The sequence below is a fragment of the Micromonospora desertarenae genome (assembly GCF_056150265.1).
Genome location: NZ_JAXCFQ010000007.1, coordinates 1 through 43,884, shown reverse-complemented (window position 1 = coordinate 43,884; position 43,884 = coordinate 1). Strand labels below are relative to the sequence as shown.

40 protein-coding genes and 1 pseudogene are annotated in these 43,884 nt (G+C 73.5%); 23 read left to right on the top strand and 18 right to left on the bottom strand.

The features are described from left to right. Positions 1–130: 130 nt before the first annotated feature. Both fabI and fabG read right to left on the bottom strand, forming a co-directional pair. Complete coding sequence (gene fabI, locus SM577_RS16505; protein ID WP_474587273.1) at positions 131–898, bottom strand: enoyl-ACP reductase FabI; 768 nt, start codon at positions 896–898, stop codon at positions 131–133. A gap of 37 nt (positions 899–935) precedes the next feature. Next, the gene (fabG, locus tag SM577_RS16500) at positions 936–1,640 is read right to left on the bottom strand and encodes a 3-oxoacyl-ACP reductase FabG (RefSeq protein WP_474587272.1); all 705 of its coding nucleotides are present in this window, start codon (positions 1,638–1,640) and stop codon (positions 936–938) included. Positions 1,641–1,797: 157 nt separating this feature from the next. Between fabG and SM577_RS16495 the strand changes: the two genes are divergently transcribed. From SM577_RS16495 to SM577_RS16475, 5 genes are all read left to right on the top strand, one after another. After that, positions 1,798–3,039, top strand: a complete 1,242-nt coding sequence (locus SM577_RS16495) for a sensor histidine kinase (RefSeq protein ID WP_474587271.1) — start codon at positions 1,798–1,800, stop codon at positions 3,037–3,039. Beyond that, on the top strand, positions 3,036–3,710 hold the full coding sequence (locus tag SM577_RS16490) for a response regulator (protein WP_302920348.1): 675 nt from the start codon (positions 3,036–3,038) through the stop codon (positions 3,708–3,710). Before SM577_RS16495 ends, SM577_RS16490 begins: the two co-directional genes overlap by 4 nt. A gap of 100 nt (positions 3,711–3,810) precedes the next feature. Further along, complete coding sequence (locus SM577_RS16485; RefSeq protein WP_474587270.1) at positions 3,811–4,719, top strand: alpha/beta hydrolase; 909 nt, start codon at positions 3,811–3,813, stop codon at positions 4,717–4,719. Beyond that, positions 4,716–5,837, top strand: a complete 1,122-nt coding sequence (locus SM577_RS16480; protein WP_474587269.1) for an acyltransferase family protein — start codon at positions 4,716–4,718, stop codon at positions 5,835–5,837. The genes SM577_RS16485 and SM577_RS16480 overlap by 4 nt, the downstream gene beginning before the upstream one ends. Positions 5,838–6,116: 279 nt before the next feature. Further along, positions 6,117–6,278: a hypothetical protein gene (locus tag SM577_RS16475; protein WP_302920351.1), complete on the top strand. Its 162-nt coding sequence runs from the start codon at positions 6,117–6,119 to the stop codon at positions 6,276–6,278. A gap of 49 nt (positions 6,279–6,327) precedes the next feature. On the opposite strand, the gene SM577_RS16470 is transcribed toward SM577_RS16475, so the two are convergent. Genes SM577_RS16470 through SM577_RS16460 form a run of 3 tightly spaced genes read right to left on the bottom strand, consistent with a single transcriptional unit; the run spans position 6,328 to position 9,367 of the window. Next, the gene (locus SM577_RS16470) at positions 6,328–7,278 is read right to left on the bottom strand and encodes a VWA domain-containing protein (RefSeq protein ID WP_088992960.1); all 951 of its coding nucleotides are present in this window, start codon (positions 7,276–7,278) and stop codon (positions 6,328–6,330) included. Beyond that, positions 7,275–8,282, bottom strand: a complete 1,008-nt coding sequence (locus SM577_RS16465; protein ID WP_302920437.1) for a DUF58 domain-containing protein — start codon at positions 8,280–8,282, stop codon at positions 7,275–7,277. Before SM577_RS16465 ends, SM577_RS16470 begins: the two co-directional genes overlap by 4 nt. Continuing rightward, positions 8,261–9,367, bottom strand: a complete 1,107-nt coding sequence (locus SM577_RS16460; RefSeq protein ID WP_302920352.1) for an AAA family ATPase — start codon at positions 9,365–9,367, stop codon at positions 8,261–8,263. The genes SM577_RS16465 and SM577_RS16460 overlap by 22 nt, the downstream gene beginning before the upstream one ends. A gap of 235 nt (positions 9,368–9,602) precedes the next feature. Between SM577_RS16460 and SM577_RS16455 the strand changes: the two genes are divergently transcribed. The 3 genes from SM577_RS16455 (at position 9,603) to SM577_RS16445 (ending at position 11,993) form a co-directional block, all read left to right on the top strand. Then, entirely contained in the window at positions 9,603–9,845 is a 243-nt protein-coding gene (locus SM577_RS16455; RefSeq protein WP_302920353.1) for a hypothetical protein, read from the top strand. Between the two features lie 49 nt (positions 9,846–9,894). Beyond that, positions 9,895–10,440 carry a PH domain-containing protein gene (locus tag SM577_RS16450; RefSeq protein ID WP_474587434.1) on the top strand — a complete coding sequence of 182 codons (546 nt, stop codon included), beginning with the start codon at positions 9,895–9,897 and terminating at the stop codon, positions 10,438–10,440. A gap of 83 nt (positions 10,441–10,523) precedes the next feature. Continuing rightward, the gene (locus SM577_RS16445; RefSeq protein WP_474587433.1) at positions 10,524–11,993 is read left to right on the top strand and encodes a PH domain-containing protein; all 1,470 of its coding nucleotides are present in this window, start codon (positions 10,524–10,526) and stop codon (positions 11,991–11,993) included. A 79-nt stretch (positions 11,994–12,072) separates the two neighbouring features. Here SM577_RS16445 and SM577_RS16440 read toward each other — a convergent pair whose 3' ends face one another. Both SM577_RS16440 and SM577_RS16435 read right to left on the bottom strand, forming a co-directional pair. Then, entirely contained in the window at positions 12,073–13,104 is a 1,032-nt protein-coding gene (locus SM577_RS16440; RefSeq protein ID WP_302920355.1) for a phosphatase PAP2 family protein, read from the bottom strand. A gap of 57 nt (positions 13,105–13,161) precedes the next feature. Then, positions 13,162–13,764 (bottom strand): CGNR zinc finger domain-containing protein, encoded by a 603-nt coding sequence (locus SM577_RS16435; protein WP_474587268.1) that lies wholly within the window; start codon positions 13,762–13,764, stop codon positions 13,162–13,164. Between the two features lie 83 nt (positions 13,765–13,847). Between SM577_RS16435 and SM577_RS16430 the strand changes: the two genes are divergently transcribed. The 3 genes from SM577_RS16430 to SM577_RS16420 are packed head-to-tail and all read left to right on the top strand — an operon-like array spanning position 13,848 to position 15,471. Next, positions 13,848–14,183 carry a VOC family protein gene (locus SM577_RS16430; protein ID WP_302920357.1) on the top strand — a complete coding sequence of 112 codons (336 nt, stop codon included), beginning with the start codon at positions 13,848–13,850 and terminating at the stop codon, positions 14,181–14,183. A 56-nt stretch (positions 14,184–14,239) separates the two neighbouring features. After that, on the top strand, positions 14,240–14,644 hold the full coding sequence (locus SM577_RS16425) for a thioesterase family protein (protein WP_302920358.1): 405 nt from the start codon (positions 14,240–14,242) through the stop codon (positions 14,642–14,644). Beyond that, positions 14,641–15,471, top strand: coding sequence for an MBL fold metallo-hydrolase (locus SM577_RS16420; RefSeq protein ID WP_302920359.1), 831 nt, complete (start codon positions 14,641–14,643; stop codon positions 15,469–15,471). The genes SM577_RS16425 and SM577_RS16420 overlap by 4 nt, the downstream gene beginning before the upstream one ends. 16 nt (positions 15,472–15,487) lie before the next feature. Here the strand turns inward: SM577_RS16420 and SM577_RS16415 are convergent, their stop codons facing one another. Next, positions 15,488–16,423 (bottom strand): PfkB family carbohydrate kinase, encoded by a 936-nt coding sequence (locus SM577_RS16415; RefSeq protein WP_302920439.1) that lies wholly within the window; start codon positions 16,421–16,423, stop codon positions 15,488–15,490. A gap of 105 nt (positions 16,424–16,528) precedes the next feature. Between SM577_RS16415 and SM577_RS16410 the strand changes: the two genes are divergently transcribed. After that, positions 16,529–16,921 carry a nuclear transport factor 2 family protein gene (locus SM577_RS16410; protein ID WP_474587267.1) on the top strand — a complete coding sequence of 131 codons (393 nt, stop codon included), beginning with the start codon at positions 16,529–16,531 and terminating at the stop codon, positions 16,919–16,921. A 344-nt stretch (positions 16,922–17,265) separates the two neighbouring features. Beyond that, a complete protein-coding gene (locus SM577_RS16405; protein ID WP_302920361.1) occupies positions 17,266–18,366 on the top strand; it encodes a lytic polysaccharide monooxygenase in 1,101 nt (366 codons plus the stop codon). Between the two features lie 99 nt (positions 18,367–18,465). On the opposite strand, the gene asnB is transcribed toward SM577_RS16405, so the two are convergent. Further along, entirely contained in the window at positions 18,466–20,427 is a 1,962-nt protein-coding gene (gene asnB, locus SM577_RS16400; protein WP_302920362.1) for an asparagine synthase (glutamine-hydrolyzing), read from the bottom strand. 282 nt (positions 20,428–20,709) lie between these two features. On the opposite strand from asnB, the gene SM577_RS16395 reads away from it, so the two are divergent. From SM577_RS16395 to SM577_RS16385, 3 genes are all read left to right on the top strand, one after another. Beyond that, entirely contained in the window at positions 20,710–22,191 is a 1,482-nt protein-coding gene (locus SM577_RS16395) for an aminopeptidase P family protein (RefSeq protein WP_302920363.1), read from the top strand. A 305-nt stretch (positions 22,192–22,496) separates the two neighbouring features. Continuing rightward, a complete protein-coding gene (locus tag SM577_RS16390; RefSeq protein WP_474587266.1) occupies positions 22,497–24,233 on the top strand; it encodes a right-handed parallel beta-helix repeat-containing protein in 1,737 nt (578 codons plus the stop codon). 360 nt (positions 24,234–24,593) lie between these two features. Further along, positions 24,594–26,234, top strand: coding sequence for a right-handed parallel beta-helix repeat-containing protein (locus SM577_RS16385; protein WP_474587265.1), 1,641 nt, complete (start codon positions 24,594–24,596; stop codon positions 26,232–26,234). Positions 26,235–26,333: 99 nt separating this feature from the next. Here the strand turns inward: SM577_RS16385 and pulA are convergent, their stop codons facing one another. Continuing rightward, on the bottom strand, positions 26,334–31,829 hold the full coding sequence (gene pulA / locus SM577_RS16380; RefSeq protein WP_474587264.1) for a pullulanase-type alpha-1,6-glucosidase: 5,496 nt from the start codon (positions 31,827–31,829) through the stop codon (positions 26,334–26,336). A gap of 330 nt (positions 31,830–32,159) precedes the next feature. After that, a complete protein-coding gene (locus tag SM577_RS16375; protein ID WP_474587263.1) occupies positions 32,160–33,077 on the bottom strand; it encodes a LysR family transcriptional regulator in 918 nt (305 codons plus the stop codon). A gap of 111 nt (positions 33,078–33,188) precedes the next feature. On the opposite strand from SM577_RS16375, the gene SM577_RS16370 reads away from it, so the two are divergent. The 5 genes from SM577_RS16370 (at position 33,189) to SM577_RS16350 (ending at position 37,158) form a co-directional block, all read left to right on the top strand. Then, on the top strand, positions 33,189–33,911 hold the full coding sequence (locus tag SM577_RS16370; protein WP_474587262.1) for an aspartate/glutamate racemase family protein: 723 nt from the start codon (positions 33,189–33,191) through the stop codon (positions 33,909–33,911). A gap of 29 nt (positions 33,912–33,940) precedes the next feature. Beyond that, positions 33,941–34,417: a RidA family protein gene (locus tag SM577_RS16365; RefSeq protein ID WP_474582385.1), complete on the top strand. Its 477-nt coding sequence runs from the start codon at positions 33,941–33,943 to the stop codon at positions 34,415–34,417. Positions 34,418–34,483: 66 nt separating this feature from the next. Then, positions 34,484–35,359, top strand: coding sequence for an acetaldehyde dehydrogenase (acetylating) (locus tag SM577_RS16360; protein WP_302920370.1), 876 nt, complete (start codon positions 34,484–34,486; stop codon positions 35,357–35,359). Beyond that, complete coding sequence (gene dmpG / locus SM577_RS16355; RefSeq protein WP_302920371.1) at positions 35,356–36,360, top strand: 4-hydroxy-2-oxovalerate aldolase; 1,005 nt, start codon at positions 35,356–35,358, stop codon at positions 36,358–36,360. Before SM577_RS16360 ends, dmpG begins: the two co-directional genes overlap by 4 nt. Beyond that, positions 36,361–37,158 carry a 2-keto-4-pentenoate hydratase gene (locus SM577_RS16350; RefSeq protein WP_474587261.1) on the top strand — a complete coding sequence of 266 codons (798 nt, stop codon included), beginning with the start codon at positions 36,361–36,363 and terminating at the stop codon, positions 37,156–37,158. A 407-nt stretch (positions 37,159–37,565) separates the two neighbouring features. Here the strand turns inward: SM577_RS16350 and SM577_RS16345 are convergent, their stop codons facing one another. The 3 genes from SM577_RS16345 to SM577_RS16335 all read right to left on the bottom strand — a co-directional run bounded on the left by SM577_RS16345 (position 37,566) and on the right by SM577_RS16335 (position 39,752). Continuing rightward, positions 37,566–38,207, bottom strand: coding sequence for a gamma carbonic anhydrase family protein (locus SM577_RS16345; RefSeq protein WP_474582387.1), 642 nt, complete (start codon positions 38,205–38,207; stop codon positions 37,566–37,568). Between the two features lie 119 nt (positions 38,208–38,326). After that, a complete protein-coding gene (locus SM577_RS16340) occupies positions 38,327–39,004 on the bottom strand; it encodes a cellulose binding domain-containing protein (protein WP_302920374.1) in 678 nt (225 codons plus the stop codon). Between the two features lie 88 nt (positions 39,005–39,092). Continuing rightward, a complete protein-coding gene (locus SM577_RS16335; RefSeq protein ID WP_474587260.1) occupies positions 39,093–39,752 on the bottom strand; it encodes a cellulose binding domain-containing protein in 660 nt (219 codons plus the stop codon). Positions 39,753–39,896: 144 nt separating this feature from the next. Here SM577_RS16335 and SM577_RS16330 point away from each other — a divergent pair, with 144 nt between their 5' ends. Next, positions 39,897–40,442 (top strand): GNAT family N-acetyltransferase, encoded by a 546-nt coding sequence (locus SM577_RS16330; protein WP_302920376.1) that lies wholly within the window; start codon positions 39,897–39,899, stop codon positions 40,440–40,442. Between the two features lie 32 nt (positions 40,443–40,474). Here the strand turns inward: SM577_RS16330 and SM577_RS16325 are convergent, their stop codons facing one another. Then, positions 40,475–40,864 (bottom strand): hypothetical protein, encoded by a 390-nt coding sequence (locus SM577_RS16325; RefSeq protein WP_474582388.1) that lies wholly within the window; start codon positions 40,862–40,864, stop codon positions 40,475–40,477. A 37-nt stretch (positions 40,865–40,901) separates the two neighbouring features. Further along, the gene (locus SM577_RS16320) at positions 40,902–41,570 is read right to left on the bottom strand and encodes a hypothetical protein (RefSeq protein ID WP_474587259.1); all 669 of its coding nucleotides are present in this window, start codon (positions 41,568–41,570) and stop codon (positions 40,902–40,904) included. 167 nt (positions 41,571–41,737) lie between these two features. Between SM577_RS16320 and SM577_RS16315 the strand changes: the two genes are divergently transcribed. Then, positions 41,738–41,926 (top strand): hypothetical protein, encoded by a 189-nt coding sequence (locus SM577_RS16315; protein WP_088992938.1) that lies wholly within the window; start codon positions 41,738–41,740, stop codon positions 41,924–41,926. A 31-nt stretch (positions 41,927–41,957) separates the two neighbouring features. Here the strand turns inward: SM577_RS16315 and SM577_RS16310 are convergent, their stop codons facing one another. Beyond that, positions 41,958–43,598 carry a right-handed parallel beta-helix repeat-containing protein gene (locus SM577_RS16310; RefSeq protein WP_474587258.1) on the bottom strand — a complete coding sequence of 547 codons (1,641 nt, stop codon included), beginning with the start codon at positions 43,596–43,598 and terminating at the stop codon, positions 41,958–41,960. A gap of 188 nt (positions 43,599–43,786) precedes the next feature. Continuing rightward, positions 43,787–43,884, bottom strand: a pseudogene (locus SM577_RS16305) (C39 family peptidase); the annotation flags it as partial.

Below are 43,884 nucleotides of genomic sequence, written 5' to 3'. Positions count from 1 at the left end.
CGGGTCGTCCCCCTGGGCCCCACCCCCCCCCGCCGCGGGGGGGGGCCGGGCCCCCCCCCCGCAGGGGGGCCGCGGGGCGCCCCGCCGCCGGCCGGCGTCCCCGGATGCCCGGGGCGCCGGCCGGTGCGGCTCAGGCGCCGAGGGCGTGGTAGCCGCCGTCGACGTGCACGATCTCGCCGGTGGTGGCCGGGAACCAGTCGGAGAGCAGCGCCAGGCAGGCCCGGGCGGTCGGCTCCTGGTCGGTGAGGTTCCAGCCCAGCGGGGCGCGCTCGGCCCAGGCGTCCTCGAACTGCTCGAAGCCGGGGATCGACTTGGCGGCCATGGTGCGCAGCGGCCCGGCGGCGACCAGGTTGCTCCGGATGCCCTGCTTGCCCAGGTGCAGCGCCAGGTAGCGGGAGGCGGACTCCAGCCCGGCCTTGGCCACGCCCATCCAGTCGTAGACCGGCCACGCCTTGCTGGCGTCGAAGGTCAGGCCGACCACCGCGCTGCCGGGCGACATCAGCGGCAGCGCCGCCATGGCCAGCGACTTGTACGAGTACGTGGAGACCTGCAGCGCGGTGGCCACGTCCTCCCACGGCGCGTCGAGGAAGCCGCCGCCGAGGCAGCTCTGCGGGGCGAAGCCGATCGAGTGCACCACCCCGTCCAGGCCGTCGACGTGCTCGCGCACCTTGTCGGCGAGCCCGGCCAGGTGCTCCGGGTTGGTGACGTCCAGCTCGATCACCGGGGCCGGCTCGGGCAGCCGCCTGGCGATCCGCTCCACCAGGGAGAGCCGGCCGTAGCCGGTGAGCACGACCTGCGCGCCGTTCTCCTGGGCGAGCTTCGCCACCGAGAAGGCGATCGAGGCGTCGGTGATCACGCCGGTGACGAGCAGCCGCTTACCGGCCAGCAGTCCGGACATACAGGGGTTCCTCCGTACTTTCTCGAGTGACCGGTGCTCAGTGGCCCATGCCCAGGCCGCCGTCGACCGGGATCACCGCGCCGGAGACGTACCCGGCGCCGTCCCCGGCCAGCCAGGTGACCACCGCGGCGACCTCGTCCGGGCTGGCCATCCGGCCCGCCGGGATCGACTTGCGGATCTCCGCCCGGCGCTCCTCGGTCAGCACAGCGGTCATGTCCGTGTCGATGAAGCCGGGGGCCACCACGTTCGCGGTGATGTTGCGGCTGCCCAGCTCGCGGGTGATGGAGCGGGCCACCCCGACCAGGCCGGCCTTGCTGGCGGCGTAGTTGACCTGGCCGGCGCCGCCGGAGAGGCCGACCACCGAGGAGATGAAGATCATGCGGCCCCACCTAGCCCGCAGCATCTTGCCGGAGGCGCGCTTGGCACACCGGTACGCGCCGGTCAGGTTGGTGTCCAGCACGCTGGTGAACTGCTCCTCGGACATCCGCAGCAGCAGCGTGTCGTCGGTGATGCCGGCGTTGGCCACCAGCACCTCGACCGGCCCCAGCTCGGCCTCGATGGCGGTGAAGGCGGCGTCGACCGAGTCGGAGTCGGTGACGTCGCACCGGACCCCGAACAGCCCCTCCGGCGGCTCGCCGCTGCGGTGGGTCACCGCCACCCGGTCGCCCTGCTTGGCGAAGGCCTGCGCGATGGCCAGGCCGATCCCCCGGTTGCCTCCGGTCACCAGCACGGTACGGGCCACGGATCCCCCTAGAGCGTCGTCGTCTGCGCGGACGCGTCGGAGCCTAGGCGTTACCGACAGGTAAGCGCTAACGGTGGGCACGTCACACCGGGGTACGACGCCCGGGTCACCCCGTGGTGGCACGACCGGCGCGGTGCCGTCGTCGTAGCCTGCCGGGATGGCCCAGCCCGACAATCCGGTCCGCGTCGCCCTGCACGACCTGCGGCGGCTGCTCGTCGGCCCGGACGTGCCGCCGCGCCCCGCGACCACCCGGCGTCGCTGGCACGGCTGGCGCTCCTACCTCGTCCCGTTCGCCGTGCTGGCCCTGGTCGGGCTCACCGCCGCGGCCGCGCAGTACCTGGAGGAGAACCGCGGGCTGGCCGACGGGTACACCGTCGCGCTCGGCCTGGGCGCCACCGTCCCGGTGGCGCTGGCGGTGCGGTGGCCGCTGTGGGCGTGGCGGCTCGCCTACCCGCTGCTCTTCCTCGGCGTGGTGCGCGCCGGCCCCGACGAGCCGTGGCCGTGGAACCCGGTGCAGATCCTCGGCTACCTGGTGGTGCTGATCGTGCTCGGCACGCGGGTGGAGACCGGGGTGGCCCTCTGGGCCGGGGCGGCGACCCTGCTGCCGGTCTACCTCTTCGTCGCCGAGCGCGCCAACGCGCACGGGGTCACGGTGCTCGTGATCGGCGCGCTGCTGCTGGCCGACCAGATCCGACGGCGGCGGCTGAGCCAGCGCGCCCTCGCCGAGCAGGCCGAGCGGAGCCAGCAGGAGCAGGCCCGCCGGGCGGTGCTGGAGGAACGCACCCGGATCGCCCGGGAGCTGCACGACGTGGTCGCCCACCACATGTCGATGATCGCGGTGCGGGCGGAGACCGCCCCGTACCGGCTCGACGCCGTGCCGGAGCCCGCCCGGGCCGAGTTCACCGCCATCGCCGGTGCCGCCCGGGAGGCGCTGACCGACATGCGCCGGCTGCTCGGCGTGCTGCGCAGCGAGTCGGCGGACCCGGAGACCGCGCCGCAGCCCGGGCTGCCGGACGTGCCGGGGCTGGTCGAGGCCGCCCGGCGGGCCGGCATGACGGTGACCCTGGCGGTCGAGGTGCCCGCCGAGCCGCCGGCGCCGGTCGGGCTGGCCGCGTACCGGATCGTGCAGGAGGCGCTGGCCAACGCGGCCCGGCACGCGGCCGGCGCCGAGGTACGGGCGACGATCCGGGGCGTGGCCGGTGCGCTGGAGGTCCGGGTGGCCAACGACCGGGGCGGCGGCCCGGTCGCCGGGGGCGACGGCCGGGTCGGGCACGGCCTGACCGGCATGCGGGAACGCGCCGTGTCGCTGGGCGGTACGTTCACCGCCGGGCCGACCGACGGCGGCGGGTACGCCGTGGTCGCGGTGCTGCCCTGCGACGGGGGGGACGGGACGGGATGATCCGGGTGCTGATCGCCGACGACCAGGCGATGGTCCGGCAGGGCTTCGGCGCCCTGCTGGCCGCCCAGCCGGACCTGCTGGTGGTGGGGGACGCCGCCGACGGGGCGCAGGCCGTCGAGGCGGCCCGCCGGCTCGACCCCGACGTGGTGCTGATGGACGTGCGGATGCCGGTGCTGGACGGGCTGGCGGCCACCCGCAAGCTGCTCGGCGACCGCCCCGCCGACCGCCCGGCGGACCGCCCCCGGGTGCTCATCCTGACCACCTTCGACCTGGACGACTACGTCTACGAGGCGCTGCGCGCCGGGGCCAGCGGCTTCCTGCTCAAGGACGCCCCGGCGGCCGACCTGGTGCACGCGGTCCGGGTGGTGGCCGGCGGCGACGCGCTGCTCGCCCCGGCGGTCACCCGCCGGCTGATCGCCGAGTTCGCGGCCCGCCCGGAGCGGCGCCGCCCGCGCCCCACCGAACTGGCCGCGCTGACCCCGCGGGAGACCGAGGTGCTGCGGCTGATCGCCCGCGGCCGGTCGAACACCGAGATCGCCGCCGACCTGGTGGTCGCCGAGCAGACAGTGAAGACGCACGTCGGCCGGATCCTGGCCAAGCTGGGCCTGCGCGACCGCGCGCAGGCAGTGGTGCTGGCGTACGAGTCGGGTCTGGTCGCCGCCGGGGAGTAGTCCCCCGGTACCGGGTCGAGGACGGCTCCCCGGGGTGACGCGCCGGCGGTGGCCGGCACCGCACGCTGCCCACCGTGACGGACACGGAGGGAGCGCGGTGATGCGGTGCAGGGGTGTGCTGAAGGTGGCGCTGGCGACACTGCTCGGCGCCGGGGTGGTGCTGCCGGCGCGGCCGGCCCCGGTGGCCGCGGCCGGCTTCGTCGAGCGGTACCCGGACACGGCGGCGGCGATGCGGGCCGCCGGCGCGCCGTACGCCGACTGGGCGGAGCGCGGCCGGCGGTTCCTGGCCTTCGACCCGCGCGGCGACGGGCTGGCCGTCGAGGTGGTCGGCGACCTGGCCGGCGCGGATCGGATAGCGGTGCTGGTGCCCGGGGTGGGCTGCACGCTGCGCGACTTCGACCGGGGGCTGGGCAGGGTGGCCCGGCGCGCGCCGGCCGTGCAGGCCGCCGAGTTGCACGCCGCGCTGCGGGCGGCCGACCCCGGCGCCCGGGTCGCCGTGCTCGCCTGGCTCGGCTACGACCCGCCCGACGGGGTGCTCACGGCGGCCGGGACGACCGCCGCCCGGCGCGGCGCCGCCGCGCTGTCCGACCTGCTGGCCGAGCTGGCCGTGCGCCGGCCGGGCGCCCGGGTCACCCTGGTCGGGCACAGCTACGGCGCGCTGGTGGTCGGCCTGGCCGCGGTGCGGGCGCCGGCGCAGGTGACCGACGTGGTCACCCTCGGCGGGATCGGCGCCGGCGCCGACCGGGCGGACCGGCTCGGCGGCGTACGGGTCTGGGCGGCGGAGGCGGAGACGGACTGGATCCGTCGGGTGCCCCCGCTGCGCCTGCCCGGGCTGGGGCACGGGATCCGGCCGGCGGACCCGGCCTTCGGCGCCCGGCCGCTGCCGGTGACCGGGGTGAGCGGGCACGACCGGTACCTGAGTCCCGAGGCGACCACCCTGGGAGCGGTCGCGTCGGTGGTGCTCACCGGCACCGCCGACGCCACGGCGACGCACGGAGCGGCGCGGTGAGCCGGGACCGCGCGATCGACGCGCTGCGGGCGTACGCGGTGGGCGGGGTGGTGCTCGGCCACTGGCTGGTCACCGGCCTGGTGCTCGCCCCGGACGGCACGCTGACCCAGGCCAGCCCGCTGGCCGCGATGCCGTCCCTGGCGCCGGCCAGCTGGCTGTTGCAGACGCTCGGCCTGTTCTTCTTCGCCGCCGGGTACGCCTCGGCCCGCTCGGCCGCCCGGCAGCCCAGTGGCCGGGTTTGGCTCGCCCGCCGGCTGCGCCGGCTGGTGCTGCCCGCCGTGGCGCTGCTCGGCATCGGGGCGGCGGTGCTGCTGGCCGCCACCGTGCTGGGCACCCCGGACGGCACGCTGTCGGTGGCGCTGACGCTGACGGTCAGTCCGCTGTGGTTCCTGCTGCCGCTCCTCGTCCTGGTGGCGCTGACCGCACCGCTGCGCGCCGCCGTACGCCGGTGGGGTGCGCTGCGCTGCGCCCTCCCGGCGGTGGCCGTGGTGGCCGTGGCCGACCTGGCCGGCCGGCTCCATCCGCAGGTCCCCGGGCGGCTGCCGGTCGCCGTGCTGGCCGCGTGGGCGGTGCCCTACCTGCTGGGGCTGGCGCACGCCGACGGCCGGCTCGCCGGCCGGCGGTCCGCGCTCGGGCTGGCCGGCGCCGGAGCCGCCGGGCTGGCCGGCCTGCTGGCGCTCGGCTACCCGGTCAGCGCGGTCGGGGTGCCCGGCGCGGCGGTGTCCAACCTGCACCCGCCGTCGCTGCTCGCGGTGGCCCTGGCGGTGACCCAGGTCGGGGTGGGTCTGGCGGCCCGGCCGGTGCTGGCCCGGCTGACCGGGCGGAGTTGGCCCGGCTGGGCGGTGGGCCTGGTCAACCGCCACGCGGTGCGGGTCTACCTCTGGCACCAGCCGGTGCTGGTCGGGGTCACCGTGCTGGCCGCCCGCGCCGGTGTGGCCCTGCCCGGGCTGCACACCGCGCCGGACGGTCCGGGCTGGCTGGTGGCCCGGCTCTGCTGGTTGCCGGTGCTGGCCGCGGTGCTGCTGGTACTGGTCCGCGGGCGGGTGACCGGCGACGCGGCGTCCGCCCGGCGGGCCGGGCGCCCACCGATGGACGGCGTCGCGCGACCGGTCGGCTGAGTGCGGGGGCACGCATCGGCGGGTGTACGATGATCGGCGTCTGCGGGCCGTCGTGCGGCCCGCGTTCCGGGCCCCGCCGACCGCAGGAGGTGATCGCTGTGCGAGATAGCGATCCTCCCAGTCGTGGCCGGGCCGACCGTCCGCTCCGCTGAGCCACGACTCAGCAGGTGAGCTGACCCGCTCCCCGCACCGCCCGCTTCCCGGCCGATCGCCGGGGCGGCCGTGCCGCGCCGCCCACCGGGCCGGCGCTCCGGGAGCCGCCCGGTCACGACTTCGTGTGTGTGCGTCCTGATCCACCCGCACGGTCCGCGCCCCTTGCACGCCGGGCCGTCCAGCCGCCACCCGGAGCTGTCCATGAGCCGCTACCTCGCCCCGCTGGGCTTCACCCTCGCCGCCGTCTGGGTCGCCGTCGTCTTCGTACTGGCCGGCGCGGGTCACTGACCCGCACCGGCCCGGCGCGCCCCGGCACGACCGGCCGGCGCGCCGCCCGTCAGAGCATCCGGGAGGACCAGAGCAGGCTCAGCGCCCCCGCGCAGAGGGCGAGCAGCAGGGCCACTCCGGCATACCACTGGGTGATCTCCCGGGGCTGGGTACGGAACCCGATCGAGCTGCCCATGTCCTGGTAGACCTGCTTGAGTTCGCTCACCGAGGCCGCCTCGTAGAAGTAGCCCTCGGTGGTCTCCGCCAGCTCGGCCAGGGCCAGCCGGTCCACCGGCACCCGCTGGAGCTGGCCGCCGATGTCCACCTGGCCGGCGTCGGTGCCGAAGGCGATGGTGGAGACCGGCACGTTGGCCGCCTGGGCCGCGGCCGCCGCCTCCTCCACCGACCGGCCCGAGGTGCGGAACCCGTCGGAGAGCAGCACGATCCGCGCCGGCGGGATCCCGGCGGCGCCGTCGGCGGGCACCGAGCGGATCGCCTCCAGGCAGGTGAAGACCGCCTCCCCGGTCGCGGTCGCCTCGGCCAGCACCAGCCCGTCGATCGCGCTGGTCACCGCCTCCCGGTCCTTGGTCGGCGGCACCAGCACGTTCGCCGCCTTGGCGAACGAGACCAGCCCGAGGTTGTAGGTCTCGGGCAGCTCGCCGACGAACTGCTTGGCCGCCTCCTGGGCCGCCTCCAGCCGGTTCGGCGCCACGTCGTCAGCCTGCATGGACAGCGACACGTCGATGGCGAGCATGACGGTCGCCCGCTCCAGCGGCTGCTTGGTGTCCACCGCCGGCCGGGCCAGCGCGGTGGCCAGCACCAGCAGGCAGAGCAGGAACGCGGTCGCCGGCACGTGCCGCCGCCAGCCCAGCCCCTTCGGGGCGAGGGTGCGCAACAGGTCGACGTTGGTGAACCGGACGGCGTACGCCCGGCGGTGCAGCTGCCGCCAGACGTAGAAGGCGGCCAGGGCGAGCACCGGCAGCACGGCCAGCAGCCACCACGGTTGCAGAAAACGGATCATCGTGTCGTCCCCCGGGTGCGGGCGTGCCGCTGCGCGGCCACGAAGCGCACCATGTCCAGCAGCCAGTCTCGGTCGGTACGCAGTCGCAGGTGGGCGGCGCCGGCGGAGCGCAGCGCGGCGGAGATCTCCGCGCGCTGGGCGGCCGCGGCGGCCGCGTAGCGGTGCCGCAGCGCCGGATCGGCGGTCTGCACCTCGTGCAGCTCACCGGTCTCCGGGTCGACCACCGGCAGCACGCCGACGTCGGGCAGCTCCAGCTCGCGCGGGTCGACCACCTCGACGGCCAGCACGTCGTGCCGGACCCGCAGCTTGCGCAGCGGCCGGACCCACTGCGCCGGCGGGGCGAGGAAGTCGGAGACCACCACCGCGACGCCGCGCCGCCGGGGCGGCCGGTTCAGCATGTCGACCAGCCGGCCCAGGTCGCCGCGCCCGGGGCGGATCTCGGTGCCGGCGATCGCCCGCAGCAGGCCCTGCGCCTCCTTGCGCCCGGACCGGGCGGGCAGCCGGGTGTACACCCCGGGACCGGCGACCGGCCGGGCCGCCCGCCACCGGCCGGCCGGGGTGGGCGGTGCCCCGCCGCCGCTGCCGATCACCGCGCCGATCCGGTTGCCGCCGCGCACGGTGAGGTGGGCGATCGCCGCCGCGGCGGCCACCACCACGTCGCGCTTGAGCCACTGCCCGGTGCCGAAGTCCAGGCTCGCCGACAGGTCCACCGCGAGCCACGTCTCCAGCTCCCGGTCGGCCACCGTACGCCGCACGTGCGGCGTGGTCGTGCGCGCGGTGACCGGCCAGTCCATCCGGCGTACGTCGTCGCCGGGGCGGTACTCGCGGGACTCCCCCGCCTCGCTGCCGGGCCCGGGCAGCAGGCCGGCGTAGTCGCCCTGGAGCAGGCCGTCGAGCTTGCGGGTGACCAGCAGTTGGAGCCGGGACAGCACGGCCTCGCTGCGGTCGGCGGGGGCGCCGAGGGGTCGACGGGTGGGTGAGGTCACGGCCGCTGCCCGGGCCAGCCGGCACCCGGCGGGGCGGCGGCCGGCGTCGGCGTGGCCTGCTGCCGGGGTGCGACCGAGGGCAGCGGGATGGTGGACATCACCCGGTGCACCACGTGGTCGGCCGGCACGTCGTCGGCGAGCGCGTCGTAGCTGAGCACCAGCCGGTGGCGCAGGATGTCCGGCGCGATGTCCTGCACGTCCTGCGGCAGCGCGTAGTCCCGGCCGCGCAGCAGGGCCAGCGCCCGGGTGGCCCGGACCAGGCCGAGCGACGCGCGCGGGCTGGCGCCGTACTGGATGAGCTGGGCCACGTCCGGCATGCCGTGCTCGGCCGGGCTCCGGGTGGCCAGCACCAACCGGACCGCGTAGTCGACCAGGGCGTTGTGCACGAAGACCTGGTCGGCCTTGCGTTGCAGGGCGAGCAGATCCGGGGTGCTGAACACCGGGGTCGGCTCCGGCGGGGCGACGCCCATCCGGTAGACGATCTCCCGCTCCTCCGCGTCGGTCGGGTAGCCGACCACGATCTTCATGAGGAAGCGGTCCCGCTGCGCCTCGGGCAGCGGGTAGACGCCCTCCTGCTCGATCGGGTTCTGCGTGGCCATCACCAGGAACGGGTCGGGCACCCGGTGCGTCTCGCCGCCGATGGAGACCTGCCGCTCGCTCATCACCTCCAGCAGCGCCGACTGCACCTTGGCCGGCGCCCGGTTGATCTCGTCGGCGAGCAGGAAGTTCACGAAGACCGGCCCCAGCTCGACGTCGAACTTCTCGCTCGACTGCCGGTAGATGCGGGTGCCCATGATGTCGGCCGGCACCAGGTCGGGGGTGAACTGCACCCGGGCGAAGGAGCCGCCGACCACCTTGGCCAGGGTCTCCACGGCGAGCGTCTTGGCCACGCCGGGCACCCCCTCCAGCAGGCAGTGACCGCGGGCGAGCAGCGCCACGAACATCCGCTCCACCATCCGGTCCTGCCCGACGATCACCCGTTTGATCTCGAACAGCGCCCGCTCGAGCAGGGTCGCGTCCTCGGCCGGCGTGGTCGCCGGCGCGCTGGTCTCCGGGCCGGCCCCGTTCGGGGTCGGTACGTCGGGCGTGGTCGGCTGGGCCACCGGTCCTCCACAGCATGGTCGGTCGTCGCGGGGTGGTGCGTATCAAGACTCGCATGCCCGGCTGAGAGCCGAGGTGGGGAGAAGGCGATTTTCGCCGCGCCGTCCCCGGGCACCGAATCGCGGATCACGGACTTACCGGGACCGGCCCGGCGCGTGTACGATTCACCCCGTCGCCGGGCGGCTCCCCCCGTGGCCGCCCGGCGCTCACTCTTCCGTCCCGCCTAGACTGGCCGGGATGAGCACCCCCTCCCCGCCCGACGGGGTCGCCGACTCGGCGCTGATCTGCTCGGCGCGCGGCTGCCGGGCCCCGGCGCGGTGGGCGCTGCGGTGGCGCAATCCCCGGCTGCACGACGCCGAGCGGCGCAAGACCTGGCTGGCCTGCGCCGAGCACCGTGCCACCCTCGGTGATTTTCTGGACGCCCGGGGCTTCCTGCGAGAGGTCGTACCGGTGTCCGGATCGCCTACGCTCGACGTGTGAGCGCGCACGACGGATGTCCACGGTGAGCGGTGCCGAGCCCGAGGGCCGCGTGCCCGCCGATCCCGCCGGAGCGCCGGCCGGCCCGGGCGCACCGCCCGGTCCGCCGCCCGGCCCCCTGGAACCGTGGCCGGCCACCGTCCGCTGGCAGCCCATCTCGACGGACCTGATCTGGGTGGAGCTGCTCCGGTTGGCCGCGGTCGTCGGGGTGGTCCTGCTCGGGCTGGGCATCGGCTGGGCGCTCGGCGGGCACTGGCTGTTCGGCGCGGCGCTCGGCGCGGTGCTGCTGCTCACCGCGTTGCGCGTGGTGGCCGTCGTCCGGGCGGTCCGGGCCTGGGGTTACGCCGAGCGGGAGGACGACCTGCTGGTCCGGCACGGGCTGCTGGTCCGGCGGCTGTCGATCGTGCCGTACTCGCGGATGCAGTTCGTCGACGTCAGCGCCGGCCCGCTGGAGCGGGCGTTCGACCTGGCCACCGTGCAGCTGCACACCGCGGCGGCGGCGAGTGACGCCCGGGTGCCGGGGCTGCGCCCGGCCGAGGCGTCGCGACTGCGCGACCGGCTCACCGCGCTCGGCGAGGACCGGGCGGAGGGCCTGTGAGCGACCCGGTCGGCAGCGGCCCGGGGCAGCCCGGCCCGGACCAGCCGCGGCACGGCGCCGAACCGGTCGCACCCGGGCCGGCGATGCCCGGCACCCGACCCGCCACCCCGCCGGCGGACGTCCCGCCGCCCGGCGCGTTCCCACCCGGCGCGTTCCCACCCGGCGCGGCCCCACCGTCCGGCGCCGTTCCGCCGCCGGGCGGGCTGCCGCCGCCGGGCGCGGTGGAGCCGCGGCAACGGCTGCACCCGCTGAGCCCGGCGCTGCACGGCGCCAAGTCGCTGGTGGTGGTGATCGCCGGCCTGTCCTGGTCGACGCTGTCCCGGGTGGGCTTCGGCTGGTTCGCCGCGATGGTGGTGGTGATCGCCCTGGGCGCCACCGTGCTGTCGGTGGTGAGCTGGTACAACACCGGCTACCACGTGGTCGGCCGCGAGCTGCGGGTGTACGAGGGGCTGCTCTGGCGGCGCACCCGGGCGATCCCGCTGGAGCGGCTCCAGGCCGTCGAGGTGGTCCGCCCGCTGCTCGCCCAGCTCACCGGCCTGGCCGAGCTACGGCTGGAGGTGGTCGGCGGGGGCAAGACCGAGGCCCCGCTGGCGTACCTGAGCGTGGCCGACGCCGCCGCGCTGCGCCAGCGGCTGCTGGCCCTCGCCGGCCGGGTCGCCCCCGGGGCGGCGGGGCCGGCCCCGGCGGCACCGGGCGCGCCGGCCCCGGCGGCGGTGGCCCCGGAGGACGCCGCCGTCCCGCCCGGCCGGCCGCTGCACGCGGTCCGCAACGAGGATCTGCTGGTCAGCCAGTTGCTCACCCCGCAGGCGTTCTTCCTGCCGTTCGGGCTGGCCTTCGTGGCGGTGCAGTTCCTCTCCGAGGGGTCCTGGTCGTTCATCGCGGTGGCCAGCACGCTCACCGCGATGGCCGGCGTGCTGCTGCAACCGGTCCGCCGGGTGCTCGACGACTGGAACTTCCGGCTGGCCCGGGACGAGGGCACGCTGCGGGTGCGCAACGGCCTGCTGGAGACCCGCGCCCAGACGGTGCCGCTGCACCGGGTGCAGACGGTGGGGGTGACCTGGCCGCTGCTGTGGCGGGTCAAGGGCTGGCTCCGGCTGCGGCTGGAGGTGGCCGGCTACTCCGCCGGGGAGGCCGACGAGCGCAACCGGCCGGACCGGCTGCTCCCGGTCGGTGACCTGCCGACCGGCGAGGCGATCGTCGCCGAGGTGCTGCCCGGGGTGCGGATCGGCGCCCTGCCGCTGAGCCCGCCGCCGGCCCGGGCCCGCTGGCTCAACCCGCTCAGCCGGGGCGTGCTCGGCACCGGCCTGCACGACCGGGTCTTCGCGGTCCGCGCCGGGCTGCTCACCCGGCAGGTGGCGATCGTGCCGTACGCCCGGATCCAGAGCGTGCGGGTGGTGCAGGGCCCGCTCCAGCGGCGGTTGCGGCTGGCCACCGTGCACGCCGACACCGCCGGCGGCGCGGGCGCGGCCGCCCGGGACCGCGACCTGACCGAGGCGTGGGCGCTGGCGGCGGAACTGACGGCCCGGGCGCACGCCGCCCGCCGCGCCGGCTGACCGCCCCGGGCCCAGGGGGCCGGCGGTCACCGCACGAGGGCGGGTGGCCGGACCATCCCCGCGCGGGGTCGGGCCGGGGTCAGCGGGCCGCGGGTACCGCCGGTGGCTCGGCGGCGGCCGGCGGGTCGCTCGGGCCGGCGTCCGGCTCCGGCGCGGGGCGGCGGGCCCGGCGGGCCGCCCACCAGCGCTCGGCGAGGCCGACCACCAGGAAGGTCATCCCCACGTACGCCCAGCCGACCAGCACGTCGATGACGTAGTGCTCACCGCAGTAGACCAGGGTGAAGGTCATCGCCAGCGGGTAGGCCAGCAGCAGCGGCCACCAGCGCCGCCGGGTCTGCCGGATGAAGAACAGCACCACGAAGAGTGCGAAAGCGGTGTGCAGCGACGGCATCGCGGCGACCGGGTTCGAGGCGATCTGGCCGGCGTTGAGCAGGTTGCCGGCGCCGTGCATGCCGAACGCCTTCCAGCCCCGGGTGGAGATCCGGGCCACCTCCTCCAGCAGGCCGTTCTGCGCCGCCCACCAGGGCGGGGCGGCCGGGTAGAGGAAGTAGGTGACCAGGCCGGTGGCGCAGAGGAAGCCCCAGCGCCGCATGAACGCCGCCCAGCGCCCCCGGTCGCGCAGCCAGAGCACCGCGGCGGCGGCCAGCGCCACCACGAAGTGCGAGAAGTAGACCCAGCTGGCCAGCACGTCCCACCACTGCACCGCCGGCCGGTAGAGGTGCTCCTGGAGCCACACGGTGGGCACCTCACCGCCGGTGGCCCAGCCGAACATGAACCGGTCGGCGACGATCAACTCGTACGCGTGCGGGGTGGCGCCGTTGTCGGCGAACCCGCGGGAGAGGTTGTAGACCGCGAGCAGCAGCACCACCGGCACCCAGTCCCGGGCGAAGCGCAGGTGGCTGCGCCACGGCCGGGTGGAGTTCCAGGCGATGGTCGCGGCCCAGATCCACAGGAACGCGTACGCCGGGTCGGTGGGCAGCCCGATGGCGAGCCAGCCGGCGACGAAGGCCACCCCCCACACGGTCATCGCGACCACGCGGCGGCGCCCGCCGTCGGACGACGCGGGCGGGTCGGTCGGGGCGGGGGGCTGGGGGTCAGTCACGACGGCCATCGCGGTCAAGGTTAACGGCGGGTCCGGCATCGACCGACGCGGACCGCCCCGGGCGGGTCAGCGTCGCGAACCGGTGCGGCGCTGGTGGGCGGCGCGCGCCTTGGCCCGGTTGCCGCAGATCTCCATCGAGCACCAGGTACGCCGGCGGTTGCGGGAGTGGTCATAGTAGGCCCACCGGCAGCTCGGTTCCCGGCACGCCTTGAGCCGGCTCCAGGTGCCCAGCGCCACCGCCTCGGCGACCACGGCGAGCAGCCCGGCCAGCGCGGCGTCGACGGGCGTCCGGGCGGCGGGCACCAGCCGGGGCGGGTCGACCGTGACGTCGAGCACCAGCGGCAGGTCGCGGGTCAGCTCGGCCAGTCCGCTCCGGGCGGCCGGGTCCAGGCCGTCCGCCCGGGGGCTGGGCACCGGCTCGGTGTTGTTCTCGGCGATCAGCGCCCGGATCCCCTCCCGGACCGCGCGGGCCCGGTCGAGCTGCGCCGCGGTGGCCGTGCTGCCGGCGGGCACCAAGCCGCGGGCGTGCAGCCAGTCGACGAGCCGGGCCGGTGTGTCGAGGTCGTCGCGGCCCTCGTTCCGGGTGTTGACGAACGCCTCGATCCGGTCGAGCGGGGCGGGCGCCGCGTCGCCGTCCGGCGGGGCGGCGGGGACGGCGTCGGGTGCCATGGGGACATCCTAACCGGCTATTGACCGTAGCCGGTTACCTAACTAGCGTACGGCTCACGTCGGTTAGAGGAAGGGATCCGATCATGAGCATCCGCATCGGCAACGTCGGCATCGACACCAACGACCTGCCCCGCGCCACCGCGTTCTGGCAGGCGGTGACCGGCTACCAGCTCGCCTCCTCGGACGAGAGCGGCAACTACCTGGAGGATCCGGCCAAGGCCGGCGTCGGCCTGTGGGTCCAGCTGGTCCCCGAGCCGGCGACCGGCAAGAACCGGCTGCACCTGGACCTCTTCACCGCCGACCCGGCCGCCGAGGTGGCCCGGATCCGCGGGCTCGGCGCCAGCGAGGTCCGGGCGTTCGACGGCTGGACCGTGCTGGCCGACCCGGACGGCAACCAGTTCTGCGTGGTCGCCGCGTAGCCGCCCGGCCGCCCGGGAGACGGACGCGGCAACGCCCGCTCGTCTAGGCTTTGTCCATGCGGGAACAGCCGGAGCACGCCGTCACGCCGGGGCTGACCGGCCGGGTGGAGTTGACAGTCACCGACGCCGACACCGCCCAGGCGGTCGGCTCCGGCGACGTGCCGGTGCTCGGCACGCCCCGGGTGCTCGCGCTGGCCGAGGCGGCCACGGTCGCCGCCACGGCGACCCGGATCCAGCCCGGGTCGACCACCGTCGGGGTCCGGGTCGAGCTGGAGCACCTGGCCGCCACGCCGGTCGGCCGTACGGTGGTGGCCGAGGCGCGACTGGCCAAGGTCGACGGTCGCCGGCTGCTGTTCGAGGTCAGCGTCACCGACGGCGGCGAGCCGGTGGCCGAGGGTCGGGTGGAGCGGGTGCTGGTCGACCGGCAGCGCTTCGTGGAACGCGCGTCCCGGGCGTCATGACCGGCCGGTTCGTCGAGGTCGCCGACGGGGTGCACGTCTACCGCGAGCCGCTGCTGCGGGTCAACGTCACGCTGGTCGTCGGCGACGGCGCCGCCCTGCTGGTCGACACGCTCTCCACCGCCGGGCAGGCCGCCGAGCTGGCCGCCGCCGCGCGGGCGGTCACCCCGCACCCGTGGACGGTGGTGAACACCCACCACCACTTCGACCACTGCTTCGGCAACGCCACGCTCGCGGCCGACCCGCCCCGCCCGGTGTACGCGCACCCGCTGGCCGCCGAGGAGCTGCGCGAGCGCCCGGACCGGCTGCGCCGGGAGGCGTACGAGGAGATCCGCGACGAGTACCCGGCGCTGGCCGGGGAGCTGGCCGACACCGTACTGCTCGCGCCCACGCACACCGTGCACACCGAGGCCACCCTCGACGTCGGCGGGCGGGAGGTGGTGCTGCGCCACCCCGGTCGCGCGCACACCGCTGCCGACCTGCTGGTGCACGTGCCCGACGCGGACGTGCTGGTCGCCGGCGACCTGGTCGAGCAGAGCGGCCCGCCGGCGTTCGAGGAGTCCTACCCGTTGCAGTGGCCGGACGCGGTGGCCGAGCTGCTCCGGCTGACCACCCCGTCGACAGTGGTGGTCCCCGGGCACGGCGAACCGGTCGACGCCGAGTTCGTCCGCGCCCAGCACGCCCAGCTGGTCGAGCTGGCCTGGCTGATCCGGGCCGGGCACACCGGCGGCGCGCCGCCCGAGCGGGTGGCCGCCGAGGCACCCTTCGGGGCCCGCCCGGCGCTGGCCGCCGCCCGCCGCGGCTACGCCGAACTCGACGGCACCGGCTGACCCGCCACCGGGCCGGTCAACCGGCGAAGCGGCGGATCACCTCGGCCCGGGTCGGCATCGCGGTGGCGCCGCCGGGCGACTCGCAGACCAACCCGGCCACCCGCAGCGCGAACGCCACCCGCTCGTGCCAGCCGGCCGGCTCGACCGGCTCCCCGTCGGCCAGCAGGTCGGCGACGAGCGCCGCCATCACCGAGTCGCCGGCGCCGGTGGCGTCCACCGCGCGTACCTTGGGCGCGGGCACGCGTACCGGATCGGCGCCGGCGGCGGCGACCACCGCGCCGGCCGCGCCGAGCGTGACCACGGCGGTCGCCGCGCCGAGCTCCCGCAGGTAGGCCGCCACCCCCTCGACCGGCTCGCCGGGATAGAGCAGCGCGGCGTCGGCGGTGCTGAGCTTGACCAGGTGGGCGCCCGCGGCGAACTCGGCCACCACCTCGCGCAGCCCGGCCAGCGCGGCCGGGCCGTCCAGCAGCCGGGGCCGCACGTTGGGGTCGAAGACGCGCAGCCCGGTGGCGAGCGACCAGGCCCGCCGCGCGGCGGCCAGCACCGACGGTTGGAGCAGCACTATCGAGCCGCAGTAGAGCACACCGGCCCCGGCGACCAGGTCGGCGTCCAGGTCGCCGGCGGTGAGCAGCCCGTACGAGGGCGGTTCGCCGTAGAAGCGGAAGTCCGGTTCGGGCCCGGCGAAGGTGGCCACCGCCAGCGCGGTCGGCGTGGGCACGGTGACCGCGCCGGCCAGGCCCACCCCGGCGTCGGCGAGGAAGGCGCGGATCCGGCCGGCCAGCACGTCGTCGCCGAGCGACCCGACGAACTGCACGTCGCCGCCGAGCCGGGCCACCCCGACCGCGACGTTCAGCGGGCCGCCGCCGATCGCCTGCCGGTAGACCGGTTCCCCGTCGCACTCGGCGTCGAGCAGGTCGACCAGTGCCTCGCCGAGCACCACCGCGTACCCCATCGCTGTCCCTCCGTCGTCACCGGTCGCGCCGCCCGCCGGAAAACCCGCCCGTCCGTCGACGCGCCTGGGGAGATCTTGTCGCACCAGGCTGGCACAGTGCGCGGCATGACGACCGCAGAAGACACGGTATTGGCGTACTGGGAGGCGTGCGAGGCGCGGGACTGGCCACGGGTGGCGACGCTGCTCGCCGACGAGGTGGTCTACCACCTGCCGCAGACCCGGGAGCGGATCCGTGGCCGGGCGGCCTTCCTCCGGTTCAACCAGGAATACCCGGGCGACTGGCACGTCACGGTGACCCGGGTGACCGGCGCCGGTCAGCGGGCCGCCACGTGGATCACCTGCACTGTCGACGGGGCCGACCAGCCCGCGGTGAGCTTCTTCGACCTGGACGACGCCGGCCGGATCGCCGGCATCACCGAGTTCTGGCCGGAGCCCTACGAGCCGCCGGCCGGGCGGGAACACCTGGCCGAGCGGTACGGCCCCGCCGCGGCGGTCTGACCGGGCGACCACGTCCCCGCGCCCGGGTGGCCGCCGAGCCCCGCTCTCGGCGGCCGTCCGCACGGGTGGCCGCCAGCCGTCGACTGGCACATCGAGACACGGCTATTGCGTCCCGCTCCGGAGCGTGGTGGGATGACGCATGCCGGGCGGTGCGTGGGCTGCGCCCCGCCGGCTGCCGGGTTCTTCCGCGAGGGCACCGGCCCGCAGGGGCGGGCCGTCGGCGGCGCGCGCCCACCGGGGCCGTCGCCGCGATCGTCGTATCCGCTCGTCGCCGTGGGGCCGCCAACCCCACGCGCTTCCAGCGGGGTGGCTCGGGCGGCACGCCCCGCGAGTCAGGAGAACCCGTGTCCCACCGTTCCCGAACGGCCGCGTTGCTCACCGCGGCCGCGACCCTCCTCGTGGGGGCCGTCGCGCTGGTCAGCGGCCCCGAACCGGCCGCCGCGCACGGCGCCGCGATGACCCCGGGCAGCCGGACGTTCCTGTGCTGGAAGGACGGCCTCACCGCCACCGGTGAGATCCGGCCGAACAACCCGGCCTGCTCCGCCGCGGTCGCGCAGAGCGGCGCCAACTCGCTCTACAACTGGTTCAGCGTGCTCCGCTCCGACGCGGGCGGCCGGACGGTCGGCTTCATCCCCGACGGGCAGCTGTGCAGCGGCGGCAACACCGGTTTCCGCGGCTACGACCTGGCCCGTACGGACTGGCCGCTGACCCACCTGACCGCCGGCGCGCGGATGGAGTTCCGGTACAGCAACTGGGCTCACCACCCGGGCACCTTCTACTTCTACGTGACCAAGGACAGCTGGAGCCCGACCCGGCCGCTGGCCTGGAGCGACCTGGAGGAGCAGCCGTTCCTGACGGTGACCAACCCGCCGCAGCGCGGCGCGGTCGGCACCAACGACGGGCACTACTACTTCAGCGGCAACCTGCCGACCGGCAAGAGCGGCCGGCACATCATCTACTCGCGCTGGGTCCGCTCGGACAGCCAGGAGAACTTCTTCGGCTGCTCGGACGTCACCTTCGACGGCGGCAACGGTGAGGTCACCGGCGTCGGCCCGGGCGGCACCCTGCCGCCGGACCCGACCACCCCGCCGCCGAACCCGACCACTCCCCCGCCGAGCCCGACCACGCCGCCGCCGCACAGCGGTGACTGCATGGCGGTCTACCGGGTGGTCAACTCCTGGCAGGGCGGTTTCCAGGGCGAGATCACGATCATGAACCACACCAACGCGACCTGGTCCGGATGGACGGCCACCTGGACCTGGCCCAGCGGCCAGTCGATCAGTCAGATCTGGAACGCCGCACAGGCCACGTCCGGTACGTCGGTGACAGCGAGCAACCTCTCCTGGAACGGCACGCTCGCCCCCGAGGGCACCACGACCTTCGGCTTCCTGGCCAACAGCACCGGCACCAACACCCTGCCCACCGTCACCTGCACCGGCCGCTGACCCGCTCCCCCACCCCGAAATGGTCAAGAGGTTTGCGTCGTCCGGGAACGTTCCGGCGACGCAAACCTCTTGATCCAGGTGCGGGCGGCCCGCTCGGGGTCAGCGGACCATGGACCCGACGACGGGCTTGGTGAGCAGGGCGGACTGGTTGCGCTGGATGCCCGGGTCCAGGGTCTTGGCGACGAAGATGGCGTGCCAGACGCAGAAGATCAGCACCGTCCACACCTTGCGGGAGTGGTCGGCCTCCTCCCGCTTGTGCTCCTCCAGCAGCCGCAGCGCGTACGACAGGTCGAGCAGGTCGCCGGCGCCGGAGGTGGCCAGCACGTGCCGGGCCCACTCGTACATCTCGCCGCGCAGCCAGACCCGGGTCGGGGTCGGGAAGCCGAGCTTCTTGCGGTTGACGATGGCCGGCGGCACCACGCCCTGGAGGGCCTGGCGCATCGCGTACTTGGTCGCGTCGGAGCGGGGCGGCAGCTTGAGGTCCACCGGGATCTTCGCCGCCACGTCGAACACCTCACGGTCCAGGAAGGGCACCCGGACCTCCAGCGAGTGGGCCATCGAGATCCGGTCGGCCTTGACCAAGATGTCGCCGCGCAGCCAGGTGTAGAGGTCGACGTACTGCATCTTGGTGACGTCGTCCAGCTCGGTGCACTCGGCGTAGATCGGCGCGGTCACGTCGGTGTAGCGCACCGAGGGGTCGTAGCGGCGCAGCAGGTGCTGCTTCTCCTCCTCGGTGAACATCCGGGCGTTGCCGTAGTAGCGCTGCTCGATCGGGGTGGTGCCGCGCTCCAGGAAGCTCTTGCCCTTGACCCCCTGCGGGATGGCCTTGGAGACCGCCCGCAGCCCCTTCTGCACGCCGCCGGGCAGGCCGTTGACGGTGCTCAGCGAGAGCGGCTCGCGGTAGATGGTGTAGCCGCCGAAGAACTCGTCGGCGCCCTCACCGGAGAGCACCACCGTGACGTGCTCGGCGGCCTTCTTCGCCACGAAGTAGAGCGGCACCAGCGCCGGGTCGGCCACCGGGTCGTCCAGGTGCCAGACGATCTTCGGCAGCGCCTCGATCATGTCCTGCGGCCCGATCTTGGTGGGGATCGTGGTCACGTCGAGGTGGCGGGCCGAGTCCTGGGCCACGTCGATCTCGGAGTAGCCGGGCACGTCGTAGCCGACGGTGAAGGTGAGGATGTTCGGGTTGAACTCGCGGGCCAGCGCGACCACGGCGGTGGAGTCGATGCCGCTGGACAGGAACGAACCGACCGGCACGTCCGAGCGCATGTGCATCCGGACGCTCTCCCGCAGCGTCTCCCGGATCTCGTGGTAGAGCTTCTGCTCGTCGTCGACCGGCGCCGGCCGGAACACCGGCCGGTACCACCGGCGCACGTCGATCCGGCCGCCCGGGCTCCAGGTCAGGTACTCCCCGGAGCCGATCCGGTTGATCCCCTTGTGCAGGGTGCCCGGCTCCGGGACGTACTGCAGCGTCAGGTAGTGGCTGAGGTTGGCCGTGTCGATGCCGGCGTCGCCGGAGTAGTTGGAGTGCGCGAAGGGCAGCAGCGCCTTCTTCTCCGAGGCGAGGTAGAGCCCGTCCGCGGTCTCCAGGTAGTGCAGCGGCTTGATGCCGAAGTAGTCGCGGGCGCCGAACGCGCGCCGCTCCTGCCGGTCCCAGATGACGAAGGCGAACATGCCGCGCAGCCGGGTGAGCACCTGCTCGCCCCAGTAGTGGTAGCCGGCGACGATCACCTCGCCGTCGCCGTTGGTGGCGAACTGGGCGCCGTAGTCGCGGATCAGTTCCTCGCGCAGCTCGATGTAGTTGTAGATCTCGCCGTTGAAGGTCAGCAGGTAGCGCCCGCCGGCGTAGGGCAGCGGCTCGTGGCTGAGCGCCACGTCGATGATCGCCAGCCGCTTGTGGGCGAACACACCGTCCGCGTAGCGACCGGAGGCGTCGCCGACCACCTCGACACCGGTCTCGTCCGGCCCGCGGTGGTGCAGGCATTCCAACGCTCCGGCGATGTTGTCGCGGTGGGCCGCGGCGTCACCGCGCGCGCTGAAGAAGGCCAGGAGTCCGCACATGGGGGTCATCTTTTCACGCGACCGGAGCGGACGTCGCGGCACCGTTGGCTCTCGTCCGGGCCCGGGCGGCGACGGCGTCCGGCACCGGGCGGGGACAGTGTCCGGCACCGGCGCTCCGGCGGTGTACCCGGGGCCGGCGGGTAACGGGCCGCCCGGATCACACCCCGTACCGGTCCGAGCGGGCCGCCGGCACCGGGGAGGGCGCTCCGCCGGGCCACCACCGGCTCCCTCCGGCGCCGGTCGCGCGGTACCGTCGGGGCCAGTAACGAGGAGGGAGCGAGCATGACCGAGGAACGCACCGGTGGTAAGCCGACGGACGGCACCGAATCGCACGACCCGGACTTTCCGGAGGCGTTCCTGTCGTTCATGCGGCAGGGCTGGCGGGACACCACGCTGCCGGTCGGCCCGCGGCCGGAGGTGCCGAACTACGCCAAGCGCCGGGCCGCGCTCTCCGCGGCCTTCCCGGGCGAGACGCTGGTCATCCCCACCGGCGGTGAGAAGGTACGGGCCAACGACACCGACCACCCGTTCCGGCCGGGCAGCGACTTCGCCTACCTGACCGGCGACCACGACCCGGACAGCGTGCTCGTGCTGCGGCCGAACGGCTCGGGGCACGACGCGACGCTGTACATGCGGCCCCGGTCGTCCCGGCAGACCGACGAGTTCTTCCGCAGCCGGCACGGCGAGCTGTGGGTCGGCCGGCGGCACACCCTGGCCGAGAAGTCGACCGAGCTGGGCCTGCCGACGGCCGACCTGACCGAGCTGGAGGCCGCGCTGGCCGACCTGGCGCCGGGGCGTACCCGGGTGCTGCGCGGGTTCGACGCCCGGGTGGACGCGGCCGTGCGCCCGTACGACGGGCCGCGCGCCGAGGGCCAGCCGGCCCGCGACCGGGAGCTGGCGATCGCCATCTCGGAGCTGAAGCTGGTCAAGGACGAGTGGGAGATCGCGCAGCTCCAGGACGCCATCGACGCCACCGTGCGGGGCTTCGAGGACGTGGCCCGGGTGCTGCCGGCGGACCGGAGCGTCTCCGAGCGGCTGCTGGAGGGGGTCTTCGCGCTGCGGGCCCGGCACGACGGCAACGAGGTCGGCTACAACTCGATCGTCGGCGCCGGCGAGCACGCCACGATCCTGCACTGGGTGCACAACAACGGCGCCACCCGACCGGGTGAGCTGCTGCTGATGGACATGGGCGTGGAGAACCGCCACCTCTACACCGCCGACGTGACCCGGGTGCTGCCGGTCAACGGCCGGTTCACCGCGTTGCAGCGGCAGGTCTACGACATCGTGCACGCCTCGCAGCAGGCCGGCATCGAGTTCATCAAGCCGGGCGTGAAGTTCCGCGACGTGCACCTGACCTGCATGCGGGTGCTCGCCGAGGGCCTGGCCGACCTGGGCCTGCTGCCGGTGAGCGTGGACGAGGCGATGGACGAGAAGTCGACGGTCTACCGGCGCTGGACGCTGCACGGCTTCGGGCACATGCTCGGCATCGACGTGCACGACTGCGCCAACGCCCGCAAGGAGATGTACCGGGACGGCACGCTGGGCGAGGGCTACGTGCTCACCGTCGAGCCGGGGCTCTACTTCCAGCCCGAGGACGACCTGGTCCCCGAGGAGCTGCGCGGCATCGGCGTACGGATCGAGGACGACGTCCTGGTCACCGCCACCGGCGCGGTCAACCTCTCCGCCGGGCTGCCCCGGACGGCCGACGAGGTGGAGACCTGGCTGGCCGAGCAGCGCGAGGCGGGTCCGCGCCTGCCGGGCTGAGCCCACCCGAAACACGCCGCAGCCCGGCCGGGACGTCGTCCCGGCCGGGCTGTTCGCTGTCGCGGCGCGGTCTCTTCGCCCGGCGCTGGCACGCGTTTGTGCTGCCCAACTCCCTTCCTCCCACACCGAGCCGCCTGGTGGCAACCCCGCCCGCCTGCGTCGAATGCGGGCTTTTCTCGGATACGTCCTCATCACGAGGAAACCTCTCATACGGTGGCGAACAGAGGCCGCAGGCGATTTGTGGCTGGTCGCGGGTCTTCGACTGGTACGACCCCGTCTGGTAGCGGAAAGGGCGGAAGGCTCTGATGTCCACTGATGAGACGACTCCTGACGGCACGGCCCTCACCGGCCCGCCGAACCGGGGGCGGCGGAAACTCTGGGTCGCCGCCGGCGTGGCCGGGCTGACCGGCATCGTCGGTCTGGCCGCCCTGGGTGGCATCGCCGCCCGTGACGACTCCTCCGGCGGCTCCGACCGGCCGGACGCGCGCTCCGACGCGCGGCAGAACGTCAGCGACGCCGGCAAGGCCGACGGCGCCGGTGACGGGAAGGGTGAGAGCGAGGCCGGCAAGCGCGAGACCGGCAAGGGCGAGGACGACTGGTCCGGTGCCAACTGGAGCGGCCAGGAGGACCGCCGGGACGACAGGGGCAAGGCGAAGGACGTGCCGTGCCACACCGACAAGCTGATCCAGGCGATCGTCCACGCCAACGAGAACCACGGCGGCGTGCTGGAACTCGCCAAGGGCTGCACGTACGAGCTGACCCGCAGCGAGCGCGGCAACGGCCTGCCGGTGATCAAGGAGAAGATCGTCCTCAGGGGCCACGACACGAAGATCGTCCGGGCGGCGGCGGTCGACCGGTTCCGGATCCTGAACGTGGGCCGGGGCGGTCATCTGACGCTGAAGGACGTGACGATCAAGGGCGGGCAGACCGAGGCCCGGAAGATGGTGCCGCAGCCGATGTCGGCGGCGGAGTTCGGCGGCTCGACGCAGGTCGCACCGGCGCCGGCCGCCCGGCCGGCCATGGTCGCGCCCCGGCCGGCGGTCACGGCCGCACCCCAGGTGTCCGTCACACCGAGCCCTGGACCCGGCGGCGGGCCGGCGCTGGCGTCGCCCGACCGCACCCCGACACCCGCGCCCGACCTCGCCCCCACCCAGCCGCCACTCGACGCCGCGGACGGGGCGGGCCTCCTGGTGCAGCGCGGCGGCCAGGCCGACATCGAGCACAGTGTGTTCGTGCAGAACCAGGCCGGTGGGAACGGCGGCGGCATCGCCAACTACGGCACCACGAACGTCCGCAAGAGTTCGGTCGAGCACAACACCGCCGGGCTGTTCGGCGGCGGCCTCTTCAACGCCGGCTTGCTGCGGGTCGAGGAGTCGAAGGTCGACAACAACACGGCCGGCGAGGGTGGCGGCGGGATCGCCAACGGCACCGCGCCGAACGGCTTCCGGGCCACGGGCGGCACCGTCTGGGTGTGGAAGGGCACCATCAGCCACAACCGGACCGCCGGCCTCGGTGGCGGCGTCTTCGACAACGGCGGCGACACGACGATCACCCAGAGCCGCATCACCGACAACACCGGCACCAGGGACGTCGGCGGCGTGATCGCCTTCCGCGACACGAAGCTGAGCCTGGAGCACGTCCTGGTGGCCAACAACCACACCGCGGGTGAAGGTGGTGGCGTCGGCGTCGGCCGGCATGCCCACGCGGTGATCGAGCAGAGCGTGATCAAGGAGAACGTCGCCGAAGGGTTCGGCGGCGGGGGCGTCTACACCGACGACCTGGGCAGCACCACCCTGCGCGACACCGAGGTGGTGGCGAACCGTGCGGTCGGCCTGTTCTCGGTGGGCGGTGGCATCGTCAACGATTTCGGCAGGACCACGCTGATCCGGACCAAGGTGACCCACAACGTGGCCACCCAACCGCCGGGCGGCATCTGGACCAACAACGACCGCGTGGATATCGACGACAAGTCGGCGGTCAAGGACAACCGGCCCACCAACTGCCAGGGCAGCCCGGTCATCCCGGACAACTGCTTCGGCTGATCCACCCGAGTGCGACACCACATAGAGAAGGGGGCTCCTCCGCGCCACCACGGCGGTGCGGAGGAGCCCTCGCCGTACGCCCTCGTCCCCGGCCGGCCGTTGCGCGCCGATCGGGGCGGTCTGGGGCGGCTCGGGGCGCTAACCGCCTCCCCGGTCGCCCTGTGGGCCGATGGTGCCCCAGCACGCCGTCCAGCCCGGACTAGGGGGAGCCGCGCTAAATGCGGGCTTATTTCGGATATGGCCACGAGGCGAGGAAGATTCTCATACGGTGCTTCTGGGAGCTACAACCGATTTGTAGCAGGGGACGCTCGCTGAGGCGTGGCGACCCTGTCTGGTACGAAGAGAGGGCAGAGAGCTCCGATGTCCAACTACCCAGCTAAGAACAGCGCCTCGGGGCAGGGCGCGGCGTCCAAGGGGCGCCGCAGGCTCTGGCTCGCCAGCGGCGTCGCCGGGCTCACCGGCGTAGTCAGCATCGCCGCGGTCGGCATCGCCACCGGTGCCGGCGCAGTGGGCGCGGACGCCCTGAAGTGGTCCACCGCCCAGGTCAGCAAGGACAGCGACCGGGGTGCCGCCGAGGAGAACCGCGACCACAAGGACAAGGACAAGGACAAGGAGTGGGACCGGTCCGACAAGGACCGCGACCACAAGGACAAGGACAAGGACCGCGGGAAGGAGGTGCCCTGCGACTCCGACAAGCTGATCCAGGCGATCATCTACGCCAACAACAACCACGGCGGCGTACTGGAGCTCGCGAAGGACTGCACCTACAAGCTGACCCGCTCCGACAAGTACGGCAACGGTCTGCCCGTGATCAAGGAGCACATCACGCTCAAGGGTCACGACACCAAGATCGAGCGGGACGCCACGGCCGACCACTTCCGGATCCTCAACGTCGGCCGGGGTGGTCACCTGAAGGTCAAGGACCTGACGATCAAGGGCGGCAAGACCATCGACAACGAGCGCCTGGGTGACACGCCCGAGGCGGTCTGGTCCCGGTACTCGAACTCGGTCGAGGCCGGCAAGGCCGCCCAGGCCAACCAGCCGTACCTGCCGCTGCTCCAGGCCAACCCGAAGGGCGCGGCACTGAAGGCCGCGCAGGCCGGCAAGGCCGAGGTGGCGGTCCTCAAGGACGGCAACGTCCACGACGGTGCCGGCGTCCTGGTGCAGGAGGGCGGCAGCGCCGAGTTCGAGAAGACCCACATCGAGCGCAACCAGGCCGGTGGGGTCGGCGGCGGTATCGCCAACTTCGGCAAGACCAGCCTCCACCACACCTCGGTCTCGGACAACACCGCGTTCTTCTACGGCGGCGGCATCTTCAACGCCGGCGTGCTGAAGGTCTCGGAGTCCAACGTGAAGGACAACGCCGCCGTCATCGGCGGTGGCGGTATCGCCAACGGCGCGGCCTTCATCTTCCGGGACGACATCTCCGGTGGCACGGTCTGGGTCGAGAAGACCGACATCAGCAGCAACGAGGTGCTCGGCTTCGGCGGCGGCCTGCTCGACATCGAGGGCGACACCACCGTCAAGAAGTCGAAGATCTCCGAGAACCTCGCGGTGCTCGCCGGTGGCGGCGTCGCGGCGGCCGGGGACAGCAACCTCGACCTGAAGGAAGTCAAGATCAGCAACAACAACACGTTCGGTGTCGGCGGCGGCATGGCCCTGGCCTTCCGCGCCATCGCCAACGTCGAGAAGAGCGAGATCAAGGACAACAAGGCCGGGCTCTTCGGCGGCGGGGTGTTCGTCTTCGCCTCCGCGGTGACCTTCCGGGACAGCGAGATCTCCGGCAACTTCGCGGGCATCGCCGGCGGCGGGATCTTCAACGTCCTGGGCAAGGTCGACCTGTACGACACCAAGGTGTCGCACAACCGGTCCACCTTCGAGCCGGGCGGCGTGTTCAGCATCGGCGGCAAGGTGAACGTGGACGACAAGTCCGCGATCAAGGGCAACGACCCGACCAACTGCAAGGGCAGCTTCGACAAGATCGAGAACTGCTTCGGCTGATCGATCGGGTGCCGTCACCCGGACCGGCCCCCTTCCGCTGGCGCGGAAGGGGGCCGGTCCTCGTCGTCGCCGCGGTCGGTCCGCGCGGCCCGCGACGGGTCAGCGCTGCACGAAGACCGCCACGCTGCGGGCCGGCACGGTGAACGTGCCGGTGCCGGGGTCGAACGACGCCGTCCGCACCGCCTCGTCGGCCGAGGTGCGCAGCACCGGGTGCAGCGCCACGTCCGCGCCGCGCAGCCCGGTCACCCGCTGGGCCGCCGTCTCCGGGGTGGCGTTGAAGACCACCGTCACCGACCGCCACCGCGGATCCAGGCCCCGGCCGTCCAGCGTCATGGTCAGCACGCCCGGGGTCTCCCCCGCGCCGGACAGCGGGAACGCCACCCGCCGCTGCACCTGCTCGGCGGTGGCCAGCCCGAACACCGGCGAGGAGGCCCGGATCCGCAGCAGTTCGGCGTACCGGGCGGCGGTGGTGTCGATCGCCGCGCAGTCCGGGATCAGCGCCGGGTCGGCCAGCAGCGGCCGGGCGTACGACCACTTGTCCTGGTTGTCCTGCGCGGGCGGCAGGCCGGCGCCGAACCCGTTGCCCCGGGCGCAGTCCCACCGGATCTGGTTGAACCAGTCCCCCGAGTTGTACGAGTTGCGGTCCAGCGACTTCGAGCGCAGCCGCTCGGTGCCGGTGGTGACGAAGCCGGTCCCCTGCCCCATCACCACGGTGCTCAACGCCAGCACCTGCATCCGGGACCGGTCCGCCGCCGAGGTGTCCTGTGGCATCTTGTACGCCAGCGCGTCGTACAGGATCTCGTTGTCGTGCGCGTCGACGTAGGTGACCGCCTCCCCCGGCGCGGCGGTGTAGCCGGCGGGCGAGCCGTTGTAGTCGACCTGGGCGCCGGTGACCCGGTCGCCGGCGGAGTTGGTGAACCGGTAGCCGGCCAGGTTGCCGGTCAGCCCCACCTTGATCAGGTCGTGCTGGTGCAGCAGCCGGGCCCGCTGGTCGGCCGCCGAGCCGTTCACCGGGTCGCCGTTGGGGTCGGTGAACAGGCCGGAGGCGAAGCCCTGCTGGCGCGGGTTGGCGTCGAACGGCCCGCCGCCGCGCACCGCGTCGCGGAGCCGGTCGTTGAAGGTGCCGATCCCGGTGCCGGCCATGTTCGCCTGGGTGGCCTGCACGAAGCGGGCGTCGTTCGCCACCTCGCCGAAGTTCCAGCCCTCGCCGTAGAGCAGGATCGACTTGCCGTCCACGCCGTCGCGGGCCAGGGTCAGCCTGTCCAGCGCCGCCCGTACGGCCAGGATGTTCGCCTTCGGGTGGTGACCCATCAGGTCGAACCGGAACCCGTCCACCTTGTACGCCCGGGCCCAGGTGACCAGGGAGTCCACCACCAGCTTGCCCATCATCGCGTGCTCCGGCGCGGTGTTGGCGCAGCAGGTCGAGTTCGCCACCGTGCCGTCCTCCAGCAGCCGGTGGTAGTAGCCGGGCACCACCTGGTCGAGCACCGACTTCGGGTCGGTGCCGGCGGCCGAGGTGTGGTTGTAGACCACGTCCATCACCACCCGCAGGCCGGCGCCGTTGATGCCGGCGACCATCTGCCGGAACTCGGTGGTCCGCCGCGCCCCGCCCGGGTCGACCGCGTAGCCGCCCTCGGGCACCGTGTAGTGCAGGGGGTCGTACCCCCAGTTGTAGCCGTCGGTGTCGGCGACGGCCGCCACGCACTTCTGCTGCTCGTCCGAGTCCGGCGGCAGCGCGGCCAGGTCACAGGCCGGCTGCCGCTGCTCGGCCCGCCGCTCGGGGATGGTGGCGAAGTCGAACGCGGGCAGCAGGTGCAGGTGGGTCACCCCGGCCTCGCCGAGCGACCTGAGGTGCGTCATGCCGGCGGTGCCGGGGTCGGTGAACGCCAGGTAGGTGCCGCGCCGCTCCGCCGGCAGGGTGCTGTCGGCGATGGAGAAGTCCCGCACCGACAGCTCGGAGACCTGCGCCCGGGTCGACGGCACCGCCGCCGGCTTGCGCAGCTTCGCCCAGCCGGGCGGGGCGAGCTTCGGGTCGGTGAGGTCGACGAGCTGGCTGTGCGTGGAGTTCGGCGCGAGGGCCAGCGAGTACGGGTCGGTCACCGCGGCGGTGACCACCCGCTGGGCCGCCGGCTGCCACGCCTCGACCTGGTAGCGGTAGTACTTCCCGGCCCAGGCGCGCGCGCCGCGCACCGACCAGACGCCGGTGCGGTCGTCCCGGCTCATCGCCACCGACGTGGGCTCGCCGGTGGGCGAGCCGAAGAGCTGCAACGAGACGGTGCGGGCGGTGGGCGCCCAGACCGACAGCGTCGGCACCCCGCCGGAGAAGGTGGGGCCGAGCCGGGCGTCGGTGGCCCGGGCGTAGACGTCGTCGAGCACCCCGGGGATCTGCACGCCGGTGGCGGCCAGCAGCTCGCCCTCGGCGTCCCGCTCGGTCACCAGCAGTTGGCCGCGCAGTGCCGCCGGCACCTTGGCCAGGTCCCGCCGGTCCAGGGTGAAGCTCTGGTACGCCCAGAGGTGGGGGAAGGCCGCGCGCTGGGCCTCGGTGAGCCCGTTGCGCTGTGCCCGCAGCGGCAGCGAGGTGTACGTCCCGGCCAGCTCGCCGTCGACCACGCTCACCCCGCCGGCCGGCGCCGCCACCAGGGCGTACGTCCTGCCGTCGGTGGGCCCGGTCTGCCAGGCGACGGTGGACCGGTCGATCCAGTGCGCCCGCTGCTTGGTGATGTCGGTGTCCCGGCCGGTGCCGGTGGCGGTCGACGGCACCAACCGGCCCCGGACGCCGGCGAGCAGCCAGACCTCCCGCCCGGCGTCGGCGAAGTCGAGTCGCTGGTCCTCCGGCAGGTCCTTCTCGTCTCCGGAGTGCAGGATGTAGCTCAGCCCGGTGGCGCCGGGCGCCAGCGGCACCCGGAACACCGCGCCGAACGAGTCGACGCTGGTCGGCGGCATCGGGGTGGCCCAGTCGGTCGGGTTGGCCGCGCCGTCCCAGAGGTGCAGGCCCCAGCCGTCGTAGTTGCCGTCGGCCCGGCGGTAGTGGATGACCGCTGTGCCGTCGGCGACCGGCGGGTCCGGCTCGCCGGTGGCCGCCTCCCGGCTCGGGTGGACGGTCGGGTCGCCCTGCTCGACCCAGACCTCGCCGGTCTGTGTCACGTCGATGGTGCGGTCCTGCTCGACGTCCTTGTTCCCGAACTTGTCGACCACCAGGAAGCCGACCGACCTCGCCCCCGGCTTGAGCTTCACCCAGGCGAACCGGCCGTACGAGTCGGTGCCCGCGAACGGCTGCCCGGTGGGCCACTCGGTGACGTACCCGGGATCGATGTCGCCCCAGGCGTACAGGCTCCAGTCCGCGTAGTCGCCCGCCGGGCGCTGGTAGTGCACCACCACCCAGTCCCGCGAGGACGCCTGCCCCGGGGTGCCCACGGTGGCGGTGGAGCGGGCGGTCGCGGTGCGCCCCTTGCCGTCGCGCACCACCGCCTTGTACTCCACGGTCGTGCCGCCGGCCAGCCCGGTCAGGTCGTGGTGCACCGTGTAGGGCGCCCGGTCGGCGCTGCCGAGCAGGGTCCACCGGCCGCCGGCGACCCGGGCGGCGACCGTGACGGTGGCCAGCGGATCCCCGGTGACCTGCGCGGTGATCGCTGCCTTCGTGGCGACCGGCTGGTCGGGGGCGGGGCTGGTGATGGTGACCGACGGCGTGGCGTCGGGCAGCGCGATCGGCGTGCCGGCGCGGTGCACCACGGCCGACAGCGGTGGCACGGTCAGGGTGAGCCGGCCGTCGGCGGCGGCGACCGGGGCGGCCGAGCCGCCGTAGACGCCGGTGAAGGTGGCACCGGCCGACCAGGTGTCCACGGTGACAGTCTGCGCGGTGGCCGCGTTGTTCACCGCCACCACGTACTCGGTGCGCTGCTTCGGGTCGATCCGGGAGAAGGCGAAGACGCCCGGCCCGTCGGCGGCGTACCGGGTGACCTGGACGCCGTCGCGCAGCGCCGGATGCGCCTGGCGCAGCCGGCCCAGCTCGGCGATGGCCCGGTAGAGCGGGTGCGCCGGGTCGTACTGGTCGACCGCGTGGGTGCGGTCGGTGCCGAGCAGGTCGTCGTCGAGGTAGTCGGGGGTACGGGAGGCGAACATGTCCTGCCGGGCGTCCTTGTCGCCGCCCGGGCCGGTGAAGCCCTGCTCGTCGCCGGAGTAGACCACCGGCTGGCCCCGGGTGAGGAACATCAGCTCGTGGGCGAGCCGGTCGCGGCGCAGGTGGCTGGCCGGGTCGGTGCCACCGCCGGCGATGAACCCGCCGATCCGGCCCATGTCGTGGTTGCCGAGGAAGGTGGTCAGCCGGCCGGCGTCGGTGTCCCGGGAGTTGTAGAGGTCGTCGCGGGCGTACACGTCGGCCAGCGCCCTGGCCGAGCCGTCGCCGGCGGTGTAGCCGCGGGCCGCCTCCTGGAAGGCGAAGTCGAGGGTGGCCGGCAGCCCGCCGCGCCGCACGTACGTCGAGGTGATCTCCGGGTCGGCGCTGTAGACCTCGCCGAACATGAAGAAGTCCGGCTTGCCGGCGCGCGCGGCGGCCCGCTCGACGCCCTGGCTGAACTGCGGCCAGAACTCCAGGTTGGCGTGCTTGACGGTGTCCAGCCGGAAGCCGTCGACGCCGGTCTCCACCACCCAGTCCGAGTAGACCTCGGTGAGGCCGCGCACCACCTCGGGGCGCTCGGTCCACAGGTCGTCGAGGCCGAAGAAGTCGCCGTACTCGCTGTTCTCGCCGGCGAAGGTGGAGTCGCCCCGGTTGTGGTACATCGTCGGGTCGTTCAGCCACGCCGGCACCTTGACCTTCGCGTCGGCCGGGGTGTCGAACGTCGGCGGGTACGGGAAGGAACGCGCGTTCACCGCCGGGAAGTCGCGGCTGCCGTCGGCGTAGTTGCGGTCCTCGAACGCGCGCCCCTGCGCGTCCCGGTACGGCGCGCTCGCCTTGTCCACGTAGGGAGCGGACTCGCCGTACCGGATGACGTCGGCGGTGTGGTTGACGATGACGTCCAGGTAGACCTTGATGCCGCGCTGGTGGGCGAGCCGGACCAGCCGCTTGAGGTCCTCGTTGGTGCCGAAGTGCGGGTCGACCTGGGTGAAGTCGGTGATCCAGTATCCGTGGTACCCGGCGGAGACGTCGTCGCCCCGGGCCTGCACCGGCCGGTTCTTGAAGATCGGGGCGAGCCAGATGGCCGTCGTCCCGAGCCCCTGGATGTAGTCGAGCCGGTCCATCACGCCCTTGAGGTCACCGCCGTGGTAGAAGCCCTTGTCGGCGGGGTCGAGGCCGGTGCTGAGCCGGTCTCCGGCCAGCCCGCCCCGGTCGTTGCGCCGGTCGCCGTTGGCGAACCGGTCCGGCAGGACGAAGTAGAACTGTTCGGCCCGGGCGTCGTCGGTGCCCGCGCGGAGCAGTGCCTCGGCGGAGGGCTCGGCGCGCCACTGCACCGCGCCGGCGGCCGCGAGCGGGTCGGTGCCCGCCTGGCCGGTGGCGGCGCCGTCGAACTGGCGTACCGCGACCGGTACCGCGACGAGGGCGACGGCGAGCATGCAGACGAGGGCGAGCAGGGCCTTGCGCGGTATCGGCGGGGGTTTCATCGACGGCCTTCCTCTGGTCGCTGATTGGCCCGCACGCTAGCCCTTGCCGAAACATTCTGCAATACCTTGCAAACCAAGTCGCAACAAAGCAGTTCGCTTGCAAGAAGGACGGCCCGGTGCTGTCCCGCGCCGGGCCGTCGACGGTTCGCTGGCAGTGACTGGATGTTGCGGGGCAGGAGGTTGTGGCGCGTCCGCTCGCCGCGATTGGTGGTTGATGTTCGATGGCCCACTTGGCTAGGCCTGACAACGGCTCCAACAGGGACTCGCCGGGCTCGACGCCCACGACCCGGCGGCCCTTTCGGCCCGGTTGCCCGGTCCTGACGGGGCGGTTCAGTTGCGCGGAAATATCGGATCTGCGGCGCGGTGCCGACCATCGACGGCGTTCAGGGCGGTGATGAAACGTGTGAGGAGCGGGCTGGTGTCCTCGGCTCGCCAGACCAGGTGCAAGGTGGTGGCGGTGCCCGCGAGGGGTCGAGGCGTCACGCCCTCCCGATGCAGCACGCGATAGGAGTCGGCCATCACGGCCGCGCCGAAGCCGGCTGCGACCAGCGCGAGGATCGTCTGCACGGTCCGGCCCCGTGCGGCGACGCGCGGCACGATCCCGGCGTGGTGGCACAACGAGATGATCTCGTCGTGCGCATGGGGCGCGGACTCCCGCGGCCACAGCACCAAGGGAATCTCATCGAGTACGGACACCGGCGCCGGCTCGGGGGTCCTGGCGAGAGGGTGCCCGGCCGGCAGGAAGAGGGCCAGCGGCTCGCGCGCCCAGACGCGGGTGGCCAGACGGGCGTCGCGGGCCGGCAGTCGCTGCACCGTCACGTCGAGGCTGCCGCCCAGGATGCCGGCCGACATCTCGGCGTCGTCGAACAGCTCCACCAGGCACAGGTCGACGTCCGGGAGTTCCACTCGTAGTCGTCCGAGGGCGTCCCCCAGCACGCCGTTGATGCCTGATCCGGCGAACCCCACCGTCAAGCGGCCAGTCTTACCCGCGGCAGCCAGCCTTACGTCGTCCAGAGCGGCTTCGGCGTCGGCCAGCATGCGCACCGCCCGCCGAAGCAGCGCTTCGCCGGCCGCGGTGGGAACGAGTCCGCGGCCGGTGCGGGCGAACAGTTCGGCCCCCAGGCGTCGCTCCAGCTCACCCAGCTGCCGACTCAAAGTCGGCTGGGTCAGATGCAGCCGGCGCGCGGCCCCGCTGATGGATCCTTCCTCGGCGATCGCCGCCACATAGCCCAGCAGACGTAGCTCCATCCATACCTCCGAGGCATGGTGCGTATATCAATCCATGCTGCAGAGTAGGCGTCGGGGATCAGTCGGTAAAGAATGAAGCCACCTCGATTCCCCGAAACGCCGGAGGGCGTCGTGAAACACCTTGGAGTTCTCGCCCACAGCACGGGAGGGGCCGCCCTGTGCTTCCTCACCTTCTGTGAGGAGGGTTTCCGCAGGACCGGCCGCAACGAGCATCCCGACGTCACCCTGGACTACATCGCCTTCGGATACAGCATGCCCGCCTGGGACGCGGGAGATCACGCTGCGGTCCGGGACACCCTGGCCACCAGCGCGCACCGGCTCGCCCGAGCCGGCGCAGATTTCTTCGTCTGTCCGGACAACACCGCACACCTGGCCCTGGAAGTGCCGGGAGCTGAGCTTCCGCTGTCGGGCCTGCACATCGCCGAGGTCGTCGCGGAGCAGGCCGCCGCCGAGGGGCGCACCCGTGTCGGCGTGCTCGGCACCCGATACACGATGGACAGCGAGCTGTACCCGCGAGCGCTCGCCGCTCGCGGGATCGCCGCGGAGCTGCCCGACGCGGACGACCGCGACCTCGTCAACGAAGTCATCTTCACGGAACTGGTGAACGGCGTGATCAGCGACGGTTCGCGCCAGGAATACCTGCGCGTCATCGAACGGCTGGCCGATCGGGGCTGCGACGCGGTCGCCCTTGTCTGCACCGAGATCCCGATGCTGATCACGCCTGATGTGTCCTGCCTGCCGACGTTGGATTCGACTCGGCTGCTGGCCCGGGCGGCCTATGAGGTCGCCGTGGGCGAGCGGCCAATGCCAGACTGGCGCGGCGGCCCTCGATGAGCCCAGGACGCTACGAGCCGGATCCCGCCATGCCGCACCCCGAACGGCGCCTCAACGCACTGGGGCTGACGTTGCCGCAGGTCGTCCCACCGGTCGCGACCTATGTGCCAGCCGTACGCAGCGGTGGCCACGTCTACGTGTCGGGCCAGGTGCCACTGCGCGAGGGACGGCTGATCGCGGCCGGCCGGCTCGGCGACACGGTCAGCGTAGAACTCGGGTACGCGTGCGCACGCCAGTGCGCGCTCAACTCGCTGGCGGCGCTGAAGGCGGAGGCCGGTGACCTGACGGCGGTGGCCCGCGTGGTCAAAGCCCTGGTATTCGTCGCGTCGACGGCCGATTTCACCCGGCACCCAGAGGTAGGCGACGGGGCGTCGGACCTGCTCTGCGAAATTTTCGGCGACGCCGGGCGGCATGCCCGCTCGGCGGTCGGGGTGACGTCGCTGCCGCTGAACGCACCCGTCGAACTGGAACTCCTGGTCGAGCTTCACCGGCCGGCCCGCGGCTGAGTCCGCGAATCTCCGGAGCCCCGCCCCAAGGGAGGGGCGACACCCCTCGATCACAAGGAGGCCCGTATGCCCGAAAAACTGCCGGCGGCGATCGTCGGTTCAGGCAACATCGGTACGGATCTGCTCTACAAACTACGCCGGTCCGAGCTCGTCGATCCGCGCTTCATGATCGGCATTGCCCCTGGCAGCGAGGGTCTGCGGCGGGCGAAGGACCTCGGCGTCGAGGTGTCCGCGGAGGGCATCGACTGGCTGCTCGACCGGCCGGACCGGCCCCCGCTGGTTTTCGAGGCGACCTCGGCGAAGGTACATGCCGCAGCCGCGCCGCGCTACGCGGCCGCGGGGATCACCGCGATCGACCTGACACCCGCGTCGGTCGGCCCCTGGGTCGTACCCGCCGTCAACCTCGACGATCATCTGCAGGCACCGAACGTCAACATGGTCAGCTGCGCCGGACAGGCCACCATCCCCCTACTACACGCGATCAACCAGGTCGCCGACGCCTCGTACGGCGAGATAGTCGCCACCATCGCGAGCGCCAGCGCCGGGCCGGGCACGCGGTGGAATCTCAGCGAGTTCAGTGAGAAGACCGGACAGGCTCTGGTCGCGGTCGCGGGAGTGGACGAGGCCAAGGCGTTCTCGCTGATCAATCCGGCCGAACCGCCCATGGTCATGCGCGACACCGTGTACGCGAGGGTTCGCCGCAGCGACGCCGGCCGGATCGAGCAGGCCGTGCGCGACATGGTGGAGAAGGTCCGGCGCTACGTGCCGGGTTACCGGCTGCGGCTCGTCGAGGTCAACGGCGACCTCGTCACCGTCATGGTGCAGGTGGAGGGCGCCGGCGACTTCCTGCCCACCTATGCCGGCAATCTCGACATCATCACCGCCGCCGCAGTCGCCGTCGCCGAGCGGATCGCGGAAAAGAGATTTGGGGTCGCACGATGATCACTCTTGTTGACACGAGCCTGCGCGACGGCATGAGTAGCGTGTCGCACCAGTTCACGCCGGAACAGGTCGCCGCGGTGGCGGGAGGTCTCGACCGGGCACGTGTCCGGGTCATCGAGGTCGCCCACGGCATCGGCATCGGCGCCTCCTCGATCCAGTACGGCATCGCCGCCGCGACGGATGTCGAGTACGTACAGGCCGCCGTCGCCGCGGTCGACACCGCCGACATCGCCGTGCTGTACGTGCCGGGAATCTCGACGCTCGCGGCCCTGGACGCCGTCCACCAGGCGGGGGCGACCACGGTGCGGGTCGCCACGCACTGCACCGAGGCCGACTGCGCCGAGCAGCCGATCCGGCACGCCCGCGAGCGAGGTATGCGCGTGATGAGCTTCCTGATGATGAGCCACAAGCTCGAACCCGCAGCACTCGCCGAGCAGGCTGCCGCCCTGGAGTCCTACGGCGCGCAGGTGATCTACGTGGTCGACTCCGCCGGGGCGCTCGTGCCCGGGTCCGCCGGGGCTCGCGTCGCCGCGCTGCGCGACGCGGTCAGCGCCGACATCGGGTTCCACGCCCACAACAACCTGGGGGTGGGCATCGGCAACGCCCTCGCCGCGGTCGAGAACGGCGCGACCTACATCGACGGGTCACTCCGAGGTTTGGGGGCCAGCGCGGGCAACGCCCAGACGGAGGTGCTCGCGGCAGCGCTGGAACGTGCCGGTCACGACCCGGGGGTCGACGTGTTCGCGCTCATCGAGGTCGCCGAACGCGTCATGGCACCGCTGATGACCGAGCCCCAGATCGTCGACGAGACCGCACTCCTGCTCGGTTACGCCGGTCTCTACTCCACCTTCTTCCACCCGGCGAAGCGCGCCGCGGTCAAGTACGGCGTGCCCATTCGCGAGCTCCTCCTCGAGTTGGGGCGGCGCGAGGTCATCGGCGGCCAGGAGGACATGATCATCGATGTCGCGGCGGAGCTTTCGAGCCGGGCACGGAGGGCGTAGGTGAGGTCTTCCGAGGTCCGCGAGGCGGCCGCCGCGTTGCTCGGTGCCTACCGGTCCGGCACACCGATTCCGCCCCTGAGCACGACCTACCCCGGCGCGACGATCGACGACGCCTACCAGATCCAGCAGGAGCAGGTGCGCGTCTGGACCGAGGGCGGCGACCGGGTGTGCGGCCACAAGATCGGCTTGGTCTCGGCGGCGATCCAGCGGCAGATGGGCGTCCACGAGCCGGACTACGGCCATCTGACCGCGAGCATGTTCCACCCGCAGCACCGGCCCATCCCCGCCGGCACCTTCCTTCAACCCCGGATCGAGCCGGAGATCGCCTTCGTCCTCGGCGCCCCTCTCCGAGGGCCCGGAGTGACGGTCGACGACGCCAGGAGAGCAGTGCGTTGCCTGTTGCCGGCACTCGAGATCGTCGACTCCCGAATCCGGGACTGGAAAGTCTCGATCGTCGACACGATCGCCGACAACGCGTCATCCGGGGCGGTGGTCCTTGGCAGCACCCCGATCGATCCAGCCGACGTCGACCTGCCATCCGTGAACTGCGCGCTGCTCAGGAACGGCACGGTCACGGAGACCGGTATGGGAGCCGCGGTCCTGGGCACCCCGATCAATGCTCTGGCCTGGCTGGCGAACGCCGTCGGTGCGCAGGGGGTGTCGCTGGAGCCGGGCCAGATCGTGCTGTCCGGCTCCATCACCAGGGCCATCACGATCGCGCCGGGCGACACCGTCACGGCGGACTTCCCCGGGATAGGGACGGTGACGGCGGTGCTGGCCGAGCAAGGCCCGTCCTGACCGCACCGTTCCGCTGGCGACCGAATGGCGGTGGGCCGGGAGGACGACGACCGGCGCAGGCGGAGTTGTCACACACGATCGCCAGGCGGACTGTCGGCGGGTAGAGGGTGCGCAGGTAGCGGCGGAGTTCCAGAACTTCGATCGGTTCTTGGTCTTCTTGAGGTGGCCGTAGAGCTTGTCCTTGGCCAGGTCGTAGGCGGCGAACAGGTGCCGCACTCCGGGTGGGCGGTTGTAGGTGCCCGCCGCCTGCGGCGTGCTCCACGGTCGGGGTCTTCGTGCCTGCCGCCGAGTTCGGCCCACTGCCGGCCCGGGTGCGGTTGCAGGTTCAGCGGGCCGAACTCGTCCAGACAGAACACCATCTCCGGCTCGCCCTCCTCGGGTATGACCTCGCCGTCGGCGATGGTGCGCTAGCCGAGATTCAGAACCTCATCGTCCGCGTGCGTGCCGAACTCGGCGACGCGCACCTCCGCGATGTGCTCGTACCGGCGGATCCGGTCGGTCCACTCCGCGTCCACGCCGAACGCCACCTGCGCGAAGCCCACCCGCCTGACGGCCTCGGCCAGGCCCGGATCGCCAGGCGCCAGCAGCCGCACCGGCGAGTCAAGCGCCACGGTGTACGGCGGCACGAAGTACTCGTCCGGCAGAACGGTGCGGGCATGGACGAGCGCGCCGACAGCGACAACCGAGCCGGCCCCCAACCGTGCGCACTGCAGGACCGTCGCCGCGGTCGCCACATAGACGCACCTGCCGACCTCGCAACCCAGCAGCGTGGCATGCGGCCCCACGAAGACGTGATCGCCGACAAGCACCGGCTGGTCGCCGGCGACCGCGGACCCGCGCAACACCGCGTTCTCGCAGATCACCGCCGCCTCCCCGACCTCGATGCGAGACCCCTCGGCATCGAGCACCGCACCGTACATCACCCGCGCCCTCGGCCCCACGCGGACATCACCGACCAGCGTGGCCGTCGGGGCGACGTAGGCGGTGGGATGGACTTGCGGTTCACGCCCGCGGTGCCGGATGCGGACTCCCTGCGCTTCAGCGATCATGAGCGGATTCTCGCCCGACCGACCGCGAGCATGCTGGCGGATTTCAGACGTCGCGATCGCCGAGAGATGTGCCATCCACGATCTGAGGCACTACAGGGCGAACGTTGGCTGATACGGCACTAGAGGCCGGTGCAGGCGACGTCGTCGACCGTGCAGCTCGCCGGCCGGCTGTCCGCCCGCTCGACGTAGAACCGCAGCGCCACCGAGGCGCCGCCGGCCAGGTCCCGTCCGCTGCGGTAGCTGAAGCCGTCGCCGGTGCGGCTCATCGTCCCCTGTGGAGCCCCTTCGACCCAGGCGCTGTCCACCCGCCCGCCCGGGAAGGCCAGCCGGGCCGTCCAGTCCCGGTCCGTGGTGGAGGAGTTGCGGATCAACACCTCGCCGATGAACCCGTCGTGGAACGAGTTCACCACCCGGTAGCGGCCGCTCATCGGCGACGGCGGCACGGCCAGCGGCGCGTCGTCGCCGCCGGTGGTGGGTGCGGGAGCGCGGCTGCTCCGACTCGGCGTGGGCCGGGTGGACGGGCTGGAGCTGCGCTCGGCCGGGGTACGCGTCGCCCGCTGGGACGGCGTCGGCGAGGCGGAGCCGGTCGGCGGCAGGGGCAACTCGGGCAGGGCCACCGTGGGCGGCGGCGGACCCGGCTGCGCGTCGAAGTCGGGGCTGCGTCCCCGGTACGCCCCGAGCGCGACGACCAGCAGCACCACCATCACGGCCACGCCGATCGACACCACGATCCAGGGCGAGGAGGCGACGGCGGTCGTGCCGTACGACTTGCGCGGTGCTCGGCCCGAACCGGACATCTCTTCCCTCCAGCGGTCGTCGGAAGCGTAACGGTCGATGGCGCGCGGGTGACCTCGGCCCGGCCCCTCACCGACCGGGTCCGACCGCTCAGCCGATGACGCAGGCGGCGCCGTTCACCGTGCAGCTTCCCGGGCGGTCACCGGTGCCGTGGCGGGTGAACCGCAGCCCGATCGTCCGGCTCTGCCCGGCACCCAGCGCTCCGGTGCCGCGCACCACGAACCTGCCGCCGTCCCGGGCCGACACCGCCACCCCGGCGCTCCCGGAGGAGACCTCGATGCTCTTCACGTTGCCCCCGAACACCAGCTCCACCCGCCACTCACGAGCGTCGCCGGTGCCGTTGCCGACCACCAGCCGGGCGGTGAACGAGTCCCGGCCGCTCTCGGTCACCCGGTAGCTGGCGGTCACCGCGCCGTCGGCCCGGTCGGCGGTTCGCGGCGAGCGGTCGCTGGCCGGCACCGGCGGTCGCGAGGTGACCCCGGCCGACGGCGTGACCGGCGTCGGGGTCGGCGCCGCCGACAGCGGGGACGCCGACAATCCCGGCAGCACGGGTAGGGACGGCAGAGCCAGCGGCTGCACCGGCGGCGGTGCGGCCGCCGGACGGCGCTCGGGAGCGCGGAACGCCACCAGCGCGACCACGAGCATGGCGGCCAGCAGGGCGACACCGAGCAGGACGATCACCCAGGGCACCGACGCCAGCACCCGCGGCGCGGCGTGCCGTTCCGGATCGCCGACGGGCCGCACAGACATCCGTTCCCCCCTCGTCGGCGCCGACTCGCCAGCGTAGCCAGCGGTCGGGTCGGCCGGAACGGAGCCGTCCGCGATCCGACCGACCGGCCGGCACGCCGCCGAAAACGGTTGGCCGACCGGCGGCGGTTCGGATCTGATCGGCACATGCCCGCCCTGACGCCGCCCACCGAACGGGTACACGCCAGTTTCCTGGCCGCGATGGCCGAGTTCCAGGCCGAGGGCCGGGGCGACCGGCGGGACCTCACCATGGTCGGCGCCGAGATCCGCCGGTACGCGGCGACCTGGCACCGCCCGGAGGCGTTCGCCCGGTACGTGGCCGACCTGCGCGCCCAGGCGCTGCCGGACACGCCGCGACCGGCGGGCTGGGCCCCGGACACCACGCTGTGGTGGGTCGACGGCGACGAGTACCTCGGCCGGATCTCCGTCCGGCACCTGCTCACCGCGCAACTGCGGGAGGTCGGCGGCCACATCGGCTACGACGTACGGCCCACCGCCCGCCGTCGCGGGCACGCCACCGCCATGCTGCGCGCGGCGCTGCCGGTGGCCCACCGGCTCGCCATCGATCCGGCGCTGGTCACCTGCGACGTGGACAACGTCGCCTCGCGTCGGGTGATCGAGCGCAACGGCGGGGTCCTCGCCGACGAACGCGCCGGCAAGCTGCGCTTCTGGGTGCCCACCGGGCAGTCCTGAGCCGCTACCCACCCGGTCCGTCCGGCGGCGGGTCAGGCGGTCCGCACCACTGTGCAGATGACCGGGCCCTGGTCGGTGGTCCGCAGCAGGTAGCGGTACCGCTCGCCGGGCACCCTGCGCCCCTTGCTGTCCAGGAACTCCCACTCCACCGCCACCATGGTCAGCAGGGCGGAGACCGGCTGCACGTCCTCGATGGCGGCGTGTGCGGCGACCAGTTCCCGCTCCTGGTAGTCCGGCGCGGCGCCCACGAAGGACAGTGCGACCGCCGCCGGCGAGGTGAACGAGAAGCTGTACGTGTCGGCGACCACCAGCCCGGGCAGGGCGTAGCAGCCGGCGATGGCGGGGACGTCGCCGGCGGTCAGCGCCACGCCGTACCGGTCGAAGAAGTCGGTCAGCGTGTCCAGGTCGGTGGAGGCTCTCACCCGGCTGACAATTGCCGATCAACCGGCCGGCCAAACCTCAACGCGCCGGTACCCGCACCTCGATCTCGGCCCCGAGTTGCGCGCCCCCGGTCAGGCCGAGGTCGTCGCCGCTCCAGAACCGGCCCGGGTCGTACCAGTTGGGCCGCCGCCCGGCGGGGAGCAGCCCCATCGCCTCGTAGGTCACCGCGACGACCTCCGCGCAGTACGCCGTCTCCAGCGCGCGGTCGCGCACGGGCGTGCCGCCACCGCCCCCGCCCCGGAGCCCGGGTGCCGGCAGCCGGACCGCCGGCACCCGGCCGCGCAGCCAGCGCCAGGCCAGTTGGGCGGTGGACGGGAAGGGCGTGCCGTCCAGACGGGCGATGGTCCGCAGCACCGCGTCCTCCATCCCGGCGTCGGCGGGCGGGTCGAGCTGGCGCAGCCAGGCCCGCTGGCCGTACCGGTTCGCCCAGACGCAGACCGCGTCCCGCAGGTCGTGCAGCTGCACGCCACGCTGGTGGGTGCCCGCCCACAGGTCCGGCAGCGACCGGCCCAGCTCGGCGTGCCACATCAGCGGCGGCATGTCGTCCAGCACCACCGCCATGCCGACGTGGTTGACCGGGCTGTTGGTGGTCAACTGGATGGCCCGGTCCGGCACGCTGCGGCCACGGAACACCCACAGATCGCCGGTGCGGGTCAGCTCGACCGCCTCGTCCAGGCTCACGCTCATGCCGGCACTCCGCTTCGCTCCGTGCCGCCACGAGGCGCGGTCGCACCGCCCCGACGATTCGCTCGCCGGCGCCCGCTCATGCCGGCGCTCCACCGTCGCCCGCCGGCGACACGCCACCGCGGGCCGGACCGCTGATTCGCACCCTCATGGCCGTCTACCCTAGGCCGATGCGGCGACGGTTGCGGTGGTGGAAGGTGCTCGGACTCGCCGGTCTGGCCGGGGTGGCGGCGTCCGGCGTGGTGATCGCCCGCGCGGAGCGGCGGCGGCGCGCGTACACCCCGGAGGAGATCCGGGCCCGGTTGCGGGACCGGCACGCGCAGGCCAGCGCGGCGAAGCCGGCCGACGACGCGGCCTGAGCGGCGCGGCCGCGGCGCGGTCAGGGCGCGGTCAGGGCGTGTCGTCGTGGTTGCGGTCCCAGCTGCCGCCGGCCAGCGGCGTGTCCCGGCGCACCGGGCCGGCGGCGTTGCCGGCGAAGTCGTTGTCCTCGATCCGACAGGCCACGCAGCGGCCCCGCTCGGTGATCCACACGCCGTACGTCTGGGTCTGCTCCTCCCGCCGGTCCCAGATCCGGTTGCCGCGCACGATCGCCGAGTCCACTGTGGCGTTGACGGTGATCCCGGCCCGCACCGGCGGGGCGTCGGGTAGCTCGTACCGGGTGCCGGGCGCCGGGGTGTCCTCGTTCCACGCGGTCACGGTGTCCGGGCGGATCTCGGACAGGGCAAGCTCGGTGTCGGTGTTGCCGGCCACCACCGCCGCCCGCGACCCGACCCGCAGCACCTTGCCGCGATGCCCGTCGGGCGCCCAGTGGGCGCGGCGGTCGGTCATCGACCGGGCGCCGTACCACACCGACTCGCCACCGCCGGAGGTCGCCGGGGCGCACCGCCGGCCGTTGTTGCGGATCCGGTTGCCGACGATCGTCGGGTCGGTCATCGGTCGGTCGATCCGGATCCCGTCGCAGCCGTTCTCCCAGATCTCGTTGCTGTCGATCACGACGTCCAGCGCCGGGCCCTGGTAGCCGTGGCCAAGCACGTGTTCGCGGTAGCCGTGGCCGCCGTTGCGGCTGATCCGGTTGCCCCGGACGGTGTACGGGCCGGGGGTGTTGCCCATGCTCACCCCGTCGCCGATGTTGCCGTCGACGACGCAGTCGGTGAGCAGGCCACCGCGACCGGCGATCCCGGCCGTGCCGTTGGCCGAGACGTCGAAGCCGGCCTCCAGGTTGCCGGTGATGGTGCAGGCCGAGACGATCAGGCCGTCCGCGCCCCAGTCGGAGATGCCGAACCGGTTGGCCTCGCTGTGACAGCCGACGATGCGGTAGCCGCGCGGGGGCGTCCAGTAGTCCTTCTGCAACTCCAGGAAGATGCCGTTGGTGCCGTTGCCGAGGGCGGTGGAGTTGGCGATGGTGAGCCGCTCCACCGGGCCCCAGCCGCCGATGCCCACGCCGATGCCGGCGCCGCCCATCTCCTCGCCGTTGTCCAGCCGGCCGCAGCCGACCACCACCACCCCGTCGATCAGGCTGTCCTGGAGGAAGTCGCAGCCGAGCCCGGTCGCGCCGGTGTGGTGGATGTAGAGGTTGCGGAAGACACCGCGCACCACGTACTGCAGGCCGAGCCCCTTGGCGAGGTAGTCGTACTGCGCCAGGGCCACCCCCGAGCCGTCGATCTCGAAGTCGGCGAAGGTGCAGTCGGCGATGTGCCGGTCCCGGTCCGCGCCGTGCTGCACGGTGGTCCAGAACGCCAGGGGCGTCGGGTCGGCCCGGTTCCCCTCGTTGCTCAGCAGGAAGCGGGTCGCCCCGGGCCCGGCGCCGATCAACGACACCCCGCTGCGCCAGACCGTGCCGGCGTCGCGGATCGAGTAGATGCCCGGCGGGCAGTAGATGACCCGGGCCCGCCCGTCGGCCGCGTAGCCCTCGCCGAGGCGGTCCACCAGCGCGGCCAGCGCCGGCTGGTCGTTGGTCACGCCGTCGCCCCGCAGACCGTACTCCCGGGCGTCGCAGTACAGCGGCGCGCCGGCCACGGGCGTACGGCGCACCGCGGCGACCGTACCCACGCTCTGGTACCCCACCGGACCACTCCCCTCGGCGTACGGTCGGTCGGTTCCTCCCGGCGGCCGGGTTCCCGCTCCCGGTGCCGGAAAACGCGCAGACGCCGAAGGGCCGACCCCCGGGTTGGGGGTCGGCCCTTCGGCGTTTGGTGTTCTTGGGTTGTCGCCGGTGTTCGTCAGGCGGTGTAGCCGCGGGTGGCGATCCAGTCGGCGAGGTTGTCGATGCTCATCCGGTAGCTGGCGGTGTCCGGGTTGGCCGAGTCGGCGATGGTGA

What these genes read in the sequence shown, in the direction of transcription:
- fabI (WP_474587273.1), bottom strand. Translation starts at nt 898, where the DNA reads ATGTCCGGACTGCTGGCCGGTAAGCGGCTGCTCGTCACCGGCGTGATC.
- SM577_RS16495 (WP_474587271.1), top strand. Translation starts at nt 1,798, where the DNA reads ATGGCCCAGCCCGACAATCCGGTCCGCGTCGCCCTGCACGACCTGCGG.
- SM577_RS16490 (WP_302920348.1), top strand. Translation starts at nt 3,036, where the DNA reads ATGATCCGGGTGCTGATCGCCGACGACCAGGCGATGGTCCGGCAGGGC.
- SM577_RS16485 (WP_474587270.1), top strand. Translation starts at nt 3,811, where the DNA reads ATGCGGTGCAGGGGTGTGCTGAAGGTGGCGCTGGCGACACTGCTCGGC.
- SM577_RS16470 (WP_088992960.1), bottom strand. Translation starts at nt 7,278, where the DNA reads ATGATCCGTTTTCTGCAACCGTGGTGGCTGCTGGCCGTGCTGCCGGTG.
- SM577_RS16455 (WP_302920353.1), top strand. Translation starts at nt 9,603, where the DNA reads ATGAGCACCCCCTCCCCGCCCGACGGGGTCGCCGACTCGGCGCTGATC.
- SM577_RS16445 (WP_474587433.1), top strand. Translation starts at nt 10,524, where the DNA reads ATGCCCGGCACCCGACCCGCCACCCCGCCGGCGGACGTCCCGCCGCCC.
- SM577_RS16440 (WP_302920355.1), bottom strand. Translation starts at nt 13,104, where the DNA reads ATGGCCGTCGTGACTGACCCCCAGCCCCCCGCCCCGACCGACCCGCCC.
- SM577_RS16435 (WP_474587268.1), bottom strand. Translation starts at nt 13,764, where the DNA reads ATGGCACCCGACGCCGTCCCCGCCGCCCCGCCGGACGGCGACGCGGCG.
- SM577_RS16430 (WP_302920357.1), top strand. Translation starts at nt 13,848, where the DNA reads ATGAGCATCCGCATCGGCAACGTCGGCATCGACACCAACGACCTGCCC.
- SM577_RS16425 (WP_302920358.1), top strand. Translation starts at nt 14,240, where the DNA reads ATGCGGGAACAGCCGGAGCACGCCGTCACGCCGGGGCTGACCGGCCGG.
- SM577_RS16420 (WP_302920359.1), top strand. Translation starts at nt 14,641, where the DNA reads ATGACCGGCCGGTTCGTCGAGGTCGCCGACGGGGTGCACGTCTACCGC.
- SM577_RS16415 (WP_302920439.1), bottom strand. Translation starts at nt 16,423, where the DNA reads ATGGGGTACGCGGTGGTGCTCGGCGAGGCACTGGTCGACCTGCTCGAC.
- SM577_RS16410 (WP_474587267.1), top strand. Translation starts at nt 16,529, where the DNA reads ATGACGACCGCAGAAGACACGGTATTGGCGTACTGGGAGGCGTGCGAG.
- asnB (WP_302920362.1), bottom strand. Translation starts at nt 20,427, where the DNA reads ATGTGCGGACTCCTGGCCTTCTTCAGCGCGCGCGGTGACGCCGCGGCC.
- SM577_RS16395 (WP_302920363.1), top strand. Translation starts at nt 20,710, where the DNA reads ATGACCGAGGAACGCACCGGTGGTAAGCCGACGGACGGCACCGAATCG.
- SM577_RS16390 (WP_474587266.1), top strand. Translation starts at nt 22,497, where the DNA reads ATGTCCACTGATGAGACGACTCCTGACGGCACGGCCCTCACCGGCCCG.
- SM577_RS16385 (WP_474587265.1), top strand. Translation starts at nt 24,594, where the DNA reads ATGTCCAACTACCCAGCTAAGAACAGCGCCTCGGGGCAGGGCGCGGCG.
- pulA (WP_474587264.1), bottom strand. Translation starts at nt 31,829, where the DNA reads ATGAAACCCCCGCCGATACCGCGCAAGGCCCTGCTCGCCCTCGTCTGC.
- SM577_RS16375 (WP_474587263.1), bottom strand. Translation starts at nt 33,077, where the DNA reads ATGGAGCTACGTCTGCTGGGCTATGTGGCGGCGATCGCCGAGGAAGGA.
- SM577_RS16365 (WP_474582385.1), top strand. Translation starts at nt 33,941, where the DNA reads ATGCCGCACCCCGAACGGCGCCTCAACGCACTGGGGCTGACGTTGCCG.
- SM577_RS16360 (WP_302920370.1), top strand. Translation starts at nt 34,484, where the DNA reads ATGCCCGAAAAACTGCCGGCGGCGATCGTCGGTTCAGGCAACATCGGT.
- dmpG (WP_302920371.1), top strand. Translation starts at nt 35,356, where the DNA reads ATGATCACTCTTGTTGACACGAGCCTGCGCGACGGCATGAGTAGCGTG.
- SM577_RS16345 (WP_474582387.1), bottom strand. Translation starts at nt 38,207, where the DNA reads ATGATCGCTGAAGCGCAGGGAGTCCGCATCCGGCACCGCGGGCGTGAA.
- SM577_RS16340 (WP_302920374.1), bottom strand. Translation starts at nt 39,004, where the DNA reads ATGTCCGGTTCGGGCCGAGCACCGCGCAAGTCGTACGGCACGACCGCC.
- SM577_RS16335 (WP_474587260.1), bottom strand. Translation starts at nt 39,752, where the DNA reads ATGTCTGTGCGGCCCGTCGGCGATCCGGAACGGCACGCCGCGCCGCGG.
- SM577_RS16330 (WP_302920376.1), top strand. Translation starts at nt 39,897, where the DNA reads ATGCCCGCCCTGACGCCGCCCACCGAACGGGTACACGCCAGTTTCCTG.
- SM577_RS16320 (WP_474587259.1), bottom strand. Translation starts at nt 41,570, where the DNA reads ATGAGCGTGAGCCTGGACGAGGCGGTCGAGCTGACCCGCACCGGCGAT.
- SM577_RS16315 (WP_088992938.1), top strand. Translation starts at nt 41,738, where the DNA reads ATGCGGCGACGGTTGCGGTGGTGGAAGGTGCTCGGACTCGCCGGTCTG.